Below are 57,671 nucleotides of genomic sequence, written 5' to 3' on the forward strand. Positions count from 1 at the left end.
GAGACTCGATTGCCTGTCTGATGATGTTGATACCTGTGTCTTGGTCTTCGTTTTCGCCTTTTAGGTCGGTAAGGGCTTCGGCTGCTCTCACTAGAGCCACACCACCACCTACGACTACACCTTCCTGCACAGCAGCTCGGGTAGCATGCAATGCATCGTCTACACGATCTTTTTTCTCTTTCATCTCTACTTCTGTAGCCGCTCCGATATATAGGATAGCTACTCCGCCAGATAGTTTCGCAAGTCTTTCTTGCAATTTTTCTCTGTCGTAGTCAGAAGTAGTTTTGTCGATTTGAGCTTTGATTTCAGAAATACGTCCTTTGATCGCATTAGCATCTCCAGAGCCATTGACGATGGTTGTATTGTCCTTGTCAATATTGATTTTCTCTGCTCTACCTAGCATGTCGACAGTAGCATTTTCCAGTTTGAAACCTCGCTCTTCAGAGATGACAGTTCCTCCGGTCAAAATTGCGATGTCTTCCAACATGGCTTTTCTTCTGTCGCCAAAGCCAGGAGCTTTTACCGCTGCCACTTTCAGTGCACCACGGATTTTGTTTACTACCAAGGTAGCCAACGCTTCGCCGTCAACATCCTCGGAAATGATAACCAAAGGTTTGCCGGACTGAGCTACAGGCTCTAGGACAGGAAGCAATTCCTTCATTGACGAAATCTTCTTGTCATAGATCAAAATGTAAGGAGACTCAAGCTCGGCTTCCATTTTTTCGGTGTTGGTCACGAAGTAAGGAGAAAGGTATCCTCTGTCAAACTGCATACCTTCGACAGTTTTCACTTCAGTTTCCGTTCCTTTTGCCTCTTCTACTGTGATGACACCGTCTTTACCTACCTTGTCCATTGCGTCAGAAATCATTTTACCGATTTCTTCGTCATTGTTGGCAGATACAGTGGCCACCTGAGCGATTTCTTTTGAAGTGGAGATAGGCTTGGAGTTGGCTCTCAATTGAGTTACTACAGCGGCAACAGCCTTATCGATACCTCTTTTGAGGTCCATAGGATTTGCACCAGCTGCTACGTTTTTGATCCCTACATTGAAAATAGATTGTGCCAATACTGTAGCGGTAGTAGTACCGTCACCAGCATTGTCGGCAGTTTTGGAAGCCACTTCTTTCACGAGCTGCGCACCCATGTTTTCAATTGGCTCTTCCAATTCGATTTCTTTTGCTACGGACACCCCATCTTTGGTAATCATAGGAGCTCCGAATTTTTTATCGATGATGACATTACGGCCTTTAGGTCCGAGTGTCACTTTTACTGCGTCAGCTAGAGCGTCGACACCTTTTTTCAGTCTGTCTCTAGCGTCTGTGTCGAAAAATAGTTCTTTAGCCATTGTTTTTGAATTTTTGTTTTAAATGTTCTTGGTGATTAATTAAAGGATCGCGAAGATATCAGACTCACGCATGATCAGGTAGTCTGAACCGTCTACGTTTAGCTCTGTACCGGAATATTTTCCGTACAAAACCGTGTCTCCAACTTTCACAGTCAAGGGCTCATCTTTTTTGCCATTACCAATCGCAACTACGGTACCTTTTTGAGGTTTTTCTTTGGCAGTGTCCGGGATGTAAAGTCCGGATGCGGTTTTCTCTTCGGCTGCAGCAGGCTGTACTAGCACTCGGTCTGCAAGAGGCTTGATGTTCACTTTTGACATAATATGAAATCGTTTAAAGGTTAGATTAAAATGCTAAACCTTCTTTTGCGAGATCTGTGCCAAGGTTTTTTTTGACAAAAAGGCTGACAAATAGTCGGATTTCCCCATGCTTTTGGAATAATCTGGAAAGGAATCATTCTCATTCTGTCTGCCAAAATTTCGCTGAGTGCTGGAAATCCTGTCAGATTTTGTTTAAATTTTTACCGATAATTCTATTAAACCCTATGAAAACATTGCCTAAAAATTGGATGACAGAAGGATTGATTGATTTTGAATACAAAAAGTATCAATTACTCGCCTATCTGCAGGAAACTGAGAAACAGTTTCAAGCGGTAAAGCTCTATCCCTCGTTGAGTGATTTGATCGAGCATCACCGACATCTCGATGCTTTTCAATCGGGTAAAAGCAAATTGGCGGATCTCTTTCCCAAGGCCATTTCTCATGTAGATCTCAAAAACAGCAAACTTCATTATCATCCTCAGGAACCTGACCACCAAGTCCTTGAAGAAATCACCCAAATTACAACATTTGCCCTTCCCCGACTCGAAAAGCAAATCCGTGAAGGAAGGGAAATCTACAATTTTGTAGAGAATCAAGTCGAGCTGGAGCCGGTGGGAATCCAGCCGCTATACACCAGAGAAGGCTTCGTCTTTTTGACTCGCGAGCAATCCTCGGAGGTGATGGCATATCGCTATCGGTCGGGGCTCTTGCAGCTAGCCGGTGAGCGGTTTAGAAGCATTTCCATGTGGTTTTTGGGGCTGTTTAAAAAGACACTTTTCAGAACGCTCGAAGCTTTAAAACTCGAATTGATCAAAGAAGTAAAGGAGCTGCCCAATCCTGCAACATGGAGAGTGCACAGTGCCCATGAAATTCCGCTGGATGAGACATTGATTCCCCTCAGCAAGCGGCTGCTGCTTCAACGGGTCCAATAAAAACTGATCTACAAAAAAATGGAGGCTATATGGCCTCCAATATTTTTTCTTTTTTCTCTGAATCTGTTGGTTCAATGGGTTTGACTAGATTTTCTTGTTTGATTCGGTTAGCAATGACCTCTGCTCCGGGTTTGTCAAAAAGAATTCTCCAAGCTTCCTTTAGGCTATTTGCTTTGGTCAGATCCCTGACAATATCTCGCCACTCATGAAATACTAAATAAACGGGATTATAAGAAGTCACCGGCTTGGTAATGCCATAATTTGGCCGCTCTCCCTCCGGCATAAATGTGCCAAACATCCGATCCCAAATAATAAAGGTGGACCCGTAATTTTTGTCCAAATAATGTTCATCACTCGCATGATGAACACGGTGGTGTGATGGTGTGGTAAAGACGTACTCGATCACCGGATGAAGCTTGGTGATGTATTCTGTATGAATCCAAAACTGATACAATACCGCGATCTGATGACAGATGAAAAACACAAAAGGATCAAATCCCATAAACATCACCGGAAAGAAGAAAATGATCTTGATGTGCTGTGTCCATCCCAGACGGAATGAAACCGAGAAATTGTACTTGGAAGAATTGTGATGGGTGATATGAGTAGCCCACCAAAACCGTTGCTCATGAGCGATCCGATGTGCCCAATACCGAGCGAAGTCTATGGCAATAAAACAAAGGATAAAGGACCACCAAGTGGAAGGGATGGTAAACGGTGAAATATTGTAGAAAAACAAGGCCGCTCCAAAAGTGGCTAATTTGATCATGGCACTGATTCCTACATTGACGAAACCGATCGTAGCGGCCGCAAAGAAATCCTTGGTGTCATAGGTGTCTTTTTTTTGGTACCAGCTGATGCCCCATTCGATAAATACCAACAAAAACATAATTGGTGCTGCCCAAAGAATCAGGTTAGGCCAAGATTCTAAATTTAAATCTTCTAGGCTTAAAGGCTTTTTGTCCATAAAATTTCAGTTGACTGTTAGTTTGCTTTGAATATCCGTTACATACAACGCGGATAAGTTCTTTTTTAATTTAACTATCAACTAAAATAAATAAAAAAGTCCGCCTGTCTAGGGCGGACTTCAATATTATTTTTAAATTTTTCCTCAGCAACTAGTTATTGGTTTCCGGTGGTATCTGGGATGATGGATTCTTCTTCTGGATTGGCTGGCAAGATTCCTTCCTCTTCGTTTTCACCAAAAGCTGGAGTGACTACTTGTTGTCTGGCATTCTCAATATTTGGAGAAGAAAACTGGTTTGGTTGACTGCTTGTGTAAAAAGCAGAAGAAACCAGCGAAAGTACCAAAATCGATACTGCTAAAACCCAAGTGGCTTTCTCAAGTACATTTCCGGTACGGGTCACCCCCATAATTTGTGAGGCGCTACCGCCAAATGCAGCACCTACCCCACCTTTGGAGTTTTGTCCCAAAATCACCAGAATAAGCAATACGGCTAGAACTAAAATGATGCTGATTAATAAAGTGAACATACTGTTATTTATTAGAATTTTTCAAGTTTTCGATCAAGTCCGCAAAGTAAGCCCTTTTATCTGGAAACTTCAAACCCAATTTTTTATAAATTTCTATCGCCTTGGAGGTTTTTCCTTGCTTGACCAGTAAGTTGGCAAAAGTTTCTGAAATCAGATTGTCATTGATTTTGGTACTGGATTCAGCCAGATTTTCGTTGTTTTGATTGGCCTCGATTTCTTTGATCGTGGCCAGTTTGATTTCTTTTTTGCTGAATGCCTTGATCAGGTCTATTTGCTCTTTTTTCTTATCATCCAGGATTATTTTCTTTTCTTTTTTCTTGATCGATTCGATCAAGTCTTCTCCCGCACCAGGTCTTCGAGTTCTTTTCTTCGGTTTGTCTTCTGGCTTAGAGTCTGATGATTTCGGTTGATCACCACGAAGGTTTTCACTGAGCTTAAGTAAAGATTGGGTTCGGGAAGCGGGATCAGGTTTTTCTCTACTTTCCTCTGGTAGCAGATCTTCGGTATTCCCTGATTTGGATTTTGTCAGCGGTGCTTCAACTAGGGTTTTTAAGTAAATTCGGTTAGGACTGGTAATGGCTGCCAAACCCAGACTCATCGGGAGTTCGCCGGATTTTTGATATTCGTATCGGGCATTGAGAATATGAGGAATGTTGAAATAGGGGAAATTCTCCTGAATTTTTTTCAACTGGAGGATTTCAGTCTTTCCGATATCTGACTCCCGATTGAGGATTTCTTGAAATTGGCTTGCGTTCACAGTCTTGCTTTTGGGGATTAAGATAGGAAATTACCAGTTGGCAACCGTGGCAGTAAAGATGTCTTGGATGATTTGATCGAAAATTTCGTCAATCAGTCGATTTTCTTCATCCAGCAGGGTGGTAGTTCGAGGGTCATAATCGCTAAAGAAAGAAAAAGTCTGAGTTAGATTTTCTTCTTCATTACTTAAATTTATATACTCTACTTCTACACCTATGGTCAGTCGCATCTGTCCCGCACGATCTGGCTGATTGGGATTTCCACTCGAAACAGCCGCTTGTGGGGTTAAAGCATAACGTTTGATTGCTCCGGAAAATTGCAGGTCACCATTGGTACGAACCAATTCCAATTGTGTATTTCGCTGATAAAATTCTTTCAACTCCTCTGTAAATCGCTGCTCAATATTGGCAGGTCCTGCACCGGAATCATTGAAAAAATTGGCAATCGAAAAAGAACTCACCAATTCATAATTGATATTCGTTCCTGTAAAACTATAGCTAACCGAACAGCCAGAAAATGCCAAAAGGATCAACCAAAGTGGAAAAAACGAAAGTTTATTGATCAATTTCATACTGTTTGATTTTTCGGTAAAGTGTGCGCTCGGAGATTCCCAAGTCGCTCGCAGCATATTTACGTTTATTGTTGTGCTTTCGTAGTGCTTTTAGGATCATTTCTTTCTCTTTTTTTTCTAAAGAAAGCGAATTATCGTCTTCCTCATGAATGATGTCCTCGATAACTTCCTCTTCGTATTCATCGGGATCTTGATTGGAAGATTTTTGAGATTCGAGTACCAAAGGCATGTAACTCGTTCCACCATCATGAGATTCTGAAGGCTTGAGATTGCTGTCCATATCTTCGAAAAGCTCGCTGTGCTTTTGAATAATGCTCTGATTCAGGCCACCGCTTTTGTAGGATTCCAACACCAGTTTTTTAAGCTCATTCATGTCCTTCTTCATGTCAAAAAGGACTTTGTAGAGAATGTCCCGCTCAGAAAAATCCATGGCTTCGGAATCTCGATTTCCTCCTGTCAGGGCAACAGGAAGCCTAGAATTGTCGGCTGGAAGGTATCGGGAAAGCGTAGGACCGTCCACTTCACGTTCCTCTTCCAAAAGTGAAATTTGCTCAGCTAGATTTTTCAGCTGACGAATATTTCCCGGAAAGGGATAACGCATCAGGACGGACTGTGCTTCAGCAGTTAGACTGATCGGCCTCACGTGGTATTTTTCGGAGAAATCAGAGGTGAATTTTCGGAATAGCAACACCATATCTTCTCCTCTTTCTCGAAGCGGAGGGACAAAAATCGGTACGGTATTCAGTCGATAATAGAGGTCTTCTCGGAACTTGCCTTTTTCTACCGCTTTGATCAGGTTGACATTGGTGGCTGTGATGACCCGGACATTGGTTTTTTGAACTTTTGAAGAGCCTACTTTAATGAATTCTCCGTTTTCGAGTACTCGAAGGAGTCGGGCTTGAGTTCCTAAGGGCATTTCTCCGATTTCATCCAAAAAGATCGAACCTCCATCAGTCACTTCAAAATAACCTTTTCGGGCCTCATGTGCTCCGGTAAAAGACCCTTTTTCATGACCAAAAAGCTCGGAATCAATCGTACCTTCAGGGATTGCTCCACAGTTGATCGCAATGAACTTGCCGTGCTTTCGAAGCGAAAGTGAATGAATAATCTTAGAGAAGCTTTCTTTTCCACTTCCGCTTTCTCCAGTAATCAGCACAGTCATATCGGTGGGCGAGGCTTGCATGGCCACCTGAATGGCATGGTTGAGCAAGGGACTATTTCCAATAATCCCAAAGCGCTGCTTGACACTTTGTATTTCCTGTGGGGTAATCATGCTAAAGCAGGATTAATTTCCAAAACCTCCCCGAAAAGTGTAGCTGGTGAGCAATCTGTGATTTTTACTTTGACATAATCACCGAGCTTCAATCCGGCCGCAGGTACGATTACCACCTTATTTGCCGAATTTCTACCCTTAAGCTCAACTTGTGATTTTTTGGAGGTGCCCTCGATCAGAATGATCTGTTCTTGGCCTACATCCAACTTATTTCGTTCGTAAGAAAGTTTATTTTGTTTCTCGATGATTTCGGCCAAACGTCGTTTCTTAACATCCAAAGGAATATCATCCGCATATTTTTTGGCGGCCAAAGTTCCCGGACGCTCCGAATAGAAAAACATGTAGGAAAAGTCATATTGGACAATATCCATGATACTTAGGGTATCCTGATGTTCTTCTTCAGTCTCGGTACAGAATCCCGCAATCATATCTGAAGAAATCCCGCATTCTTCTCCGAGAATCTCACGAATTGCTTTCACCCGATTCAGGTACCATTCCCGATCATAGGTTCGGTTCATCAGTTCGAGGACCCGGCTGTTTCCTGACTGTACCGGAAGGTGAATATATTTACAGATGTTGTCGTACTTTTTCATCGTGTAAAGCACCTCGTCAGTGATGTCTTTGGGATGGGAAGTTGAAAAACGAACCCGGAGCAAGGGGCTGATTTGAGCAACCATTTCCAGCAAATTGGCAAAATTGACTACTTGGCTTACTTCCTCTTCTTTTTTGTTCAACCGGGCTTTGTTGTTTTCTTCCGGGGACCATTTGTAGGAATCAACGTTTTGACCCAAAAGCGTCACCTCCTTAAATCCGCGGCTGAATAGATCTTGAGCCTCAGCTATGATCGAATGTGGATCACGGCTTCGCTCTCTCCCCCGAGTGAAAGGTACTACGCAGAATGAACACATATTGTCACAGCCTCTCATGATGGAAATAAAGGCCGTGACCCCGTTGGAATTTAAGCGTACCGGAGCAATATCCGCATAAGTTTCCTCTCGCGAAAGGAAGGTATTGACGCCTTTTTGCCCATCTTCTGCAGCGTTGACTAGATTGGGTAGATCTCGGTAGGCATCAGGTCCGACGACTACATCTACGATTTTCTCTTCTTCGAGTAATTTGTCCTTCAATCGCTCCGCCATACAACCTAAAATCCCGATGGTCATCTCAGGTTTATGTTTTTTGACGGCATTGAAATGATTGAGTCGGTTTCGCACCGTCTGTTCGGCTTTTTCGCGGATGGAACAGGTATTAAGAAAAACCACATCCGCCTGCTGAAAATCCGAGGTCGTATCGTAGCCGTTTTCTTTCATGATCGAGGCGACTATTTCCGAATCGGAAAAATTCATTTGACAGCCATAACTTTCGATGTATATTTTTTTGGCTTTTCCGGTATTCTCCTCAACGGTGGTTTTGTAGTCCACCGCATGCGCTTCCTCACCGGTAATAATATCTATATCTTTAATTAACTCGTTCATTCAAGCTTGAATTATGAATTTGCAAAATTACTAAAAAACGGACAAAATGGCAGGATTCAAGCTCTTATTTATTGTGAAAAGGAATTTTTAACTGCTCCCCAAAATGAACCTGTTTTTTTCTTAAAATATTCTCCTTGATTGAATAGAGCACATGTCCCAAATTTTTCAGCCCTTCATTTTTTCAGGAGATTGCCTGGTGTCAAAAAAATCCGTGATGTATATATATTATTCTTCTACCCGATAGATTATTTTAAAGTTACCTTCAATCAATTTTCTGTGGCCTTTTTCTAAATGCTTTAGGTATTCTTCAATAGATCCCAAATAGGGGTTTTCAGCAAGGTTTGACGCTTTTTTTATCAATTTCTTACCAATCTTAGTTACCTTTTCTTCAGGAACTTGCTGATCATCCATTAGAAACTGGAGAGATTCTTCAAGGCTTTTAAAAGATTGTTCGGTAAAAATGACTTTCATCCCCCAAATCTGTCATTCAGCTTATCTTTAAATTCATCTATTGAAAAGGTTCTGCCTTCTTTAATGTCAATTTCTGATTTTAAAGCTCTTGCTGTGAGTTTGTTTTTAAGAGCTGGATCAAACCCGGACTTTTCAAGTAAATACTTTATATCTTCAAGTAGTTGAAGATCATTTTCTTTTTCAATCAGGGTTCTTAATTCCTCTTTTATATCTATCGATTTCATAATGATTTAAAGTTACAAATTTAAGAGGTTTTATCTACTTCAATTTATCCATTAAACGTCATTTAGAGGTCTTTGATTTTTTAAGTTAATCTTAATCTAGTTGTTCTTGTCGAAGTTTGTGATTTTTCAACAGGAGAAAAGATCTCGGCCTTTTATTTTAAATATTGAGCGACAAACGGTTTTAATCCCTGTTCTATCAATTAAAGTTTAAAAGGAATTTTTAACTGCTCCCCAAAATGAACCTGTTCTTCGGTGATATTTAGATTGGAAAGTCCCAAGCCCAAAAGGCGGACAGGTTTAGGGATTTCTTCTTGATGCAGCAATTCCACGCTTACCTGCCAAATCTGATCTGTATCGGGATATTGCTCCAAGGTTTTGCTGCGCGTCTGTAGTGTGAAATCAGCGTATTTGAGTTTGAGTGTGACAGTACGGCCTTTAATGCCGCTTTTTTCGATTCTGCGAATGACTTCCTCGAAAATAGGGAAAAGGTTTTCTTCCATTTCCGCCAAGGTGATCAGATCCTTTTCAAAGGTATTTTCTGCGCTGAGACTTTTTCTGACCCGATGAGGCTGCACCTCTGAAAGATGAATTCCCCGAACAATATTAAAATAGTGAAGCCCGGATTTCCCAAATTTTTTGGTCAGAAACTGAAGGGAAAATTCTTTCAAATCCTTACCGGTATGGATGCCGAGATTTTGCATTTTCTCTGCGGTGACTTTTCCGATTCCAAAGAATTTACCGATCGGAAGTTTTTCTAAAAAGGCCTCGGCTTCCTCGGGTAAAATCACTGCCTGCCCATTGGGTTTATTGAGATCTGAGGCAGTTTTAGCGAGAAACTTATTGTAACTAACACCAGCAGAGGCATTCAGACCGGTTTTTTCTTTGATTTTTTCACGGATTTGTCTTGCGATCAAGATGGCTGACTTTAGCCCCAATTTATTTTCCGTCACATCCAGAAAGGCCTCATCCAAGGAAAGCGGCTCGACCAAATCGGTATATTCGTAAAAAATATCCCGGATTTGCGAAGAGATTTCCTTGTATCGGTCAAACCTCGGCCGGGCAAAAATCAATTGCGGGCATTTCCGAGCGGCAAGCACGGAAGACATGGCGGAGTGAATTCCAAATTTACGGGCTTCATAGCTAGCTGCAGCTACCACTCCACGGGCGGCATTTCCACCGACCACGAGCGGTTTTCCTCTCCATTCGGGATGGTCTAGCTGCTCCACCGAAGCGTAAAAGGCATCCATATCCACATGGATGATTTTTCGGATTTCTTCAGTTGGGTGTGTAGTTTTCTCCACGTAAGGTTTTGAAAATAGCTTCGGCTTTGAGCAGGCATTCCTCATATTCAGATTCTGCATCAGCGTCTATTGTGATCGCACTGCCCACTCCAAAATACAGTTTTTTTATGCTTAAATCACAGATAATACTCCGAATGATGACTGAAAAATCAAAATCTCCATTTGGTTCTATGATTCCCAAAGCTCCGGAAAACCATCCTCGGTTAAAGGATTCTTTTTCTTCGATGATCTCCATGGTTTTGATTTTTGGAGCACCGGTCATACTTCCCATGGGAAAGGTCGCTTTGATGATTTCTTCAAATGAAATATCCGGCTTTAATTCCGACGAAACGGTACTGATCATCTGAAAGACCTTTGGGAAAGCGTAAATACCGAAAAGTTCGGGAACCTTAACCGAAGCGGTTTTTGAAACCTTAGAAAGATCATTGCGCATCAAGTCGGTGATCATCAGGTTTTCGGCTTTCTCTTTTTCAGAGTTTTTCAAACGCTCCCGATTGTGTTGATCGATCGTTGGATCAGGATTTCTTTTAGCAGTTCCCTTGATGGGCTGGGCGATTAATTGAGATCCGGTTTTTTTTATAAAGCGTTCAGGAGAGGCTGAAATCAAGTATTTTTTATTAGCCTTAAAAAGTGCAGAAAAAGGCATGGGAGAAATTCGATTTAGCTCTAGGTATGCGTCGATTGGGTTAAATTCTTCAAAAACTCCTTCAAAAGCCTGACAAAAATTTAATTCATAGGTGTTGCCTTCAATGATTTCCTGCTGGATTTCTGCAAACCGGTCGAGATAGGTGGCTTTGTCTATTTGAGGCGAAAAAGAAACAAGATTGTTTGAAATTCTATTGGGATTATTTCCCCAAATCCAATCCGGAATCGGCTGACTGGATCGAAATTGGCCTTCCACAAGGACTAATTCAAATTCCGCTTCAAAAAAACAAAGGTCAGGTAATGAGAAAAACTCCGGATTGGTGGATTTGAGCTTTTCAATTTGATTTTTGAAATCGTAGGAAATAATCCCAGCCCGTTTAGAGTTAGGAGTCTTCCAAATTTCCTCCTCACCCAATTCGCGATTTCCGGCTAATAGCTGGGTTTGAAAACTTCCCTGAGGATATTTATAGTTATTCCCGTCTGTCCAACAAAAATGCGAGTACGATTGATCGATCCATTGGAGTAAGTTAATTTTCCAGTGATCTGTCAAAGGGCGGTAGCTGTACCGGGCTGATTCCATTGGCACAAAAATAAAAAGAGGAATCCGTAAGAATTCCTCTTTCTTAAATAAGTTTGGTAAATCTTAGTTTGCTTTTACGTTTAGTTGTAAAGAAACCGTGTTGTAGATAAACTGATCTTTAGCTTTGTCAACAGCATCAGATTCGTCACCATAAGAAAGACCCCAAGCGGTACGATCGATGTTAAAACCGGCCATAGCAGTTACGGTACCATCGGCGATATTTACCGTAGCGGGGAATTTGATATTTTTGGTAGTACCTCTCATGGTTAAGTTACCACTGATCCAATGCGTAGGTGCCTCAGGAGAAAGCTCACTGTCGGCAGCTGGAGTGTACTCAGTTTCAAATTCTTCTTTGTCGGCGATGACATCATCTGCACCGAAAGGCTCAGCACCTGTGATTTCGAAAGTTGCCGTAGGATGATTTGCGGCATCAAAGAAATCATCTGACTGTAGGTGTCCCCATAGTTTGCCGTAATCCTCACTTCCTTCTTCCAAGTCTTCGATTTTGAGACCAGTGATATCAAAAGTGAATGATCCGCCTGTGATCTTGTCGCCTTCAACAGCCAGAGTTCCAGTAGTTGCTGGGATTTTGCCAAAATGTCTTCCAGCAGGCTTATATCCTGTCCATGCAATGGTAGATGCAGCAGGATCCAAGGTCAACGTAGCGCCAGTGGCTTCTGCTACTTCTTGAGCATCGGAAGTTTCGACGGTTTCATTTGGTGCTCCACATGCTACGATAAGTAGTGCTGAAGCCAAGAAAAGACCAGTTTGAGTGATCAATTTCATAATTTGTTGTGATTTAGTTTCAATAATAGATGTATATACACGCAAACTGCTTTTCCAGAAAAAAGTTCATGGAGCTCAAAAAAAATATCAAATTTGTTTAATCAACATCAAAAATATATGCAAAAGCCATTGATTATGGAAGTAAGGGGGAAATCGCCTGAATTTGGAGAAAATTGCTGGCTAGCTCCAAATGCGACAATCATAGGGGATGTAAAAATGGGGAAAAATTGTACCATTTGGTTCAATGCGGTGGTGCGTGGAGACGTCCATGAAATCTGGATTGGAGATGATACCAACATTCAAGATGGGGTAGTGATTCATGGTACCTTTCAGAAATCCGGAACTTATATTGGTAACCAAGTTTCCATTGCGCACAATGCCGTGGTGCACGGCTGTACGATTCATGATCGGGTATTGATCGGAATGGGAGCAATAGTCATGGATGGGGCAGTGGTAAATTCCGGAGCGGTGATTGCTGCTGGAGCGGTTGTTTTGGCCAATACGATTGTAGAGGCGGACTCCATTTATGCCGGGATGCCCGCGAAGCGGATCAAATCTACCGGACAGGACATGGAAGAGGTCATCACCCGAACTGCCAAAAACTATCCCATGTATGCGGAGTGGTTTAAATAAAATTTATAAATCATTCTGATATTTTTTTCTAAACTCCTCACTTTCATTATTTTCGTGCTTTCACTTTTAACCTGATTTTTATGAGAAGCTTTCTAAATTTTGTTTCTAGGCCAGTGTCGATTTTCGTTTTGGCCATATTATTAATCCTGTTCAATGGATTATTGATGCTGTCGATGCCCAAAGAATTTGCTTTGGACTTGAAGTTTGCCTATTCGGCGTCGGATGTGTTTTTTGCGTTGGACAGTATGGGCACAGATATGAGGGAATTTTACAGGATTGGGATATGGCTATTGGATTTCCCATACATGCTTGTTTACACTTTGTTTTTTACTGGTGTGATCTATAGGCTTTGGGGAGAAAATAAATTGCTTCTGCTACCTGTAGTGATTGGTTTTTTTGATTTATTGGAAAATGTGATGGTGCTGTATCTGCTGGATACTTTTCCTGATATTCCTGGGGTTTTGGCTAATATGGCCTCTTTTTTCACTACCTCTAAATGGATTTTTGTTCTATTCATGATGGCTTCTGTTTTGGGAGGCCTGATCCGAATGATTATCCATAGGAAATGTTCAACGGAGACTGCTTCGAGATACGAGATTTGATTTTTTCTTTAAACAAGTTCTCCTTAGATTCTTTTCTTTTTTGAAGGAATTTGATTAGTATTTCAAGACGATGTGATCAATAGCATCAATCTTTTCAATTTATGAAAGAAGAATATTTTAAATGGTTTTCCAGCCACCTCCAGCGAGAAGTACAGATGCTGGTGTTTGGGCATGCAGGTTATCCAGTGATTTTATTTCCTACTTCCAAAGGTTCTTTCCATGAAAACAGAGACATGGGGTTGATTGGCTCGGCCAATTGGTATCTGGAGCAGGGCCTGATCCAAATCTTCTGTCCAGAAAGCAATGATGCTCAGAGTTTCTATAATAAATCTTTGCATCCCCATCAACGGATTCAAAATCATGTCGCCTATGACAAGATGATTTGTCATGAGCTTGTGGAGCGGGTCAGGTTAAATACCGGTGCGGCCAAAGTCGTGGTGGCAGGCTGTAGTTTTGGAGGATACCATGCCGCCAACTTCGCCTTTCGCCACCCCGGATATGTAAGCCACATGTTTAGTATGTCAGGGGCATTTGATATTAGGACATTTATGGATGGCTATGTTCATGACGATATTTATTACAACAGTCCGCTGGAATATCTGCCTGCGCTCAACGACCAAGAACTCTGGAATATGGATATTGTCCTAGGTACCTCCAATTGGGATATATGCCTCGATTCCAATCTGAAGCTACACGATTGTCTCAACAAGAAAGATCTTCCCCATTGGCTGGATGTCAGGCAGAATCAACAGCATGATTGGCCGATTTGGCGGGAAATGTTCCCCCATTATTTAAGTAGAATCAAATTTAATTAATCACCTTTTTACCCAAACAAGCATGAAAAAAATAGGAATACTTTTCGGAATGGAGGATACCTTTCCTCAGGCGTTTATTGACCGGGTCAATCAGAAGGCCGAAAAGGGAATTATGGCAGAAGCAGTCAAAATCGACAAAGTCATACAGAATGAACTGACCGAATACGCTGTGATCATCGATCGGATTTCTCAGGATGTGCCTTTTTACCGTGCCTATCTCAAAAACGCCGCGCTTACCGGCACCGCAGTCATCAACAATCCATTTTGGTGGAGTGCTGACGATAAGTTTTTCAATAATTGCCTCGCGGATCAATTAGGGGTTCCTTTACCAAAAACGGTGATTCTACCTTCTGCGGAGCATCCTACCGACACGACTTCCAAGTCTTTTCGAAATCTTCAAGCTCCGCTGGATTGGGAGGGCATATTTAATTATGTGGGATTTCCGGCCTATATGAAGCCCTACGCCGGAGGAGGATGGAAGAATGTGTATCGTCTGGAAAATAAAGAGGAGTTTTTTCAAATCCACCCTCAAACTGGCCAGCTCGTCATGCTTTTGCAGGAGGAGATCGTCTTTGATGATTATTTCAGAGTGTATTGTCTAGGTGGAAAAGCCGTACGAATCATGGCCTATGAACCCAGAAATCCCCATCATCTTCGCTATGTGGTCGACAAGGCTCCCGCTTCAAAGAAATTACTTGCCACGGTCAAAGATTACACGCTTCGACTTTGCAAAGGCTTGGGATATGATTTCAATACAGTAGAATTTGCGGTACGAGACGGGATTCCTTACGCCATTGACTTTGGAAATCCAGCCCCCGATGCGGATGTGAACTCAGTAGGACAGGAGAGTTTTGAATGGGTCGTGGAGGAAGCTGCGAATATGGCAATCAGTTATGCCAAAGCTCAAAAGCCCGGAAAGATGAATCTGACTTGGGGGACTTTTATGAAGGATTCGGTGGAAATGGCCAAGCGATTTTGAAATTAGCTAAAAAACTATGTGCGCTTTAATCAAAAAGTTGCCCCAATTTACCTTGGGAGTGGAGGAGGAATATCAGATCATAGATCCGGAAACCCGAGATCTGCGCTCTCATATGTCCAAAATCGTCGAAGGCGGTAAAATCCAGCTGAGGGAACAAGTCAAAGCTGAAATGCATCAATCCGTGGTGGAAGTGGGGACCAATGTTTGCCAAAATGTAGCTGAAGCGAGAAAAGAAGTGGCTTTCCTGCGAAATAAAATTTCTGAATTGGCAGGTAATCAAAATCTCGTGGTGGGAGCTGCGAGTACACATCCTTTTGCCAAGTGGCAAGATCAGGAAATCACCGATGATCCGCGGTACCATAACATCGTCAATGAACTCAAAGACATCGCCCGGTCCAATTTGATTTTTGGGATGCATGTGCATGTAGGAATAGAAAATCGGGAAATCGCCCTTCAGCTGATGAATCAGGCCTGCTATTTTCTTCCGCATATTTACGCATTGACTACCAATTCTCCTTTTTGGGAGGGAAGAAACACGGGTTTCAAAGCTTTTCGGGCCAAAGTTTTTGCAAAATTTCCCCGAACGGGATTGCCTGAATACTTCGATTCGGTACAGTCTTACGATAATTTTTTGGAGATTTTGGTCAAGACCAATTGCATTGACAATCCCAAAAAAATCTGGTGGGATCTTCGAATGCACCCGTTTTTCAGTACGATCGAATTCAGAATCTGTGATATGTGTCTGACTGTCAATGAGACGATTTGTGTGGTGGCCTTGATTCAGGCAGTAGTGGCTAAGCTCTACAAGCTTTTGATGAGCAATACAAGCTTCAATATTTACCGAATTGCCTTAATCCGTGAGAATAAATTTCGTGCTGCCAGAAATGGTCTCGAGGGGATGTTGATAGATTTTGGTAAAAAGACTGAGGTGCCGACGACTGATTTGATTATGGAATTGCTGGATTTCATAGACGATGTGGTGGATGAATTGGGTAGCAGGGAAGAAATCAACTACGTGCATACCATCCTCAAAAATGGTACAGGTGCAGATCAGCAGCTTGCGGTATTTGAAAAGACCAATGATTTGAAGCAAGTGGTGGATTTTATTACGGGCAAGTTTAACGAGGGGATCTAGGCAATTGATTACCTTTGCGGCAGAAAAGTAAATTCAATAGATCGTGGGAAAGAAGAAGTTGCAATTGGCCGTTTTGGACATGTATGACGGAGAACCAAATCAGGGCATGCGCTGTATCAAAGATATCCTTGAGCGCTTTCACCGGGAAATCAGCTACCGGGTGTATGATGTGCGGGGAAAAGCCGAGCTTCCCGAAATTCGGGACTTTGATATTTTTATTTCTACGGGCGGTCCTGGAGATCCATTAGAAGGAGATGGAAACTGGGACCTGAAATATTTTGATTTTTTGGATCAAGTCTGGATCTGGAATCAAAATCATTCCCGCAAAAAGCAATTATTGCTCATCTGTCATTCTTTTCAGATGGCGTGTAAGCACTTTGGACTGGGACAGATTACCAAGCGAGAGTCGACCTCTTTTGGTGTCATGACCGTTCACAAAACACCAGATGGAATGAAGGATCCTCTTTTTATAAATTTGGACAATCCCTTCTGGGCCGTGGATAGCAGAGATTATCAAGTTGTCCAACCGAATAGTAGGAAGTTTAAGCTTCTAGGTTCAAAGATCATTGCTTTAGAAAAAATCAGGTCTCATGTAGAATACGAGCGCGCGATTATGGGTATTCGGTTTTCTGATGAAATCGTGGGGACCCAGTTCCATCCCGAGGCTGATCCGGTTTCTTTTTTGGCACATCTCAAAAAACCAGAAGTGCGTGAGAAAATCATCGCTATGAAAGGAAAGGCAAGGTTCCGGACTATGCTGGAAAATCTGGTGGATGAAAACAAGATTTATAAAACCAATGAGACGCTTATTCCCAATTTTATTGAAAATTCTATCAAAAAATTGAGAGTAGAAACTGTTAAAATCTTGACATAGAAATCATGATTGAAAGCGAACGAGCCAGGTTTAATTCCGAATTTTCGATAGAAAAATACCACCGATTTTTGGAAAGTATAGAAAGGGATTTTGGATATCGACCTACTTTTCGAATCGCTGAGACGCCATTTTTTATCCCCAGAAACCTACAGCACCAGCTAATTGAAGCTTCCGAAGAGGTGGTGGAATTTATTCAAAAACCCGGTTTTAAGAAACTGACTCAAAAGGCCTTGGATTTAAACACCCAAGTTCCTGATGAGGATGATCATACCCAATTCTTGGCGATTGATTTTGGGATATGCGAAGAAAATGGAACCCTAATCCCCAAACTAATAGAGGTTCAGGGCTTCCCGTCGATTTTTAATTTTCAAATGCATCTTTTTCAGAAATTACAGCAAACTTATCCGTTTTTAGCTGAATCAACCCCCTATCTAAGTGGTCTGGATGAATCGGGTTATTTGAGGAAACTGAAAGAAGTAATTCTCAAAGGGTATCTTCCTGAGGAAGTAGTCCTCTTGGAAATCGAACCGGAAAAACAAAATACCAAAATTGACTTTTATTATTGTCAGGAAGATTTGGGTATACCCATTTGCTGTGTCACAGATATCATCAAGAAGGGAAGGCAACTTTTCTATACCAATGAAAAGGGAAAGGAAATCAGGATAAAGCGAATCTACAATCGGGTGATCTTTGATGAGTTGGCATCCCGACAAGATCTGAAATTAGCCTTTAGCTTTACCGAGTCCCTCGATGTAGAGTGGGCAGGACATCCAAATTGGTACACGCGGATTTCTAAATTCATTTTGCCACACCTTCAGGGTCCGTATTTTATCGAGAGTACATTATTGAGTGAATTGGAATCCATTCCGGAGGATTTAGAGAATTACGTATTGAAGCCCTTATTTTCTTTTTCGGGAGCTGGCGTGGTGTTTAATGTGACTCAAAAAGATATCGAATCGGTCCAAGAAAAAGACTTATACATTCTTCAGAAAAAAGTAAACTACTTACCAGTCGTCCAATCTCCCGACGGAAAAGTCAAAGTGGAGGTGAGGTTTTTGGCCTTGTGGCCGGAAAAAGATGAAAAGCCAACCCTGGTTGGGAATTTGGTGAGGCTGAGTCGTGGTGAAATGATAGGCGTCAAGTTTAACAAAGACAAAGACTGGGTAGGAGGTACTATCGGATTATTTCAGAAATCTTAAAAAAATAGCCGGACTTGCCGGCTGATTGATTTGTTCACAGGGGAAAACCCCCAATTATTTTTTCCAGTTTTCGGGGTCATTTCGCCATTCGGATAGGGATTCGAGCATGGTTTGATCAATATAATTTCGCTCCACGGCCTTGGGAAGCATGGCTTCATAATGGGAGAGTACAATTAATTTTACGTTGGCATTTTTAAAGTTTTCATCTGCCAGAGCAAATCCATAGCTGAAAATCGCAACCATCCCCAACACTTCAAATCCAGCTTTCCGAAGGTCTTCGACTGCTTTCAGAGAGCTTCCGCCGGTGGAAACCAAATCCTCCACGACGACTACCTTTTGGCCGGTGACGACTTTACCTTCGATCATATTTTCCATGCCGTGACCTTTTGGTTTGGACCGAACATAGACAAATGGAATGTCTAAATCATTAGCCAAAAGAGCTCCTTGTGGAATCCCTGCTGTGGCTACTCCAGCGATAGCCTCCACTTCTGGAAAATAATGTTGGATACTTTTAGTCAGATTTTCCTTAATCAAAGAGCGGACTTTCGGATAGGAAAGGGAAAGACGATTGTCACAATAAATGGGTGATTTCCATCCTGAAGCCCAGGTGAATGGCTTATCGGGTTGTAAACGAATGGCTTGTATCTCTAGTAATTGATTGGCAACTTCCGCTGCTACACTTTGATCTAAAATTTCCATATTCAAAAATAAGTGATATTGTTTGGAGGAGGTTGGTCTAAGCGGATTTTTTGTGCATTTTTGACCAATACCCAACCTTTACGATTCCTTATGAGAATCTTTGTCAATGATAAACCGCTGGATTTGCTCAGCTATGAGGACTTAAATCCCGAAAAAAAATACGATGCTACCTTTCACGATCCTGATGAATTGCCTGCAATAGGCCACTGGAAAGATGATATTATTTTTCATGAACCATCGCATGATCTGATCATTCGGATTCTTTATCAGCTACGAACCCGAAAGCACAGGGATTTGGATTCGGTTACGCTGATTTCTGCAGACAAACCAGCCTTAAAACAATTTGTGAAAAGCCGATTTTCTATCATTAAAGCTGCCGGAGGAATTGTCACCAAAAAGAAGCAGATTTTGTTGATTTATCGCCTGGGCAAATGGGACTTTCCCAAAGGGAAATTTGACAAAGGAGAGACGCCTGAGCAATGTGCTGTCAGGGAAGTAGAGGAGGAATGTGCGATCAAGGTAAGGCTGGGAGATCATCTGTGTAATACCTGGCACACCTACACCCAAAACCGAAAAAGCATTCTCAAAAAAACGTATTGGTATGCGATGGATTGTGTCTCAGACGAAGGAATGAAACCCCAGCGGGAAGAGGGGATAGATGATATTCGATGGTTTAGGGAAGCAGAAGCAAAAATTTCCCTTATTAATTCCTACCCGTCGATGAGATGGCTGTTCAAGCAGTTTTTAAAGACTTTTTGATCAGATCGTATAGGGCAAAAATTCGCTTACATTTCCTCCATATCGGTGAACTTCACGGATAACCGTAGAGCTAATGGCAGCGTAATGAGGGGAGGTGATGAGAAATACCGTTTCCAGATTTTCATTGAGATATCGGTTCATCTGACTGATCGTATTCTCGTATTCAAAGTCGGTGGTATTTCGTAATCCCCTAATCAAAAAACCCGCATCATGCTTTTTGGCAAGGGTGGAGGTAAGTTCATTGTAGACGATGACTTTTACTCTAGGTTCATCGGTATAAACGGATTCAATTTTCTCCACCATTAAATCAATATCGAAATAGCGGTTCTTTTTGGTGCTATTATAGCCGATTCCGATGATCACTTCATCAAAAATCTCCAAACTTCTCATCACGATATCGTGATGCCCCATCGTATAGGGATCAAAAGAACCTGGGAAAATTGCCGTTTTTTTCATTCTTTAGTCAAATTGCCAATAAACTTCAAAAAAGCCCAAGTCTTTGAGATGCTTAAATCCATGCGAATAGTTTTGATTGGCATGGGGAGTCAGTATGCGGAAATTATGAAAATAGCTTTTTCCCCATTCTTCGGTAATGTCCGATTTTGTAGGAACACCAAAGACGGTGACTCTGACGTGGTTCCGATCAAATTTCAACTGCTTGATCAGAATCATGGCGTATTTTAGGATATCCTCTTTTTTCTCGATTTCGAAGATATTAAAGGCGCTCAACTCTTGATCCGTAAAGGCTGCCACATAACACTGGCTTCCTATTAAATTGATTAATACCTCCTGTCCGATGAGATTAAAGCGCTCTTTGAATAAATAGGACAAGAAAGAACAAGATCCGTGGTGAAAGCTCAGATCCGTAAACCGCGCCTGTAGATGTTTTTTGATTTTTTCCTCGACAAAGGAAACGACTTGCAAGTTGTTGCTGTCAAGCGGAGTATTAAAGTAGTATGGATTTTCGGGTAGTTGGGAGACAAATCGAAGAAAACTCGATTCATTTCCTGAGGAGAAAAGGACTCCCGGTACAAGACTGAATTCCTTTCGGTGAAGATAGATTTTGCAGGGGACATCTACTTTCATCAGCGGATCAGTGAAAATCATTTCATCCACTGCCTGATTTTCGAATTCAGAATAAAAATGAATTCCGATATTCGCCTGATTTTTATCCTTGGCAAAAATGATCAATGAATCGGGATATAAAAAAAGTGATAAGCCCGCTGTATCCTCTACATCAAACTTATCACTTTTGAATACTTTGAGTTGGTTATCCAAAATCGGAAAGGGATTATTTCCAGTTACCTTCGGTGGAAGCGTCGGTTCTTGAACCTACTTTCAAAGCTCTTTCGTTGTTGTTTAGTCTTCTTTCAGGATTGATCGGAGAAGGGTCTCTGATTTCGAAAACATTCACCTCGTAGGAGTTACGCTCAATTCTGTCGGCAAAGAATTCAAACATTTTGCCTCCAGAGCCCGGGACGACTGCCAATCTATCCAAGTCGAAATCGGGATATTTGCGGTCATTGAAAAGAGAGTCAATCACCGAAACGGACCCTAGTGTGTCATAGGTAACAGTGGTTTCCTCTTTTCCATAATCCAACAGCTCAGTTGTTTCAAGACGCTCGACCAACCAGATTTCACCTTCTTGGATAAAATTCTTCAAGGAATCCCAATTGTCAGCATATTTTCCATTAGACGCTTCATAGGCAAGCTGTGCGTCTCTAAGCATTTGAAGCTTTTCGATAATGGCACTTTCGATCAGGGCAATTCTCTCTTCTTTCTCTACTACATCTTCTACGCCTTTCCATAGGAAGTAGCCAAGGCCTATTGCGACCAGAAAGAAAACAATGGATAATACTTTTGATAAATTCATTTTGTTGGATTTTTTAAATCTGGGTAAGGTTGAAGGTTTTTAAAACGTGCTATTTTAGGTATTTATTTTCAAAATTAAAATATCCTTTCCACATTCCTAAGTCTTCAAAGGATTTTATTCCCCAAAAGATTTGATGAACTGACGCATTTGGCAATGAACGGAGCTCCCCGAGTGACATCCATTTCAATTCTCGTAAAATTTGATCACTTTCGGTCAGCTCTGGATCCCATCCTAAATGAGGTTCACCCCCTAAAGGCTCCACCTCAAAAAAGAGCTCAATGGCATGAAGTGGCGGCTCCAAAAATTCATGAACAAAAAGGAATTCGCCAACTTTGATATCAAGTCCGGTTTCTTCCTGAAACTCCCGCATTAGATTTTGATTGGCATTGCTGCCAAATTTCATTCCTCCACCAGGCACCGACCAAAAATCAGTATGATCCCCCATTTGATGATTGATCATAAGAATTTTTTCATTTTGAATTAAAACTCCATTTACACGGGTTCGGAGTCGATTGCCAAATTTTGCTGCGATTTTGTTGCCGATTTTGTCTTGGGACATGTACTTTCGTTGCTATGGGTAAAGATAGGAAGCTAGCCGTGATGCCGTCTGTATTGATGCAGAAATATTTTCCGTTTCAGCCGACTTTAGGCCAATCCTCGTTTTTTGATCAGATGAATGCTTTTTTGGCACTCAATCCTGAAGATAAACCCACTTTTGTATTGCGAGGTTATGCAGGTACCGGAAAAACCTCGGTGATTTCGGCTTTGGTTCAGGCGCTTCCTAAACTCGAAATGCGATCCTTGCTACTTGCACCCACCGGTCGAGCCGCCAAAGTAATGAGCAATTACAGTGGGAGAGGGGCATACACCATTCATAAAATCATCTACAAGCCCAAGGGAGATCCGGGTACTTTGGGTGGTGGATTTATCCTTCAAAAGAATTATTACAAAAACACGGTATTTATCATCGACGAATCCTCCATGCTGGCTGATGATGGGGGGATGTCCGGTAATTTGCTTGGGGATGTGATTCAATTTGTGTTTGGTGGGGAAAACAACCGACTCTTATTTGTAGGCGATACCGCGCAGCTTCCTCCGGTAGGAAGTGAATATAGCCCGGCTTTGGAAGCGGGATATTTGTTGAGGAACTTTAGGATCCAAGCTGAGCAGTTGGAGCTGACCGAGGTGATGCGACAGCGACTAGAGTCCGGTATTCTTTTTAATGCCACCGAACTGAGAGCGCTTCTGCCTCAGGAAAAGCCTGCGATTAAATTTAAAACATCCGGATTCAAAGATGTCTACAAAATGACAGGGGAGCGGCTTGAGGATGGATTACGCTACGCCTATGATAAATTTGGGACAGATAATACTGTAATCATCACCCGGTCCAATAAAGCAGCCGTCCAATACAATCTATATATCCGAAGGGTGATTCATTTTTTTGAAGATGAAATCAGCAGCGGGGATTTACTCATGATTGTGAAAAATAACTATACCTATATGGCGGATTCCGAGAAAGTGAATTTCCTTGCCAATGGGGATATGGTCGAAGTGATGAAAATCCGGAATTTTGAAGAAATGTACGGGTTTCGATTTGCCACGTTAGAGCTGAGACTGCTGGATTACCCGGAGGAGGCGCATTTTGAAGCTAAAGTGATTTTGGATACGCTATATTCATCTAGTCCCTCTTTGAGTCGGGAACAATATCGGAGTCTTTATGAAAAAGTCGCTCTGGATTATGCTGATGTGGAGAAAAAGAGCGAGCGGATGGAGCTCATCCGAAAAGATCCCTATCTGAATGCCCTTCAGGTCAAATTTGCCTATGCGCTCACCTGCCACAAAGCTCAGGGTGGACAATGGCAGGCGGTCTTTGTGGATCAGGGCTATTTGCCGGAAGATCAGGTGGACAAGGATTTTATCCGATGGCTTTATACTGCTATAACACGTTCTTCCGAGGAGCTTTATTTGCTCAATTTCTCTCCTCAGTTTTTTAACTAATTAGGGTAAAGCCGAGCCGAATCTGGATTTGTGAAAATTTAACAAAGACCAAAAAGTAACCTTGGCAAGGTATTTTCAGTATAGCTAATGAATTTGAGTTTTGAACTTGATTGAAAAAATTCAATATTTGAAATCAGTAACCAATAAGACCATGAAAAAATTAGGATTAATCTTCGGTGTATTTATGATGTTGTTCTCTGTTCAGGCTTTTGCCCAGGCAGAAAACAGCGCTGAGATCACATTTAAAGAAAAGTCGATAGACTTTGGTGATATCAAGCAAGGCGACAAAGTGTCTCACACCTTTGAGTTGACCAATACGGGTAAAGTGCCTTTGGTTATTTCAAATGTAGCTGCGACCTGTGGATGTACAGTTCCGAGTTGGCCAAAAGAGCCCGTAGCTCCCGGAGCAAAAGCTGAAATTCAGGTTTCCTTTAATTCTACGGGGAAAATGGGCAAGCAAAATTCGGTAGTGAGAATTTATTCTAATGCCTCCGAGCCGATCGAAAAAGTATCCTTGATCTCCAATGTTTTGCCCAAAACAAAATAATCTGAAATAGAAAAATATGCGAAAAACCTGTCTTAATTTTAACAGGTTTTTTTATGCCCTAAATTTTCAAATCAGATGGAAATATTTCTCCTGTCAGAAACTTGGATTGCCTTATTGACACTCACATTCTTGGAGATCGTTCTTGGGGTGGATAATATCATTTTCATCTCAATTGTCTCTAATAAACTCCCGGAGGCCGAGCAGCCCAAAGCCCGGAATTTAGGATTGGCTTTGGCACTTATATTTAGAATAGGGCTTCTATTGGGCATTTCTTACATCGTTAAGTTTACCAATCCTCTCTTTACCGTTTTTGCTCACGATTTTAGCGGGCGAGATTTGATTCTTCTGGTGGGAGGGGTGTTTTTATTGTTTAAATCCACTCTGGAAATTCATCATAAAATGGAAGGAGATCCGCAGGAAATCAAGGCTAATTCCACCAAGAGTTTTAAATCCGTTATTCTCCAAATTGTCATGCTGGATATCATTTTTTCATTTGACAGTATCTTGACAGCAGTGGGTTTGGTAGATCATGTGCTTATCATGATTATTGCGGTGGTGATTTCGCTGGGTATCATGATGGCCTTTGCCGGGAAAATCAGCCGATTTATCAATCAAAATCCGACTTTGCAGATCTTGGCCCTTTCCTTTTTGATTTTGATTGGGTTTATGCTGATGATCGAAGGCTTCCATTTCGAAGTGCCTAAAGGCTATATTTATTTTGCGGTATTTTTCTCACTTGCTGTCGAACTGGTCAATATGCGCGCCCGAAAGAAAAGCTCCGATCCGGTAGAATTAAAACCAAGGATAAGGGAAGAGGACTAAAAATGAACCCCGGATCACGATTCGGGGTTTTCTCTTTTTACATTTTATGGAAAAAGGAAAAGAAGGAAAAGTAAGTATTGGGCAAGTTTTTCAAACGATTATTTGGCCCCGGCGAAAGCAATTAGTATTGGGTTTGTTTTTAATTATCATCAGTAGGCTATCCGGTTTGATTTTACCGGGGGCGAGCAAATATTTGGTGGATGATGTCATTCCCTCCAACGACTTGGATTTATTAAAGTGGCTCCTTCTCGTGGTGGTTTTGGCTATTGTGATTCAGTCGGTCACTTCGTATTCCTTGACGCAGATTCTGTCAGTGGAGGCACAAAATCTAATTGCGAAACTTCGCTCTCGAGTTCAAAGTCATATCATCAAACTGCCCATTCGCTTTTTTGACAATACCAAGACGGGAGAGCTCGTATCGAGGATCATGACTGATGTAGAAGGAGTCCGAAATTTGGTGGGGACGGGATTTGCACAAATGATCGGAGGAATCATCACCGCGGTAATTTCCTTGTTTTTGCTGATCAGTATCAGTCCGATGATGACTTTGTATGTCTTGGTACCGGTGGCGATTTTTGGATTAGTTTCGTTAAAAGCTTTTGGAAAAATTCGTCCTATTTTCAGAGAGCGAGGCAAAATCAACGCTCAGGTAACCGGGAGATTGACCGAGACTTTAGGAGGAATCCGGGTGATCAAAGGCTTCAATGCCGAAGATCAGGAGATCAAAACGTTTGAGCGTGGCGTCGATCAGCTCTTTCAAAATGTCAAATCCAGTCTCACAGCTACCTCTTTTGTTACTTCAGCGGGAACCCTTCTCTTGGGCTTGGCCTCGGCGGGAATAATGGGGATTGGGGGCTGGATGATTATGGAAGGCGAAATGACTTTTGGGGACTTTTTGGCATTTACGCTTTATTTAGGTTTTATGATTGCCCCGATCGTCCAAATGTCCAATATCGGCTCTCAACTCACGGAGGCTTTTGCCGGACTCGATCGAACCGAAGAAATCATGAATACGCCACTGGAGTCTGATGACCGGGAGCGTACCATTGAGATGCGGGAATTTAAAGGTGAAATCAAATTTGATCAGGTTTCCTTTGCCTATGAATCTGGAAAAGAGGTGATCCGTGAAGTGAGTTTTGAAGCTCCTGCGGGTTCTGTGACCGCCTTGGTCGGTACTTCGGGTTCGGGAAAAACCACGATTGCCGGATTAGCCGCTACTTTTTTAAATCCCGATTCTGGTCGGATTACCCTCGATGGAGTGGACCTTCAAAAAGTCACCTTGGAATCCTTTCGATCTCAACTGGGTGTGGTTTTGCAGGATGACTTTCTTTTTGAAGGGACCATTCGTGAGAATATTTTATTTCCCCGGCCAGACGCTAGCGAAGAACTTTTGCAGCAGGCAGTTCATGCAGCTCACGTGCAGGAGTTTACTGACCGATTTGAGGATGGACTGGATACGCTGATCGGAGAGCGTGGCGTAAAACTGTCGGGTGGACAGCGGCAGCGGATAGCCATAGCACGGGCGATATTGGCAGATCCTAGGATCTTGATTTTGGATGAAGCCACCTCCAATCTTGATACGGAATCGGAGACGCTGATTCAAGCCAGTTTGAAAGAACTCATGAAAGGAAGAACCACCTTCGTCATCGCTCACCGATTGAGTACTATTCGACAGGCAGATCAAATTTTGGTCATAGAGCAGGGAAAGATCGTTGAAAAAGGCAAGCATGAAGAACTCATCTCCAAAGAGGGCCGCTATTATCAATTGTACACGTATCAGGCTAGAATCTAGAAGCTTGCCAAGTTTTGGAAAGCTAATTGGCTTTATCCTCCATTTTTGGTGTAGGATTTGTAATTTTGATGTCCCAAATATAAAAATGGAGTATGAGTGAATTGAAATGGTACGTCATGTACACCACATCTAGATCTGAAAAGAAAGTAGCCAAAAGACTTAAGGAAAAAGGCTGGGAAGTCTATCTTCCTCTTGTCACTGAGCTCAGACAGTGGTCGGACAGGAAGAAGAAAGTGGAGCGACCACTGTTCAATGGGTATGTATTCGTCAAGACTCAACGAAATCAGCTTTGGGAATGCTTACAGGAACCGGGAGCAGTAAAATTTGTCCACTTTTCGGGGCAGCATGCGACCGTTCGTGATGAAGATCTCGATACGATTAAGCGAATCGTGGAGACCGGAGTAGCCGTGGAAACCGACGGAAGTGAAATCGAACCGGGGGAATTTGTAAAAGTAATCGGTGGCCCCTTACAAAATATGCAAGGGGAGGTTATCGAAAAAGGAAACAAGGACTATTTTATGATTCGAATTCCGGGAATTTATCAAAATATGCTTATCAATCTTCCCAGGAAATTTTTGGAAGTCCTTCCTAAAAAGGTGGAATCTTAACTTAGAATTTATAAGGCAAAAAAAATCCCCGATTCGGTTTAGAATCGGGGATTTTTTTATTCCTTCGTTTTGGGAGCGAGAAATTTGCGGATAACGATCTGAGCCTGTGCCATATGATCTCCAAAGCGGTTGAAACCTACATTTCCATCCAAATTATCGCTGAAAGTCAGCAACATAGTTCCTTCGCCTGCGATATCTAAATATGGTCCGATCCGATAGCTCAATCCTGCACGAACGGGCACATAGCCAGTGACTATATTGTTTTTAATAGGTGTTTCTTCCGAGTTGAATGACTTAGTTTGCTTGGTGTTTACTCGCATAACTCCAAGTCCAAAACCTCCATAAATATTGAATCGGGTGCGATGCATATGATTGGAAAAAGGGATCAAGTTGATGCTTGGCATCAAGTCTATAAAAGCCACGTCTCCTCTTGCGGTAAATGAAGCATTTTCTGCAAACCAAGCATCCTGCAAAGCCTGTCCGGGATTTCCACCACTTTGGATCCACTGCACTCCGGTAGTTGCTCTGAGATCAAACATGGGGTTAAGCCGCTTGGTCATCGAAAGAGAAAAGGATGGCTTGATTTCAAAGTTAAGTGAGCGATATTGTCCACCATTGTCCAAATAGGCAAAAGAAGGTCCGATACCTAGAGAAACAATATGGTCTCTTGAAATCCGCTCTTTATAAAAATTCTGAGAAAAAGAAGAAAAGCTAATCAAAAGGAAGCCAAGAATCAGGGAAAATGGAAGGAGATTTTTCATATTATTCAGCTGTAATGCTGTCGATTATCAGAGTCTGAAAATTTGCAACAAGTATGCCAAGGAGCTAACCTGCTAGAATATAAAAACTTCAAAAGTTTGAAAAAGTTGTGATAACTATTTTGTAATCAGGTGTTTTCAAAAGCTTTTTGAATGTCCTCTTCTGTGCTCTTTAATTTTTCACGGCAGAGATTGACCAGTTCTGAAGCTTCTTTGACCAGTTCAGAAAGCTCATCCACACTTTTTTTCCCTTCTTCAAGTTGGGCGACGATCAGTTCCAATCGCTGCATGGCATCGGTATAATTCAATTCCTTCATAATGTGTCGATATCTGTGATTTTACTTTTGATTTTTTGATTCTGACTGTAGGTAATCAGTTCGTCATGTAGTTTGGGATTCGCGAGTTGAACTGGTTTTCCGCCGATTTCACTTCGCGTATAGCCTCGTGACAAAATGGATGATGGATTCAGCTGCTCGAGTTGCTTTTCTATAAAATCAAGCTGGGCATTGGCATTTTTCAAAAACAATAGTGAAGATCGATGAACTTGCTGGTTGACAAGATCCAATTTTACGCCTTGGTTTTGAAGAATATTTTTAGAGCTTAGGATTACGCGATGGTGTTTGGATTTCAGTTTTTCGCTTTCCACATTCAATCGGGATTGAACGGCACTTTTCAGCCGATGATGCGCGTGGGAAAGCTCCTCTGCTGTGGTTTTGAGTTGCTGCCGACTCAATCGGTCAATGCGGTTGATCATTAAATTGACATTTTCTTCAAAAATCCGAAATGCCGAAAGCAGGAATTCTGCTACTGCCGTGGGAGTTTTGAGTCGAGTATGTGCCACAAGATCAGCCACAGTTTCATCTCGTTCATGACCTATCCCAGTCAATACCGGTAGCGAAGTCTGTGCGATTTTTGCCGCTAGGCGATAATCATCAAAACAATCCAAATCCAATTGGGCCCCGCCTCCTCGTATCAAAACGATGGCTTCAAATCTCAATTGATCTTGATCTCTTTCGATTGCGTCCAAAGCGTTGATTAAGCCATTTACTGCCTCATTTCCTTGCATAGGAGCAGGATATAATCGATGATAAATTTTATATCCAGCGGAGTTTTGCTCCAGTTGATTGATGAAATCCCCATAACCCGCAGCAGTGGCACTGGAAATTATGGCGATCTTCTGAATGACCTGAGGAAAAGGTCTGCTGGCATTGATTCTGAGTAATCCCTCACGAGTCAGGCGGTCCAGCGTCTCTTGTCGGATTCGGGCCCTTTCTCCCAAGGAAAAAGAAGCATCAATGTCTTTGATATTTAAGCTGAAGCCGTAAACCGGGTGGAAAGTCGCCTGAACTTGCGCAAGTACTTTCATTCCATTTTTCAAGCCCGAACCTGTAATGCTTTCAAAACGAGAGGCAATTCCCCGAAAAGTAAACTGCCAGCAATTTGATCTCATCTTGGCCAAAACTTGGTTGCCTTGTTTTTCGACCAGTTCAAAGTAGGCATGACCCTGAGGAGCTTGTCTAAAGTCCGCTACTTCTCCGATTACCCAATAGGTTGGTTCGAGTTCATTTTCGAGGGTAAGTTTGATCAGTTCCCCCAATTGGGATATGGAATAGGCGTTTTGCACCAATTAATTCATTTTTTTGTAAACCTCCTGAATTTGCAAATTAAGGTCTATACTTGCTCTCAGCATGGGTAATCGAACTTGGTCCCCACAGATTCCCATGTGGGAAAGTAGATTTTTTATTCCAACCGGATTGCCTTCTGTGTACATCAGATCATTGAAGGGCAAAAGAGAAAATGCAGCCTGTAAGCTAGCATCTTCTGAACCATTACATAAATCCCGGAAAGTCGAGGGAAGGGCATTGGCCAAGACCGAAATCACTCCTTCTCCTCCAATACTGAAAATGGCTTTGCTCAAAATATCATCTCCAGAGATCAACAAAAAATCCTTCGGCTTATTGGCCGCGATCCGCATACATTGTTCCAAATTGCCACTAGCTTCTTTCATTCCGATAATATTGGGGTGTTGGGCTAGATTGAGCGTAGTATCCGCAGTCATATTGGACATGGTGCGACCGGGGACATTATAGAGAATGACAGGGACGGGACAGGCATCTGCGATGGCTGTGTAGTGAGCAATAATCCCCGTTTGGCTGGGCTTGTTGTAATAAGGGCTGACCGATAAAATCGCGTCAATTCCTTTGAAATCAGTTTGGGAGATTTGATCCAATACAGCTTGGGTATTGTTTCCACCAATTCCATAAACGATGGGCACCCTTCCCTTGGTATGTTGAATGCAGGTGCTCAGCACTAGTTTTTTCTCGGCCGGAGAAAGGGTTGCTGACTCTCCGGTAGTCCCCAAGACCACCAAATAATCAACCCCACCAGCCAAGGTGAAATCAATTAGCTTTTTTAAGGATTGAAAATCAATACTGTAATCGTCATGAAATGGAGTGACTAGCGCCACTCCTGTACCCGTAAATGGATTCATTCGTTAAGTTTATTGAGGGATGCAAAGATAAAACCTTCCAATCGGAAAGTCAGGTGATGGCTTATTTTTCGCAGTCAAATTTCGCTTGGAAATAGGACAAAGTAAAGCTAACCGGCTTAAGAGGTAACTTTTCGTTTTAATTGGCTTGAATGAGTCAATCAAACAAAAAAAACCTGAAAACCCAAAAAGCCTCTAAAACAAGCTTGATTTTAATATACCCTTAAATAAAACCAAATCTCTTCGTTTAGTTTCAGAGAAGGCAAAATTCAAATTTGTACAGATTTAGTTTTAGAAATTAGTCATGCACCATTTTAAGGAATTCATCTTCGGAGATCATGGGGACACCCAATTTCTGAGCTTTCTCCTTTTTGCTCGGTCCCATTCCTTCGCCTTCGATAATGAAATCCAGGTTTTTTGAAACGGAGGAAATATATTGTCCGCCGTGTGACTGAACGAAATCCACGATTTCATCCCGTTTGAAATTTTCCAACTTACCCGATGCCAGTATTTTCTTTCCTGCCAAAGCCTGACTTTTGGGTTGATTTGAATCCTGCTCGATTTCAAATTTCAGTCCATGAGATTGAAGCTGTGCAATGATTTTGAGGTTTTCTTCTTTTACAAAAAACTCCTGAATACTCTGAACTAAGGTTTCTCCGATACCATTGATTTCAAGTAATTGCTCTGGACTAGCTTCCATCAATTTTTGGATACTTCCAAAATGTCTGGCCAGCAATTGGGCGGTATTTTCTCCGATATTCCGAATTCCCAAAGCAAAGAGAACCTTCTCGAAGGGTTGGTTTTTGGAAGCTTTGATCCCTTCCAGCATATTGGATATGACGCCTTCCTGAAAAGTGTTTGCCTTGAGTTTTTTGATCCGATCGCGGAGTTCATCCGGCAAATCCAACGCTAACTGCAGCAGGATACCGTGAACAGTTCCTTCTTTTTTGCTGGCTTCCAGCAAAGATTCGAATTCTACTCTTCGTCCTAAAAACAAATCCAGAATCAAGGCTGCAGGGACATAATCCTCCAGCTGTGGTAGATCTTTGTGGTCTTTGAGTGCATAAATCAGCCGCTCGACCATACCCGTGTTGGCGGGGACTTTTTTCTTCCATTTGCGGATTTGATCCTGAAAGCGATGCAATGTTTCCTCCATGGGATATTCGGCTGCATCAATCAAGAACTCTTGAATCTGTTTGAAAGAAATCCCTTCGGTCAAAGCAAAGAGGGCTTTTTCAAGTGAAATATACAAAAGTCCGCTGCCTTCTTTTTCGTATTGATCCTGGCTCATTTCCAAGCCAAGCAATTCCTTTTCTCTTGCTTCCAATTCATAGATATCTGCGTAGGTTTGGATAAATCCCTGATCGATCAAAGCCCGGATTCGTTCGGTTCCCAGCGTATCGATATCCATGGCGCGCTTATGCACAAAGTGCTCAATTCGACCCAAAACCTGTGGGGGGCAGGATTCCGCATTTGGACAGAAATGCTTGGCCTCACTTTCTTTTCGCTCGAGTGCAGTACCACATTCCGGACAGCGGTCTATGTACTGAATGGGTTTAGCGTTGATTTTACGCTTTTCTGGATTGACAGCAGTGATTTTTGGGATGATTTCTCCTCCTTTTTCGACAAAAACAACATCGCCCTCATGCAAATCCAATCGTTCGATCTCATTGGCATTGTGAAGGGATGCGCGCTTGACCGTGGTTCCGGCCAAACTCACCGGAGATAAATTGGCCACAGGAGTAATCGCTCCAGTCCTACCGACTTGGTAAGTGATGGAAAGGAGTTCGGTTTCTGCACTTTCGGCTTTGTATTTATAGGCAATGGCCCAGCGGGGATTTTTGGCGGTAAATCCGAGTTCTTCCCGTTGGTCGTAGTCATTGATTTTGAGGACGACACCATCTGTGTCTAGGGGAAGCTGATGGCGTTTTTCGCGCCATTCCTCGATGTATTGAATCACTTCCTGAATGCTTCCGGCGTTTTTATAGGTTTGGGAGACGTTGAATCCCCATTTTTCGATCAGGTGAATCGCTTCTGAATGGGTGTTGACACTGAGGTTTTCACCCAAAAGCTGATAAAAGTAGCAATTGAGTCTACGATTGGCGACCACTCCGCTATCCTGCATTTTCAGGGTGCCTGATGCGGCATTGCGGGGATTGGCCAGCAATGCTTCACCTCGTTGAGCCCGCTCAGCATTGATTTTTTCAAACTCTTTGAGCGGGAGGAAAATCTCTCCACGAACTTCAAATTTTTCGGGTATCTGTTCACCTACCACGGTCAGTGGAATATTTCGAATGGTTCGGACATTGGCCGTGACATCGTCGCCTTTGGTGCCGTCTCCCCGGGTGACTGCACGGGTCAGTTTTCCGTTTTCATAAACCAGACTGATCGCTACTCCATCAAATTTCATTTCGCAGAAATACTCATAATCTCTACTACCCAATCCTTTGGCTACCCGCTCGTCAAATGCCATCAATTCCTCTAGGGTGTAAGTATTACCCAGTGAAAGCATGCGGTACTCATGGGCGACAGTTTCAAACTCCTTGGTGATGGTCCCACCAACTCGCTGACTGGGACTGTCGGGATCGAGCAGATCGGGAAATTGAGTTTCCAATCGAATCAATTCTTCCAGTAATTTGTCAAATTCAAAATCCGAGATCTCAATTCTGTCCTCTTGGTAATAAAGATGATTGTGATAATTGATTTCACGGGTGAGTTGAGCGATTCGATCGGCAGCTTCCTGATGCGTCATTGTCGGATAATTTCAAAAGATTTGACGGTAAAAATACCCAAGGAATTTGGCTTCACAAGGACAAAAAGGACAAACAAAAATCAGCGGCTGCATGAGATTCCTTGGTTATATTTGTTTAAAAATTAATCCATGGGATCCAAAGCCACCGTAGAGAATAAGATTTTAGATGTTGCGTTTCGGTTTTTTTTGAAAAAAGGCTTCCGAAAAACGACCATGGAAGAAATCGCCCAAGATCTGGGAATGAGCAAAAAGACACTGTATAAATATTATCCGGGGAAATTTGAGCTGCTCTCGGCATCCTTTGAAATGCTGAAAACCAAGCTGACCGCCAAAACTGAAGCAATTCTGGATAATCGATATATCAGTTTTCCGCTCAAATTAAAGTCAACCCTCTCCGTAGTCGCTACTTATTTGGCGCCGATCAGTCCGGAGCTTTTTGAGGATTTGAAAATTTTAGCTCCTGAAGTTTGGGAAGATTTGCGCAGCTATATTAATGAATCTGCGTATCTGCGATTTCAGAAACTGATTGCTGAGGGAGTAGAATTGGGACTGGTTAAGGCCAATCTGAATATTAGCCTCGTGGTGATGTTATATGCGGCGGCTGTTCAATCACTGCTCGACCCAAACTTTCGCTCGCAGTTTCCTCCGGGCCTTCAAAAAGGAATGGACATCCCGGCCTCTGATATTTACGATCAAGCGATTTCGATCCTTTATGAGGGAATTTTGACCGAAGAAGCCCGAAATGAATTTATCAATGCATAAAGCTTGCTTCTCTTGATTTCCCTATCTTTGCCCCTTGTTATTTCCCAGAAAATACGTTCAATCAATGACGAGTAAAAACTTCAAACGATATACAATTACCTCTGCTTTGCCCTACGCCAATGGTCCGCTTCATATTGGTCACCTGGCGGGATGCTATATCCCTTCTGATATTTATGTGCGATTTCTCCGGTTATTGGAGAAAGACGTGCTGTATGTCTGCGGATCTGATGAGCATGGTGTGGCGATTACGATCAAGGCACGAAAGGAAGGCAAAACTCCACAAGAGGTGGTAGATTTTTATCATGGATTGATGAAGGAAAGCTTTGAGAAATTCGGGATTAGTTTTGATCACTATTCTCGTACTTCTGCCAAAATTCATCATGAAACCGCCCAGGGATTCTTTAAGGATTTATATGAGAAAGGGGAATTTCTCGAGCAGCGAAATGACCAATATTTTGATGAAGAGGCTGGCCAGTTTTTGGCTGATCGCTACATAGAGGGAACCTGTCCAAAATGCGGTTTTGAACATGCCTACGGGGATCAGTGTGAAAAATGTGGCTCATCCCTCAGTCCTTCTGATCTCATCAATCCCCGCTCAAAACTGAGTGGTAGAACACCAGTTTTGAGAGAAACCAAGCACTGGTTTTTGGATTTGGCTCGCTATCAGAATTTTCTAAAAAAGTGGATTCTCGAAGATCATGCAGCTGATTGGAAAAACAACGTACTCGGGCAGTGTCGATCTTGGCTAGAGGCTGGAGATGGATTGCAGGCGCGGTCGATGACTAGAGATTTGGATTGGGGCATACAAGTGCCGCTTCAGGATGCCGAGGGGAAAGTCCTCTATGTGTGGTTTGACGCACCGATTGGATATATCTCTTCTACCAAAGAGTGGGCGGCCACCCACGGAAAAGATTGGAGGCCTTATTGGCAAAGTGAGGACTCCAAACTGGTTCACTTCATCGGAAAGGACAATATTGTATTTCACTGCATTATTTTCCCGGCAATTTTGAAAACTCATGGCGGATACGTACTTCCTGACAACGTGCCGGCAAACGAGTTTTTAAATTTGGAAGGGGAAAAAATCTCGACGTCACGAAATTGGGCGGTTTGGCTTCATGAATACTTGGAGGAGTTTCCCGGAAAAGAGGATGTCCTTCGGTACGTATTGACTGCGAACGCTCCAGAAACCAAGGATAATGATTTTAGCTGGAAGGATTTTCAAGCCCGAAATAATTCCGAATTAGTGGCTATCTATGGCAATTTCCTAAACCGGGCTGTGGTCCTGACTCACAAATATTACGAAGGGAAGATTCCGCAAAAAGGTGAACTGACTGGCTACGATCGGGAAGTATTGGAAACCCTTGCGGATTTTCCTGCCAAAATTGCCGCCTCGGTAGAGCGATACCGATTCCGAGAGGCGCTGGGGATTATGATGGATTTGGCTCGATTGGGCAATAAATATCTGGCGGATACCGAACCATGGAAAATGATCAAAACCGATGAGGTTCGCACTGCTACCATTATGAATATTGCCTTGAATATTGCCGCTAATCTGGCGATTGTTTCTGAGCCATTCCTGCCCTTTACAGCACAGAAACTATATGATTTGTTTGGAATGAAAAACAGCAAATGGAATCAGGCCGGACAGGCGGATTTGCTCCATGCTGGAGAGTCCATCGGTCAGTTGGGACTCCTTTTTGAGAAAATCGAAGATGAAGTCGTAGAAAATCAAGTACAAAAACTATTAAAAGCCAAAAAAATGAATGATGCTGCTAATCTTCCTGTCACACCGATGAAAGAGATTATTACATACGATGATTTTGCAAAGCTCGATATGCGAGTAGTGACGATTTTGGCTGCTGAGAAAATGCCAAAATCCAAAAAATTGCTCAAATTGAAAATTGATGCAGGAGTGGGAGAGAGAACCGTACTTAGTGGAGTTTCGGAGCATTTCGAGCCGGAATATTTGGTTGGAAAGCAAGTAGTCATGCTGATCAACTTGGCTCCACGAAAAATGATGGGCATTGATTCGGAAGGAATGATTTTGATGGCCGAGGATAAGGATGGAAAGCTCAAATTGCTTCAGCCGCATGAGGCTACAGCAAGTGGGTCGATCATAAGCTAAAATTCTGGAAGCTGCAATTGGGAAAGGAAAAATTCGTTCTTTCATTTAAGACCTGTCAAAGCTTGATTTGACAGGTTTTTTTATGTCTAATTTTTTAGATTTAGAAATTTAAGGAATTGTTTAATCGTGTCTTTTAGTAATTTTTTTTATAGGAATAATAGATGAATTATTAGTCGCTATTTTAGAATAAAACTTAGTTTTCGAAAATGCTTTTTTGTGACAAAAGTCACATAGGATTAGTGCCCCTTAATTTAGTTTTCTTTTTATATTCAAGCAGGTTAAAATCCGGTTCAATCACCGATCAAAATCTAAATTCCGAATCGGTTTGGTTGGCTCTTTTCATACTAAGAAAGCTTCCATCGTAGTCATAGCTACAGGAAACACCCACACCCAAAATAATTCCTATGTCAAAGAAGCTTTCCACTGAACATAAGCTCAAGCCGGCCATTGAATTAAACTCTGAATTTGGTAATTCTTTTCAGTTTGCGGCTATTGGGATGGCCTTGGTCAATCAAGACGGCCGATGGATAGCGGTAAATACAAGTTTGTGTAAAATCCTTGGGTATTCCGAAGAAGAACTCCAATCCTTGACTTTTCAGGACATCACCCATCCAGATGACTTAGAAAAAGACTTGGAGTTTGCCAAACAGCTTATTAATCGAGAAATCGACTCTTATCAAATCGAGAAACGGTATATCAAAAAGTCAGATCAGCCGATTTGGATTAATTTGACTGGGACGGCTATATGGAATGAAGACGGGAGTTTTCGATATTTTATCGCCCAAATTCAGGATATTTCACTGCGAAAAGAGGCCCTTGAGCGCCTAGCTGATCGGGAAAGGTTATTTCGAAGTATCTTCAATTCTACCTTTCAATTTATAGGATTTTTGGACAAGGATGGGGTTTTACAAGAAGCCAACCAAACAGCACTTGATTTTGCAGGCATCAAGTTGGAGGATGTGGCAGGAAAATATTTTTGGGATTGTTATTGGTGGCAGATTTCCAAGGAGACGCAGGAGAAACTTAAGTACAGCGTAGAAAGAGCCGCCAAGGGTGAATTTGTAGCCTACGAAGTGGAAGTTTGGGGGAGAAATCAGGTTCCTTCGACGATTGTATTCAATCTAAAGCCGGTTTTTAATGCCGAGAATAATGTTTTGGCCTTAATCGCAGAGGGAAGGTTGATTCAGGATATTGTAGAGACGAGGAATGAGCTAATTCAAAAAAATCAAGAATTGGAACAATTTACTTCTATCGCTTCCCATGACTTGCGTGAGCCGCTTCGCATGATGAAAAGTTTTGGGGAATTGCTGCAGCGAAATTATTCCCAAAAGCTAGATGAAAAGGGAATCAAATACATCAATATGATGGTCGGTGCCACGCGGAGAATGGGCAATTTGATTGAGGATTTGCTTCGGTACAGCAGGTTAGGCAATGATCTGACCCCTTTGGAGGAAGTTTCTGTCGCTGATTTGCTTAGCGAAATTAAGGGGCTTTATGGAGAATTGATTGATGAAAAAAATGCCACGCTACGCTACGGAAACTTACCTGTTATCCAGGGGAGAAGATTACCCCTTCAACTGTTGTTTCAGAATCTGATTGGGAATGCCTTGAAATATCAAGCTCCGGGAAACTTGCCTTTGATTTCTATTGAAGTTGAGGATGTGGGGAGTTTTTGGAAATTCAGTATCGCAGATAATGGAATAGGAATAGATAAAAAATACCTGGAGGATGTTTTTAGCCTATTCAAAAGGTTGCACACCAATCAAGAATATCCCGGAACAGGCTTGGGACTTTCATTATGCAAGAAAATTGTATATCAGCACGGTGGAGAAATATGGATAGAATCCGAGTTTGGTAAGGGCAGTACGGTTTATTTTACTATTAAAAAACAATGAATACCTTTAATGAGAATGCACTGTATTGGGTTTTAGTAAAAAAAGATAGGGCTTGAGCAAAATTGATTTGGGAAAATTAAAATCTGAAGAGTAAAAATTCACAATAAGAATCCTGATAAATTACGATGAAAACCTATACTTTCCTTTTGATAGAAGACAATGAAGGGGATGTGCTGTTAATGTCAGAGGCTCTTGAAGAATCCGGTATTCCATTTCGGTTGATTGGATTGCAAACAGGGCAGGAAGCCATCGATAAAATTAACCAATTTGATCAGAGTGAATTGCCAGATTTGGTGATTTTAGACATCAATCTCCCGGTAAAAAACGGATTTGAAGTCATGAGGGAAATCCGAAATAATCCCAAGACGGCTGCCTTGCCTGTGATGATTTTATCTACCTCCTCCAATCAGGAAGACAGGCGAAAAGCCGGTCAATTTCAACCTAAACTTTTTTACACCAAACCATCTGATTTTGGTGAATTCCCTGCTTTAGTCGAGGCTATTGTTTCTATTTTGCCCAAGGAACTCGAGAAATAGATTTTATTGCCTGGTTTGATTAATGCAAAGGCCGCTTTTTAATCATACCGCCTTTGGTGTCTTTGATGGGATATTGGATGACAAAAGCCTTGGGATCGATTTTGTCGATTTCGGTTTGGATTTTGGTGATTTCCAATCGGGTAATGACACAGAAAAGTACATTTCGATCCGGATTTTTAGCTTTCTCACCAAAACCTCCATCGGCTTTAAATGCCGTCACACCCCGTCCTAAGTCGTAGGTGATTTTCGTTTTGATTTCATCTGAATAATTGGAAATAATCATTACCCCGATATATTCTTCCACACCATTGATGAGAAAATCAACCATTTTAGATGCCGAGAAATACGTCAGCATGGAATACATGGCGGTTTCTAAATTGACAAATATGGCCGCTACGATAAAAAGCAACACATTGAAAACGGTGATAAAATCTCCCACTGTAAGACTCGATTTCCGGGAAACCTGAATCGCCAAGACCTCGGTCCCGTCAATCACGGCCCCACCCCGAATTGCAAAGCCGATTCCACTTCCCAAAAAAAATCCGCCAAAGACGGCGATCAATAATTTATCAGCTGTGATCGCGGGGATTTCGATGTAATGGACCAAAAGCGCCAAGGCAAAAATGGCTAGCGTACTTTTAATGGCAAACCAAAGGGAAACCTGACGATATCCTAAATATATAAAAGGTAAATTGACCAAAATGATCAACACGGATAGATTGAGGGGAGTGAGCATTTCCAGCAAAAGTGAAACACCCATCGCCCCACCGTCAAAAAATCCATTGGGTAAAAGAAAGCCTTTCAATCCGATACTTGCCATCACCACACCGATTCCGATAAAAATCACATCTTTGACCTGTCTCCACACCGTGACTCGCTGGGCCCAGGCCGTATCCGGAATAGTTATAATTCGTTTCACCATATTCCAAAAATACGATTTCTTATTTGAGATCAGGGTTCATTTTATTTGATAGTCTTTTGAGTATTAAACTTCGGAAGAATAGATTGCTTCATTCGACCGATTAAATGGATTGAATCGCCTTTTAGGGCAAAAAATGGATAAATGATTTTTTGATTTTAATTTGAACCTAAAGAAACCATTTTCTCAAAATAATTTGAATTCCAAGTTAATTTTTTATCTTAAAGATGATTTTTAAATAAAAAATATGAAGACAGAAGGGTATTCGAGTGAGGGGCACTTTGACGAGATGTTCACCTCAGATGGGGAAATTCGCGGACATTATGAGGAGTATTTCAACTACCTCAGCAAAGCCTCCAATAAAAAAATGAGGCAACTCCAGCATTCTGCAAATAAGGCTCAGAAGGCGATGGGGATGACTTTTAATGTCTACCATGATAATCAGGGATTGGAAAAAATCCTGCATTTGGACATTGTCCCGCGAATCATTTCCAATACAGAATGGAAGAAACTCGAGGCAGGATTGAAGCAGCGAATCCATGCACTCAATCTTTTTCTGCAGGACATTTACAATGAACAAAAAATACTCAAAGACGGAGTCGTGCCCGCTGAACTGATTTTGGGTTCCAAGGATTTTCTCAAACCCTGTATCGGATTGACTCCTCCCAAGGGGATTTGGTGTCATATCACGGGGACAGATTTGATCCGGGACAAAAACGGCGAGTATTATATTTTGGAAGATAATCTTCGCTGTCCGTCGGGAGTTTCCTATATGCTCGAAAGCCGGGAAATTATCAAGCGAGCCTATCCTCAGTTATTTAATGACGAAGGGGTCATGCCCGTGTCTGATTATCCGGCCAAACTCTTGAAGATGCTTCAATATTTGTCCGACAAATCAAAACCAGTCGTGGGGGTGTTGACTCCGGGGATTTATAATTCAGCCTATTTTGAGCATTCCTATTTGGCGCTGCAGATGGGCGTCGAGTTGGTAAACGGAGTCGATCTGATCGTAAAGGATAAAATAGTCTACATGCAGACGACCAAAGGGCTAGAGCAAATCGACGTACTTTATCGAAGAATCGACGATTCGTTTCTTGATCCATTGACTTTCAATCCTGAATCTATGCTGGGAATACCGGGAGTTTTTGAAGCTTACAAGGCTGGAAATATTGCATTTGCCAATGCACCGGGAACAGGGGTTGCGGATGATAAAGCCGTATATGCCTACGTTCCCCGGATTATCAAATACTACCTGGACGAAGAACCGATTTTAAATAATGTGCCGACTTATCTCTGCCGTGAGGAAAAAGACAGAAAGTATGTGTTGGAGCACATTGACCAGTTGGTAGTGAAAGAAACTAATGCGGCAGGTGGGTACGGAATGCTCATCGGTCCAAAATCCGACAAGGAGGAGCACGAAAAATTTCGCCAGCTGATCAAGGACAATCCTAATAATTACATTGCCCAGCCGACTTTGTCGCTTTCGACCGTGCCTTGTCTCACCGAGAATGGAATCGACGGAAGACATGTCGATTTAAGACCCTACATTTTGTACGGGGATGAGATCGAGGTAATCCCGGGTGCCCTGACTCGAGTCGCATTAAAGAAGGGGTCCTTGGTCGTAAATAGCTCCCAGGGTGGGGGAAGTAAGGATACTTGGGTGTTATACAATTAATCAAATCAAAATGCTTAGTAGAGTAGCAAGTCATATCTATTGGCTGGGGAGGTATCTGGAAAGAGCCGAAAACTATGCCCGATTTATCGATGTCAATTTTAACCTGATGCAGGATCTCCCTGCGGATCTCAAAGAACAGTGGGAACCTCTAGTCATGGCCACGGGAGATTTAGAACTGTACCAAAGAAAGTACGATGGATTTGAGCGTCATCAGGTGATGTTTTTTCTGACTTTCGATGCAGATAATCCTAACTCTATGCTTTCAGCAGTCACCAATGCCCGGGAAAATGCCCGGATCATCCGGGAAAACCTGAGCAAAGAAACCTGGGAAAAAGCCAATGAGCTCTATTACATGCTTCAATTGGGTTTGGAAAAAAAAGTGTGGAAGAAAGAAGATCCCAGAGAGTTTTACGAGCAGGTGAAAAATCAAATATTGTTGCTTTATGGTCTCGCCGACGCTACGGTAGCTCGGACAGAGGGATGGTATTTTAGACAGCTAGGTCAGCTGCTCGAGCGGGCAGACAAGACTTCCCGGGTGCTTGATGTCAAGTATCACATTCTTTTACCCTCGGTTTTCGAGGTAGGTACTCCGATGGATTTCTTGCATTGGATGGCTTTACTGAAATCAGTCACTGGATTCAATACGTACCGGAGGCTATATGGGAATATTGATCCCTCCGGAGTCGTGGAGTTTCTTATGCTTAATAAATACTTCCCGAGATCTATATTCTACTGCATTAAAGAAGCTGAGCGCTGCCTGCACTGTATTTCAGGCAGTAATTCGGAAGGCTTTAATAATTCGGCTGAAAAAGCAATGGGAGAATTACGGTCCCGCTTGGAGTATTCGGAGGTCGATGATATAATTTCTGTCGGTCTTCATGAATATTTAGATAAACTTCAGCTAAAAATCAACCATATTTCCGATCTCATTGACATCAATTATTTCCGGATCAAGGATAATTATGTCTCACAATCTCAATCACAAGCATGACATTCTGCCTCGGCATAAAAACCAAACATGGTCTCATAGGCCTATCTGACACTAGAATAACTTCTGGAAGCGAAACCACCACTTCCAAAAAAGTCTATGTGGTCAACAAGCAAAAGCACTCCTTTTTTATTATGACCTCAGGTCTTCGCTCTGTCAGAGACAAGGCAATCACCTATTTCTCCGAAGTGATCGAGCGACAGGATGATTCTTTTTCCAAGCTTTATCAGGCAGTCAATGAATTTGGGAATCAGGTAAAAATAGTCGCCAAAGAAGACAAGGTCCATTTGGAGGAGGCTGGATTAAATTTCAATCTTTTCTCCATCATTGGAGGGCAGTTGAATGAAGACACTGAACCGAAACTCTATTTACTCTATCCTCAGGGCAATTGGATCGAAATCCGTAGAGGAACACCTTTTGTAATTATTGGAAATTCCGGATTTGGAAATCCAGTGTTGAGGCGCTCACTTCATTTTGATGATTCGATGGAATATGCCCTGAAATGTGCTTTTTTAGCCTTCGATGCGACCCGGATCTCTGCCAATGATGTGGATTTCCCCATAGATACGGTGATATTAAGAAACAACGAATACTACATCAAAGAAAAGCGGTTTGAGCAAAAAGAATTGGAGCATGTCTCTGCTTTTTGGAATGAGCGGATAAAAAGCGCCATTGCCGAGCTCCCATCCGATGTTCTGAGAAGCGCTATGGAGGAGGATCTGGACGTTTATTCAGGTGGAAATTAAATCATGCGTGTTCATGTAAATCATCTTTCCCGATATGAGTACAGTGCTGAAGTCCAACTTGGAATCCATCACCTTTTCCTTCTGCCTCAGTATAGACCTTATTTTAGTTTAGAACAGGAAAATATTAGTATTTCTCCAACAGCCGAGGGACAAAATTATAGACAGGACCTTTTTGGAAACTGGTTTAAACAAGCCTGGTTTTCCATTCCCACCCAAAGTCTAACCATCAAAACCGAATGGATTTTTACCCTTCATCAGTTCAATCCATTTGCTTTCATTATCGAACCTAATTTTGAACAAACAGGCTGGAAAAACCCCGATTTTCAGTTTTCGTATCAGGAAAAATCCAGTTTTCTTTCTCCTTATATCACAATGGAGAAAAGAGAGACATTTTCTGATTTTCTGTTGGGAATGAAAGCGAAGTCCTCTGGATTGATTGACTTTTTGGTCAATCTGACTCAGGAGATTTATCAAAACTGGTCCCATGAAATCCGGCATGAGCAAAATGTCTGGGAAGGAGAGTTTACTTTCTCGGGGAGAAGTGGATCTTGCAGAGATCTTGCTCTGATGCAGATGCAGATGTTGAATTCGATAGGATTGGCTACCCGTTTTATCAGTGGATATGCTTTCAATCCCGATTTGGATGAGGGGCATGAATTGCACGCTTGGCTGGAGGTTTTCCTTCCGGGAGCAGGTTGGGTCGGTTTGGATCCCAGCTTGGGCCTACTGACGGATCATCGGTACATACCTTTGGCCTGTCATCCTGATCCAGCTTTGACATTGCCCGTTCAGGGGACTTTTGGAGGAAAAGCGGATTCGATTTTGAAGACCTTTGTGGATTTGAAATTGTTAGGTTAAATTTTTTTCAATTTGCTCTGACGGCGGCTTTTTCTGGCATTTCAAAAATATCTTCATCCAACTCATTCTCCGTCAGCGTGACACCAGCCAGACTAACCTGATTTTGAACTCTGACCGCAGTATCTCCATCTATTAGATATCCGGTGAGTAATCGTGGAAACTTCATTCCATCTGTTTCCCGATAGTCCTCATATTTCATTCCGCTGATGATTTGATTCGAAGGATTGAAAAACGTCACCCGATAGAGCACCCATTCGATCATCTGAGTCTCCGGATCAATCAAGACCTCATAGGAATTAGCGGGAGTTCGGTAGCTTTCCAAATTTGATTTTGCCTCTAATCGCTCGTATTCTTTTCCATTGAATCTTCGGTTTTCCATCTTCGAAACTTGAATGGAAGTGTCCGTCAAAATATAAGGCATACTATAAAAGTAAAAATATAGATTGTGATAATAATCCACCGACTGACCTCCAAATGATTGTCGGTTTGGTGCGACCCAAATACCTTCTCCATCATTTCCCACCTGAAATCCAGCCGCATCAATTCTCGCTTTTCGATCAGTCAAATTGAAAAAGTGATTTTCCTGCTGAAGATTACTTTCGTGAAATAGCGTGTAAGACATGCCTTCAGATTCGATCCATTTTTGCCAGTTTCCGTGGGCCTCCAGTACTTCCAAAAACTCTTCCGGCTGCTCCATTCGAGGATCGGGACCTGTTTTTCCGCAGGAGATCAAAATCAAAAGAAGAAGGGAATAAAAGACACGTTGGGTTTGATGTTTCATGGCTTGGGTGATTAGAGAGTTTGAAGATAGGAATTGGGATGGGTTTTGAGCGCAATCTCTATCAGGTCGGCCTAAAAATTAGCCGTTCTTATATTTTTTTAGAATTGATCTTAATAATAAGAATCTTTTCTGTTAATTTTGACCAAATCTAAATAAGAAGCTTATGGCCGCACGCTCTTCTGCCTGGAAAATCACCCGGAAAGTTTTTGATAAGATTCATTTGTATGCTGGGTTAATCTCAGGATTGATTGTTATCGCTGTTTGCTTGAGCGGTACCATCTATGTTTACAATACCGAAATCAAAGAATGGGCAGATTCTGAGCGGTATTTTGTGGAGGCATCTGGAGAGCGACTTTCTCTTGATGAATTGAAGTCAACCTTAGAAAATGATCTTCAAGGTTCGGTAACTGGAGTTTTTGTTCAAAACGGGCAGGACCGATCTGTTCAAATGACCTTGCTCAAGGATGGCGAAAAGGGCAGAGGAACGACCTATTTTGTGAATCCCTATTCGGGGGAAATTTTGGCTGATAATACTGAGCAAACAGCAACTGAAAAATTTATGCGGACCCAGTTTTCACTTCACCGATGGTTACTTTTGGATCGAATCGAAGAGCCTATTTTTGAAAGTATGAGTAATATGCAACTCGGAAGGCTGATCAATGGCATCGCCACTTCTTTGTTTTTGCTTGGGGTGATTACAGGGATAGTGATTTGGGTGCCACAAAAAGCCAAAACATGGAAACAAGGTCTTCAAGTTAAATGGTCTGGCAACTGGAAACGGGTCAATCATGACCTACACAATACCATGGCATTTTATTCCTTGATCGCACTTTTTATCATGTCCGCGACAGGCTTATTCTGGTCGTTTGAATGGTATCGGGAAGGTTGGCAAAAAACCTGGGATACTTATCAGGCACCAACTTCTAAAAATGAAGTAAAGGAGGAAACTCCAACTGTCGAACCTGGTCCTGTTCAAGAATTTTCGCTGGAGTTGGCGCTTGCCAAAGGAAATGAAACATTGACTTATCCAGGCAATTGGCGTATTTCTCTCCCAAAAGACGGTTTAAGTCCCATCGGATTGACCAAATACCGAACAGGTTTTTTTGCCCGATCAGGTGCTGATCAAATCTCCTTGAATCAAGCCGATCTTTCGGTGTCGGAGACGCGACTTTTTTCGGATTTGTCGGTAAGACAGCAAATCGGTCGCTCAGTCAAAAGTCTCCACATGGGGGATATTTTTGGCCCATTTACTAAATTTCTTTGGTTTTTGGCGTGCTTGATCGCTACCTCGCTTCCGATCACCGGAACTTTGATCTGGTGGAATAAGCGCAAGAAGAAAAAGCGCCCCACTTCATCCAAGGTCAAGAAGCAAGTCGCTGAGATGGCTTGATTTTATAGAAGATGAAGGTTTAAATCATTCAAGGATTCCGAATGCAGGATAAGTATCGGACGGGAGGGAAGCTCATTTTCTGAAAGCACTCGTTCCGTTGTTTTATTTTCTTTGGCACTTTAACACGCTTTTTTAGCACTTAATTTCAAAAAGATCTGAGGGGTGAAATATTGGTTTAGCTTGAATTCAATTTCAAACTAAAACGATTAGCTATGTATTTTAATCTCAGATTATTTTCAATTTTAGCCCTTGGTATTTTGGGCTTTTTTAGTTTCGCATGCCAAAATCAGGAGAAAACCGAAACGATTTCTATGGAAACCGAGGAAGAGCCTACGGGGCAAGAACTCGTAGAAAGAGGGAAGTATTTAGTCGAAATCATGGGCTGCAATGACTGCCATTCTCCGAAAAGAATGGGCGAAAGGGGGCCTGAGATTATTCCCGAACTTGCATTATCGGGTTTTCCGGCAGACGGGCAGATTTTAAAATTTGACGATCCACTGATCAAAGAAGGTTTTGGCATGATGTATCCTGACTTGACCGGAGCTGCCGGTCCTTGGGGCCTTTCCTTTGCCGCCAATCTTACGCCGCATGAAACCGGGCTGGGAAATTGGACTTTGGAGCAGTTTACTATTGCTCTAAAGGAAGGCAAGTCAAAGGGGATTCGCACCAATCGAATGCTTTTGCCTCCGATGCCATGGCAGAATTATGTCGGAATGATGGATGCTGATATCGAGGCTGTTTTTGAATACCTCCAAAGTATTACGCCTGTGGACAATGTGGTGCCCCAACCTATCGGCCCCGGAGATATGTAATTTGCTCAAAAACAGTGGGCTGTTGCGTGCATCTGAGGCTTGTTTTTTATCATACTTTCACTTTCTCCAAATCTTGAAGAAATCAAAGGGTGAGCAGCTTCTTGCTCCAAATTTGATTCATCGAAAAATTGATTTGAATTATCCTATTCAAAATTTAATTGTAGCAAATGAATGATATTTCAATTTTTTTAAACAAGAATTGGTGCAGAAGTGCTATTCTGTGGATCCACTGATCCAAATAAATCAAGATTGGGGCTAGTGTCCTAGGTGTATTGACACTTCGGTAGTGAATGCTTTTTTGCATTTTCAGAATAGAGTAGATCCCATTATTTGGGTTGAATTTCCAGATATTCCGAGTATTTTTCCTATTGAAAAATGGAATGGTGAATGAATAATGATTTGATTTCTATCCGGATGAAATTTTCTTTCTTTCTGGTTTTTATTTCCTTTTGTGCCCAGGCACAGGAAAAAGCTTGGATGCTAGGACCTTTTGTCCGTCCAGAAAATGCACAGCCGATTATTAGCCCACAATCCAACACTACCTTTCAGGATCCGGTTTCTGGAGCAGTGGTGAATTGGGAGTCTATGGCCACTTTCAACCCTGCTGCAATAGTGAAAGATGGAAAAGTTCATGTGCTCTACCGGGCGGAGGAAAAGCTTGGTGAAAAGGAAATAGGAGGGCATACTTCTCGCTTGGGAATGGCGATATCTGAGGATGGCTTTTCTTTTTTCAGGGAAAAGGAGCCAGTATTTTTTCCTCAATCCGATGATCAGAAAAAATACGAATGGCCGGGTGGAACAGAGGATCCAAGAATTGTCCAAACTGCAGATGGACTTTATGTTTTGACTTACACCCAGTGGAATCGGGAGGTACCGAGGTTGGCTTTGGCCACATCGAAAGACTTGAGGACTTGGGAAAAACACGGGCCAATCTTTGAAAACTGGAAAGATGGAAAATACCATCAGGTCGAATCCAAATCCGGTGCGATCGTCACCGAACTGAAAAATGGAAAATTGGTGGCAGCCAAAATTGGCGGGAAATATTGGATGTATTATGGGGTGCCGAATATTTGGTTAGCTCATTCGGAAGATTTGATCAACTGGATCCCGGTCGAAAATCATGAAGGAAACCGAGTGCCAGTTTTGAGTCCACGTCTCGGGTATTTTGATTCTTGGTTGGTAGAGGCTGGTCCGCCGCCCTTGCTTACCGAGGAGGGAATCGTCGTTTTATATAATGCTGGAAATACTGGAGACATCGGTATGGAAGGAATGGGAAATCGAGTCTATTCTGCCGGGCAAGCACTTTTTGATGCGAATAAGCCTTGGAAGCTGTTGGATCGATCTGAGGAGCCTTTTATTAAACCCGAACTTCCTTTTGAAAAATCCGGTCAATATCCCGAAGGCACGACTTTTTTGGAGGGGTTGGTTTATTTGGATGAAAAATGGTTGTTGTATTACGGAACAGCCGACAGTATGGTAGGGGTGGTTTCGGCTCCTGCATCCAAATATTAAGTAAACTTTAAGGCTGGGAAATCAATTTTTTCCACAAAAATTCTGAAACTTGATTATGCGAATTTTGGTGGTCGAAGACGAATCGGGAATTTCCAGTTTTCTCAAGCAGGGATTGGAGGAGGAAAATTATGCAGTGGACGTTACGGATAATGGTAAATCCGGCCTTGAGCTTGCTCTTTCGGGAGAATACGATCTTTTGCTTTTGGATTGGATGCTACCGGGAATAAGCGGAATTGAATTGACGAGACAATTCCGGATGAATTTTCCAGATACGCCGATCATTTTTCTTACTGCCAAAGACACAGTGGATGAGACGGTTTTTGGCTTGCAATCCGGAGCCAACGATTACATCAAAAAGCCCTTTCATTTTGAAGAATTGCTTGAGCGAATACGTGTGCAGCTTCGAAAGCGAGAAAAAGAAAATGAGGTACTGACTTTAGGTTCAATTCGTCTTTTGCCTCAGAGTTTTCAGGTTTTTAAGGGTTCTGAGGAGATTCAGCTGACCCAAAAGGAATTTGCTCTGCTGGAGTTTTTGATCCGAAACAAAAATAAGGTTTGTCGACGGACCCGAATAATCGAATCGGTTTGGGATATCCATTTCGAATACAATACCGGGGTGATTGATGTTTTTATCAATTCGCTGAGAAAAAAACTGAATCTCCACAAGGATGAGGACTATATTCAAACGATCAGAGGAGTGGGTTATATGGCAAAGGAATTATGAATCTTTCCTACAAAGAGCGCATTGCACGCCGATTGACTGCGGTGACTTCCTTGATCATTTTGTTGGTTTTTGGGATTATTTATGCCGTGGTTTATTTGACGGTCATCAATGCGATAGATCGTGATCTCAAATTAGAAACAGATAAGCATAGAAATCAGATTTTTTTGGTGGATGGGGAAATTCGTTTTGCACATAAAGACGAATGGGAAGAGCAAGAACACACCCAGCTTCAAATCAACCCGATATTTATTGAAATTGTGGATTTGGAAGGCAAAAGCATGGATCGCTCGCCAAACTTGCAGAATAATCACCTGAGTTTTTATCCCGATCGAGCGGTAAGCGGAGAAGCCTGGACCTTAAAGACAGGTTCGCGCGAGCTCCGACAAATGCAGATTCCTCTCATCAACCAAGGCACAAAGGAAGGCTATATGCTGGTAGCCAAATCCTTTGAAGACCCGAGAAATACACTCACCAACCTGCGAAACACTCTTTTGGTCCTTTATCCGTTGATTCTGATATCACTTTTTCTGACCATGCGATATCATGCAGATCATAGTATTCAGCCCATCAGGAGAATCATCCAAAAAGCAAATCAAATCACACAATCCAACCTAAATGAACGGATTCCACCGACCGAATTGAATGATGAAATCGGCCAGCTCACGGACTCCATCAATGGACTTTTGAGTCGATTGGAGCAAGCCCTCCTCCGCGAAAAACAATTTACTTCTGATGCTTCTCACGAGTTACGAACGCCCTTGGCGGTTTTGCGGGGGACTTTGGAAGTGCTCATTCGAAAACCGAGGACCGCAGAGGAATACGAAAGTAAAATACAGGAATCACTCAAGTCCATTGATCGAATGTCTGCGATTATTAATCAGCTTTTGGCTTTGGCACGGACAGAAAGCGGAACTAGCCAAGTCAAAGAAGAGGTGGAGTTGATTACACTTTGTGAAGATATCGCAGATGAATTGACCAAGCAGAAGGAACGAAAAGTACGTTTCGAATGTGAGGTCAGTGCGCCGATTTTTGTACAGTGCAATGAAAAATCGCTAAGAATGATAATCCAGAATCTGCTGGAAAATGCCATCAAATATTCTCCCAAAGAAACGGATGTGATTTTGAAAATCGACAAACAGGAGGAGGGAGCGGTAATTCAGGTAATTGACCAGGGTGAGGGCATTTCTGCAGAAAACCTGAGCAAAATATTTGATCCATTTTATCGACAGAAAAGTGCAATCGAGTCCATGATCCCCGGCTCAGGTTTGGGTTTGGCCATCGTCAAAAAACTCGTCGAAGAAGGAGGTCTAAAAATCAATGTCGATAGTGCTTTGGGCAAAGGAAGTATCTTTTCAATAATTTTTCCGCTGAGATCTTAAGGCAATCTTAAGGTAGAACTAAGGTTGGATTAAGACAGGTTTAAGACCTTTGGGCAAAACACCCACACGTTATGCTTGACCGGATTATCCATTGGAGTATTTCCAATAAACTTATCGTAGGAATTTTCACCCTGATTTGGATAGGTTTTGGGATTTATTCCTTGATGAATATACAGATCGGTGCCGTTCCCGATATTACCAACAATCAAGTTCAGGTCATCACCACTTCGCGAAATTTGGCCACTGAGGATGTGGAGAAATATTTGACTTATCCCGTCGAATTGGAAATGGCCAACCTTCCCGGAGTCAAAGAAATCAGATCCATTTCAAAATTTGGGCTCTCGGTCGTTACCATCGTTTTTGAAGATGACATGGGGACTTATCTTCCGAGACAGTTGATCGCCGAGCGAATCAAAATCGCCGAGGAACGGATTCCCGCAGGATTTGGCAAGCCATTTATGGGGCCGATATCCACTGGTCTAGGGGAAATCTACCAATACATCATTGATGTCAAGCCGGGCTATGAGGAGCAGTATTCGATTACTGATTTGCGGACTATTCAGGACTGGTTAGTGCGTCGTCAACTATCGGGGATTCCCGGTGTGGTGGAGGTCAATACCTGGGGGGGATTTCTCAAGCAATATGAAGTGGCGATCAATCCCGAGCGACTTCGCGCCATGGAAATCAGCATCCAAGAAGTTTATGAAGCGCTTCAAAAAAATAATTCTGTCGCGGGTGGTTCCTATATCGAAAAGAGCAATTTAAGCTATTTTATCCGAGGAGAAGGGCTTGCCGAAAACCTTCAGGATATCGAAAATATCGTAGTGACAAACCGCTCCGGATCTCCTGTTTATGTTCGGGATATTGCAAAAGTAGGTTTTGGTGCGGCCAATCGATTTGGTGCCATCACTGCCAATGGGGAAGGTGAAAAAGTACTCGGTCAGATCATGATGCTCAGAGGGGCGGATTCTAAACGGACGATCGATGAGGTCCGGGATCGAATTGCCGAAATCGAAGGCTCGCTCCCCGAAGGAGTTTTTATCAATGGATTTTTGGATCGTTCCGAGTTGATCGGTCGGACCACTTTTACCATTGCCGAAAACTTGATTTTGGGATGCTTGATTGTGGTGTTTGTGGTGGTTTTGCTTTTGGGAAATTTCCGTTCAGGCTTGGTCGTTGCATCGGTGATTCCCTTGAGTTTGCTTTTTGCCTTATCGCTCATGTATATTTTTGGTGTGGATGCTAATCTGATGAGCATGGGAGCCATTGATTTTGGGATTATTATCGATGGAGCGGTGATCATCGTAGAGTTTATCGCCTTTCGATTTACCCAATCTTCCGAAAGGCTCTCCGCGCTTACGCGATCTGAGCGCAAAGAAGAGCGAAATAAAATAGCCTTTGAAGGTGCTTCCAAAATGATGCATTCCGCAGTTTTTGGACAGATTATCATTATCATCGTCTTTATTCCTATTCTGTCGCTTTCGGGAGTGGAAGGGAAAATGTTTCGACCGATGGCGGAGGTATTCAGCTTTGCCCTGATTGGTACGATGATTTTGGGAATAACCTACGTACCGGTAGTTTCTTCCATATTCCTCAAATCCACTGTACCCGGTCCCAAGAATATTTCGGTAAGAATCATCAATACCTTAAACCGTTTTTATGATCCTACGATTCGATGGGCTTTGAATCACAGCAAAGCTGTTTTGGGTTTTGCTGCCGGATCTTTGGTGGCCGCCGCAGTGATTTTTTCTCAGATGGGTTCTGAGTTTGTCCCGACACTGGATGAGGGTGATTTTGTCATTCAGCCTGTCTTAAAAACGGGAACTTCTCTAAGCAGTACGGTAGAGACCATCACCCAAATGGAGCAGATTTTATTGGAGTTTCCCGAGGTAAAACAAGTGGTCACCCGAATCGGTGCTGCTGAAATTCCCACAGACCCGATGTCCATGGAAGAGAGTGATGTGATCGTCACCCTCCATCCGCCTTCCGAATGGACAGTCGCCACCAAAGATGATTTGGCAGAGAAATTTAAGGGAGCTTTAGCCGTTATCCCGGGATTGGATTATGAGTTTACTCAGCCTATCGAGATGAGATTTAATGAATTGATCACGGGGGTAAGGGCTGATTTGGCGATTAAGATTTTTGGAGAGGATCTGGACGAATTGCTCCGATTGGGAGAAGAGATCACTTCTGCTATCCAAGGAGTAGAGGGAGCGGCTGATATTATTTTGGAAAAAGTAGACGGGCTTCCTCAGATGAAAATCGAATACGATCGAGTCAAAATCGCAAAATACGGTCTGAATACGGCCGATCTTAATGCTATTCTTACGATGGGATTTGCCGGGGAAACCGCCGGAAATGTTTTTGAAGGAGAGCGACAGTTTGATTTGGTGGTAAGATTTGACAAACCCTTCCGGGAAGACCTCCAAAGTTTAGAAAATACTTCCGTAAAACTACCCGATGGAGGATCGGTGCCTTTTTCGGAGTTGGCAAAAATCAGCTATACCCAAGGTCCGGCTAAAATTTCCCGTGATGATACCCGGCGGAGAATTGTCGTCAGTGTCAATGTCAGAAATCGCGATCTTCAGTCAGTAGTGGATGACATTCAGGAGATTATTGGTCAGAAAATCAACCTTCCGGAAGGATATCGGGTAGATTATGGCGGTCAGTTTGAAAATCTCCGTCAAGCACGAAACCGGCTTCTTTTGGCTGTACCAGTGGCTTTGATTTTGATTTTTGTTCTCTTATATTTTGCTTTTTCATCTGCTCGGGATGCCTTGATGATTTATTCTGCCATTCCGCTTTCTGCTATTGGTGGGGTCCTTTTGCTTTGGATGAGGGATATGCCTTTTAGCATCTCAGCAGGTGTTGGGTTTATCGCGCTTTTTGGAATCGCCGTACTCAATGGGATCGTACTTATCGAACACTTCAAATCCATGGAAAATAAATTTAATTCGATTCAGGACTTGGTGATTTCCGGTGCCAAAGAACGATTGAGACCCGTACTTTTGACGGCGTCAGCTGCGGCCTTGGGGTTTTTGCCGATGGCAATGTCAGGCTCTGCAGGAGCGGAAGTTCAGCGTCCTTTGGCGACGGTGGTGGTAGGCGGATTGATTTCGGCTACGCTGCTGACTTTGGTGGTTTTGCCGGTTTTGTATGTGATTTTTCACAATAAAAAAAACAGGATCAAAGGCTCGGGAAAAAAGATCGCACTGGGAATGATATTCCTGGTTTTTGCTTTTCCAGGATGGGCACAAAGCTCAGATCCCATTTCACTTTCGGAGGCTCTAGTGATCGCCAAATCAAGAAACTTGCAGATTCAGTCCGTGGAAAAATCGCTCAAAGCGGCCGAGGAGCTCAGAAAATCGGGTTTTGATTTGGAAAAAACTCAGGTGTTTTATGGTTATGACAAAAATGACTTGGCAGAAAATGGTATTTTCAACCGTGTGGCGGGTATTAGGCAGAGTTTTGCATTTCCTTCACTCTATACTGCCAACCGAGGTGTGTTTCAAGCTCAGGCTGAAAAATCTCAAGCTAATTTTCGCCTTGCTGAGCGACAACTGGAAAAGGATGTCAGTCTCGCCTATGTAGAAGCAGCCTTTTGGCGTGAGTCACTTCAGAATTTGGAATTTTTGGACAGTTTGTATGGGGCTTTTGCACAGGCAGCTCATCGGAGATTTGAACTGGGGGAAAGTAATCTTTTGGAAAAATTGACAGCAGAAAGCAAGCAGCGCGAAATCCAACTTCGGAAAAATGAATCCGAACAAGAATACCAAATTGTATTACTTCGATTAAAAGAACTGCTCAACTGGGAAGGAGATTTGATCATTTCGTCTGAACCCATCGATTTGCCCATGCCAGAAGCGGAAGCTTTTCATCCCTTATCTCAGTGGTATCAGGCCGGAAAAGAAGAAGCTCAACTGATGACCAAGCAAGACCGGAGAAAGCTGCTTCCGGATGTTAGTTTGGAGGTTTTCAGGGGAACCAACCCCGGGCCAGATGCTCAAGTTTATCCGGGATTTCAGGCTGGAATAGGAATTCCTTTGTTTTTTGGGGCCCAGAAGGCAAGAATTTCTTCGGGGCAATTTCGTGAAGAACAGGTGGCATTCGAGGCTGATGCTTTTGAGCTGAAACTGGAACGGAAAAAACTGGAGTTAAATAAAAGGCTCGCCCAAAGTCAAAACGTGCTCGACTACTATAGTGAAGAGGGGAGGGATCTCGCAGATCAACTTCAAAATCAGGCTCACCGCTCGTTCAGGGAGGGGGAAATAGATTTTCTCCAATTCGTCCAATTGATCGAAAATGCCCGTAACATCACGCTCCAATATTTGGAGAGTAAGCTGGAAAACCAGCAGAATCTTCTCGAACTCACTTACCTTACCTTCTGATGAATACTTACTTCACTAAATTAATACCTCATCTTTTCATCCTCCTTGGTCTTGTATTCTGGTCTGCTTGTGGCGGAGAAAAGTCTGAATCAGATGCAATTGAGGTTTCGGAATCTACCTCCGGAAATCCCGGTATTTTTGTAACCAAAGATCAATTTGAAACTATGAAAATGGAATGGGGGACATTGGATAGCCGGACCTTTTCTGAGGAGCTTTCGATTCAGGGCTCTATAAAAGTTCCAGTCGAAGGGATGCAGGATATTACGGCGTATTATGGAGGATATGTTTCTGGGTTAAAATTGATCGAGGGAGAGGAAGTCAAGCGAGGACAGGTGCTATTTTATTTGGAGAATCCCGAATTTGTCAGATTGCAGCAAGAATACCTCGAAGTGAAAAGCCAAATTGGATTTTTAAAGGCTGAATTTGAGCGCCAAGAGACTTTATATTCTGAGCAAATCGCCTCCCAAAAGAACTTGCTCAAGACAAAAGCAGATTACCAGTCAGCACTTGCAAAGGAAGCTAGTCTCAAGGAGCAGCTACGAATGATTCATATCGATGCTGATGAATTGAAACCAGAAAATATCCGTTCTCGGGCTCCCATTATCGCGCCAATTTCGGGATTTGTGGAGGAAATTTTTGTCGTGCCCGGCGCTTATCTTCAAGCTTCCGACCGAGCGCTGTCCTTGCTCAACAAAGATCATCTTCATGTAGAATTTAAATTATTTGAAAAGGACGCCTCTAAACTTCAAGTCGGACAGAAGATCAAAGTGAGAATTCCTGAAGAAGTAGAATCTACTTTTGAAGCCGAGGTGTATGTGATTGGTCAAGCGGTTAATCTTGACCGGCAGATTTTGGTTCACGCCCACTTGAATGATGAAGTGGATCAAAAAAAGCTAGTTCCCGGGATGTATGTCGAAGGAAAGCTTCAGCTCGCACCGGAAGAGGGGATGAGTCTGCCTGAAACAGCCGTACTGAGTGAAGATGATAAAAGCTATATTTTGATTTTATCTGAAGAAAATGAAAAAGGATACGAGCTTGAAAAAATCGAAGTGACAATAGGTCCGACCCAAGAGGGCTATACTCAAGTCAATCCGAAAAAAGATATCAATTCTGACCGACAAGTATTGGTAAAAGGTGGTTTTTCATTGATTTGATTCCAAAAAGGTAAACGCTCATCCTTTTGAAAATAAGGGATGAGCGTTTTTTGATTCAGTCTCCTTTTTTGCCTAGCAGCAAAAAATTGGACACCACCACTTCAGAGATGTAGCGCTTGACGCCATCCTTGTCCGTGTAATCCCGATTAGTCAGTTTTCCTTCGATGGCGATTTCAGATCCTTTATCCGTGTACTTTTCCAGGATTTCGGCGTCCTTGTTCCAAAGTACCAGATTGTGCCAAGTGGTCTCTTCGACCTTTTCTCCATTTTTGTTTTTGTAGGCTTCATGGGTTGCCAAACTGACCCGACCGACTTTTTTACCGGAGTCAAAGGTTTTGATTTCGATTTTGTCTCCGAGATTTCCGATGAGTTGAACTCTGTTTCTTAAAGCATTCATAATAGAATTGTTTATGTGAGAAATTGATTGTTGTTTTCTGCTTTCGATAACTTGATGATCCAAAGTTGGGGAAGCGGCTACTTCCAAGTCGGGAGACAGTCGATAGTATCCGATAGTAGTCGTTTGCTGTCGAATAATGGCTGAATGAAGCTATTCTGCACCTTTTTTTCACAATTTATTTTTGAACTTGAAAAGCATTTTTTTCTCCAGCGATGAAATTTGATTAGCGGTTTTATCTTTCGCTTGTATTTCAGGAAATTAGAGATTGAACAATTCACCCACTATGAAAAAGTTAATTCCAAGTTTGATTTTCATCCTACTATCAGTCGCCTGCGCTAGTCCTGATCCTCAAATTGGCCAAACCGAAATCACCAAATGGTTCGACAATAAAACTGGCGCCGTATCCATCACTTTCGATGACGGGATTGTCAATCAGCTGACCATCGCCAAACCGATTCTGGACCGCCTCGATTTGCTGGCTACTTTCTATATCATCACTGGAAAAGTCGAAGGTGCTGGGGAAGGAAAATTTATTGGGAGAGATCCTCAGGAAATCATCGATGAGACAGCCTCTATCCCGACGGATTCCACTAATTTTTTTGAGCGGGCATCTTTGATCGCTTTTACCGGTACTTCCGAAGCTGAAAACTATCATGCCCAAGCGGGGTCGCTTTTTGAGCAGGGGAGAATAGAGGATGCGTACAAACTGATCGATGAAGGATTTGAAAAAATCCGAAACGGCACCATGCAGGATACCGATGAAGTCGTATTTCACAACAATGTGGAAGATACGACTACTTGGGAGCAGTATAAATCTTATTCTGAACAAGGACATGAGATCGCCTCGCATACGGTAACCCATCCAAGGCTAGCCGTGCTAGATGAGGTGAATATGCGGTACGAGCTCGAGCAGAGTAAAGCAGATTTATTAAAGTTTATTGGACCGGAATCAACTTTCACTGCAGAGGGTCCATACGGCACGGAGGATGAGCGGGTCATGGAAATCGCTCATCAAATCTATCCTGCGCTTCGTAACCGAATGCCCGAAGCTTGGCTTGAGGAAATCAACCGAGGAAGCGATATGACTCCGGGAGAAGCTCAAAAAGAATATGTGCAGTGGCAGCGA

Annotated in this window: 56 protein-coding genes (2 of these 56 only partly in view); 30 read left to right on the forward strand and 26 right to left on the reverse strand. The window is 42.5% G+C overall.

Features of this window, described 5'->3' with window-relative positions; genetic code table 11:
• Both groL and BM043_RS08865 read right to left on the reverse strand, forming a co-directional pair.
• Positions 1 to 1,345: the 5' portion of a chaperonin GroEL gene (gene groL, locus BM043_RS08860; RefSeq protein WP_092790828.1), read on the reverse strand. It extends 287 nt beyond the left edge of the window; the window shows 1,345 of its 1,632 coding nt (coding positions 1-1,345); the start codon lies at positions 1,343 to 1,345; its stop codon lies beyond the left edge, outside the window.
• 39 nt (positions 1,346 to 1,384) lie between these two features.
• Complete coding sequence (locus tag BM043_RS08865) at positions 1,385 to 1,663, reverse strand: co-chaperone GroES (RefSeq protein ID WP_092790829.1); 279 nt, start codon at positions 1,661 to 1,663, stop codon at positions 1,385 to 1,387.
• A 224-nt stretch (positions 1,664 to 1,887) separates the two neighbouring features.
• On the opposite strand from BM043_RS08865, the gene BM043_RS08870 reads away from it, so the two are divergent.
• Positions 1,888 to 2,595, forward strand: coding sequence for a hypothetical protein (locus BM043_RS08870; RefSeq protein ID WP_092790830.1), 708 nt, complete (start codon positions 1,888 to 1,890; stop codon positions 2,593 to 2,595).
• Positions 2,596 to 2,620: 25 nt separating this feature from the next.
• Here the strand turns inward: BM043_RS08870 and BM043_RS08875 are convergent, their stop codons facing one another.
• The 11 genes from BM043_RS08875 to BM043_RS08925 all read right to left on the reverse strand — a co-directional run bounded on the left by BM043_RS08875 (position 2,621) and on the right by BM043_RS08925 (position 12,171).
• Positions 2,621 to 3,562 carry a sterol desaturase family protein gene (locus tag BM043_RS08875; RefSeq protein WP_092790831.1) on the reverse strand — a complete coding sequence of 314 codons (942 nt, stop codon included), beginning with the start codon at positions 3,560 to 3,562 and terminating at the stop codon, positions 2,621 to 2,623.
• Between the two features lie 155 nt (positions 3,563 to 3,717).
• Positions 3,718 to 4,089 (reverse strand): preprotein translocase subunit SecG, encoded by a 372-nt coding sequence (gene secG / locus BM043_RS08880; RefSeq protein ID WP_092790832.1) that lies wholly within the window; start codon positions 4,087 to 4,089, stop codon positions 3,718 to 3,720.
• A 4-nt stretch (positions 4,090 to 4,093) separates the two neighbouring features.
• The gene (locus tag BM043_RS08885) at positions 4,094 to 4,846 is read right to left on the reverse strand and encodes a hypothetical protein (protein ID WP_092790833.1); all 753 of its coding nucleotides are present in this window, start codon (positions 4,844 to 4,846) and stop codon (positions 4,094 to 4,096) included.
• Positions 4,847 to 4,876: 30 nt separating this feature from the next.
• Positions 4,877 to 5,416 carry an LPS assembly lipoprotein LptE gene (lptE, locus tag BM043_RS08890; RefSeq protein WP_092790834.1) on the reverse strand — a complete coding sequence of 180 codons (540 nt, stop codon included), beginning with the start codon at positions 5,414 to 5,416 and terminating at the stop codon, positions 4,877 to 4,879.
• Positions 5,400 to 6,689, reverse strand: a complete 1,290-nt coding sequence (locus tag BM043_RS08895; RefSeq protein WP_092790835.1) for a sigma-54 interaction domain-containing protein — start codon at positions 6,687 to 6,689, stop codon at positions 5,400 to 5,402. Before BM043_RS08895 ends, lptE begins: the two co-directional genes overlap by 17 nt.
• Positions 6,686 to 8,164, reverse strand: coding sequence for a tRNA (N6-isopentenyl adenosine(37)-C2)-methylthiotransferase MiaB (gene miaB / locus BM043_RS08900; RefSeq protein ID WP_092790836.1), 1,479 nt, complete (start codon positions 8,162 to 8,164; stop codon positions 6,686 to 6,688). The genes BM043_RS08895 and miaB overlap by 4 nt, the downstream gene beginning before the upstream one ends.
• 225 nt (positions 8,165 to 8,389) lie before the next feature.
• Positions 8,390 to 8,635 (reverse strand): type II toxin-antitoxin system RelE/ParE family toxin, encoded by a 246-nt coding sequence (locus BM043_RS08905; RefSeq protein ID WP_092790837.1) that lies wholly within the window; start codon positions 8,633 to 8,635, stop codon positions 8,390 to 8,392.
• Positions 8,632 to 8,859, reverse strand: coding sequence for a hypothetical protein (locus BM043_RS08910; RefSeq protein WP_092790839.1), 228 nt, complete (start codon positions 8,857 to 8,859; stop codon positions 8,632 to 8,634). The genes BM043_RS08905 and BM043_RS08910 overlap by 4 nt, the downstream gene beginning before the upstream one ends.
• A gap of 200 nt (positions 8,860 to 9,059) precedes the next feature.
• A complete protein-coding gene (dinB, locus tag BM043_RS08915; RefSeq protein WP_262481165.1) occupies positions 9,060 to 10,160 on the reverse strand; it encodes a DNA polymerase IV in 1,101 nt (366 codons plus the stop codon).
• Positions 10,135 to 11,385: an anthranilate synthase component I family protein gene (locus BM043_RS08920; RefSeq protein WP_092790841.1), complete on the reverse strand. Its 1,251-nt coding sequence runs from the start codon at positions 11,383 to 11,385 to the stop codon at positions 10,135 to 10,137. The genes dinB and BM043_RS08920 overlap by 26 nt, the downstream gene beginning before the upstream one ends.
• 63 nt (positions 11,386 to 11,448) lie before the next feature.
• The gene (locus BM043_RS08925) at positions 11,449 to 12,171 is read right to left on the reverse strand and encodes a YceI family protein (protein ID WP_092790843.1); all 723 of its coding nucleotides are present in this window, start codon (positions 12,169 to 12,171) and stop codon (positions 11,449 to 11,451) included.
• Between the two features lie 117 nt (positions 12,172 to 12,288).
• Between BM043_RS08925 and BM043_RS08930 the strand changes: the two genes are divergently transcribed.
• From BM043_RS08930 to BM043_RS08960, 7 genes are all read left to right on the forward strand, one after another.
• Positions 12,289 to 12,804 carry a gamma carbonic anhydrase family protein gene (locus BM043_RS08930; RefSeq protein ID WP_092790845.1) on the forward strand — a complete coding sequence of 172 codons (516 nt, stop codon included), beginning with the start codon at positions 12,289 to 12,291 and terminating at the stop codon, positions 12,802 to 12,804.
• An 80-nt stretch (positions 12,805 to 12,884) separates the two neighbouring features.
• Positions 12,885 to 13,406, forward strand: coding sequence for a hypothetical protein (locus tag BM043_RS08935; protein WP_092790847.1), 522 nt, complete (start codon positions 12,885 to 12,887; stop codon positions 13,404 to 13,406).
• 101 nt (positions 13,407 to 13,507) lie between these two features.
• Positions 13,508 to 14,221: an esterase family protein gene (locus tag BM043_RS08940; RefSeq protein ID WP_092790849.1), complete on the forward strand. Its 714-nt coding sequence runs from the start codon at positions 13,508 to 13,510 to the stop codon at positions 14,219 to 14,221.
• 22 nt (positions 14,222 to 14,243) lie between these two features.
• On the forward strand, positions 14,244 to 15,200 hold the full coding sequence (locus BM043_RS08945; protein ID WP_092790851.1) for an ATP-grasp domain-containing protein: 957 nt from the start codon (positions 14,244 to 14,246) through the stop codon (positions 15,198 to 15,200).
• A gap of 16 nt (positions 15,201 to 15,216) precedes the next feature.
• A complete protein-coding gene (locus tag BM043_RS08950; protein WP_218144138.1) occupies positions 15,217 to 16,335 on the forward strand; it encodes a carboxylate-amine ligase in 1,119 nt (372 codons plus the stop codon).
• Positions 16,336 to 16,378: 43 nt separating this feature from the next.
• Positions 16,379 to 17,209, forward strand: coding sequence for a type 1 glutamine amidotransferase (locus tag BM043_RS08955; protein ID WP_317042374.1), 831 nt, complete (start codon positions 16,379 to 16,381; stop codon positions 17,207 to 17,209).
• A gap of 5 nt (positions 17,210 to 17,214) precedes the next feature.
• A complete protein-coding gene (locus tag BM043_RS08960) occupies positions 17,215 to 18,408 on the forward strand; it encodes a hypothetical protein (RefSeq protein WP_092790853.1) in 1,194 nt (397 codons plus the stop codon).
• 54 nt (positions 18,409 to 18,462) lie between these two features.
• Here BM043_RS08960 and pyrE read toward each other — a convergent pair whose 3' ends face one another.
• Positions 18,463 to 19,107, reverse strand: coding sequence for an orotate phosphoribosyltransferase (gene pyrE / locus BM043_RS08965; protein WP_092790855.1), 645 nt, complete (start codon positions 19,105 to 19,107; stop codon positions 18,463 to 18,465).
• A gap of 90 nt (positions 19,108 to 19,197) precedes the next feature.
• Between pyrE and BM043_RS08970 the strand changes: the two genes are divergently transcribed.
• Positions 19,198 to 19,866: an NUDIX hydrolase gene (locus tag BM043_RS08970; protein WP_092790985.1), complete on the forward strand. Its 669-nt coding sequence runs from the start codon at positions 19,198 to 19,200 to the stop codon at positions 19,864 to 19,866.
• Here the strand turns inward: BM043_RS08970 and coaD are convergent, their stop codons facing one another.
• Genes coaD through BM043_RS08990 form a run of 4 tightly spaced genes read right to left on the reverse strand, consistent with a single transcriptional unit; the run spans position 19,867 to position 22,298 of the window.
• Positions 19,867 to 20,322: a pantetheine-phosphate adenylyltransferase gene (gene coaD, locus BM043_RS08975; protein ID WP_092790857.1), complete on the reverse strand. Its 456-nt coding sequence runs from the start codon at positions 20,320 to 20,322 to the stop codon at positions 19,867 to 19,869.
• A gap of 3 nt (positions 20,323 to 20,325) precedes the next feature.
• The gene (locus BM043_RS08980; RefSeq protein WP_092790859.1) at positions 20,326 to 21,144 is read right to left on the reverse strand and encodes a DUF3822 family protein; all 819 of its coding nucleotides are present in this window, start codon (positions 21,142 to 21,144) and stop codon (positions 20,326 to 20,328) included.
• Positions 21,145 to 21,157: 13 nt separating this feature from the next.
• Positions 21,158 to 21,739, reverse strand: a complete 582-nt coding sequence (locus tag BM043_RS08985) for a hypothetical protein (RefSeq protein WP_092790861.1) — start codon at positions 21,737 to 21,739, stop codon at positions 21,158 to 21,160.
• A 49-nt stretch (positions 21,740 to 21,788) separates the two neighbouring features.
• The gene (locus BM043_RS08990) at positions 21,789 to 22,298 is read right to left on the reverse strand and encodes an NUDIX domain-containing protein (protein WP_092790862.1); all 510 of its coding nucleotides are present in this window, start codon (positions 22,296 to 22,298) and stop codon (positions 21,789 to 21,791) included.
• Between the two features lie 41 nt (positions 22,299 to 22,339).
• On the opposite strand from BM043_RS08990, the gene BM043_RS08995 reads away from it, so the two are divergent.
• The 5 genes from BM043_RS08995 (at position 22,340) to BM043_RS09015 (ending at position 27,506) form a co-directional block, all read left to right on the forward strand.
• Positions 22,340 to 23,737 carry an ATP-dependent DNA helicase gene (locus BM043_RS08995; RefSeq protein ID WP_394332995.1) on the forward strand — a complete coding sequence of 466 codons (1,398 nt, stop codon included), beginning with the start codon at positions 22,340 to 22,342 and terminating at the stop codon, positions 23,735 to 23,737.
• Between the two features lie 151 nt (positions 23,738 to 23,888).
• Positions 23,889 to 24,284: a DUF1573 domain-containing protein gene (locus tag BM043_RS09000; protein ID WP_092790987.1), complete on the forward strand. Its 396-nt coding sequence runs from the start codon at positions 23,889 to 23,891 to the stop codon at positions 24,282 to 24,284.
• A 75-nt stretch (positions 24,285 to 24,359) separates the two neighbouring features.
• The gene (locus tag BM043_RS09005; RefSeq protein WP_092790865.1) at positions 24,360 to 25,106 is read left to right on the forward strand and encodes a TerC family protein; all 747 of its coding nucleotides are present in this window, start codon (positions 24,360 to 24,362) and stop codon (positions 25,104 to 25,106) included.
• Positions 25,107 to 25,152: 46 nt separating this feature from the next.
• Positions 25,153 to 26,898, forward strand: a complete 1,746-nt coding sequence (locus BM043_RS09010) for an ABC transporter ATP-binding protein (protein WP_092790867.1) — start codon at positions 25,153 to 25,155, stop codon at positions 26,896 to 26,898.
• A gap of 92 nt (positions 26,899 to 26,990) precedes the next feature.
• Entirely contained in the window at positions 26,991 to 27,506 is a 516-nt protein-coding gene (locus BM043_RS09015) for a UpxY family transcription antiterminator (protein WP_092790868.1), read from the forward strand.
• A 56-nt stretch (positions 27,507 to 27,562) separates the two neighbouring features.
• On the opposite strand, the gene BM043_RS09020 is transcribed toward BM043_RS09015, so the two are convergent.
• The 5 genes from BM043_RS09020 to ligA form a co-directional block, all read right to left on the reverse strand.
• The gene (locus BM043_RS09020; protein WP_092790870.1) at positions 27,563 to 28,267 is read right to left on the reverse strand and encodes a hypothetical protein; all 705 of its coding nucleotides are present in this window, start codon (positions 28,265 to 28,267) and stop codon (positions 27,563 to 27,565) included.
• 125 nt (positions 28,268 to 28,392) lie between these two features.
• On the reverse strand, positions 28,393 to 28,581 hold the full coding sequence (gene xseB, locus BM043_RS09025) for an exodeoxyribonuclease VII small subunit (RefSeq protein WP_092790871.1): 189 nt from the start codon (positions 28,579 to 28,581) through the stop codon (positions 28,393 to 28,395).
• The gene (xseA, locus tag BM043_RS09030; protein ID WP_092790988.1) at positions 28,578 to 29,888 is read right to left on the reverse strand and encodes an exodeoxyribonuclease VII large subunit; all 1,311 of its coding nucleotides are present in this window, start codon (positions 29,886 to 29,888) and stop codon (positions 28,578 to 28,580) included. Before xseA ends, xseB begins: the two co-directional genes overlap by 4 nt.
• Before the next feature lie 3 nt (positions 29,889 to 29,891).
• On the reverse strand, positions 29,892 to 30,755 hold the full coding sequence (dapA, locus tag BM043_RS09035) for a 4-hydroxy-tetrahydrodipicolinate synthase (RefSeq protein ID WP_092790873.1): 864 nt from the start codon (positions 30,753 to 30,755) through the stop codon (positions 29,892 to 29,894).
• Positions 30,756 to 31,050: 295 nt separating this feature from the next.
• Positions 31,051 to 33,504 (reverse strand): NAD-dependent DNA ligase LigA, encoded by a 2,454-nt coding sequence (ligA, locus tag BM043_RS09040; protein ID WP_092790874.1) that lies wholly within the window; start codon positions 33,502 to 33,504, stop codon positions 31,051 to 31,053.
• A 129-nt stretch (positions 33,505 to 33,633) separates the two neighbouring features.
• Between ligA and BM043_RS09045 the strand changes: the two genes are divergently transcribed.
• The 4 genes from BM043_RS09045 (at position 33,634) to BM043_RS09060 (ending at position 38,822) form a co-directional block, all read left to right on the forward strand.
• Positions 33,634 to 34,266 (forward strand): TetR/AcrR family transcriptional regulator, encoded by a 633-nt coding sequence (locus BM043_RS09045; protein ID WP_092790875.1) that lies wholly within the window; start codon positions 33,634 to 33,636, stop codon positions 34,264 to 34,266.
• A 64-nt stretch (positions 34,267 to 34,330) separates the two neighbouring features.
• Complete coding sequence (metG, locus tag BM043_RS09050) at positions 34,331 to 36,391, forward strand: methionine--tRNA ligase (protein WP_092790877.1); 2,061 nt, start codon at positions 34,331 to 34,333, stop codon at positions 36,389 to 36,391.
• 404 nt (positions 36,392 to 36,795) lie between these two features.
• Positions 36,796 to 38,286 (forward strand): sensor histidine kinase, encoded by a 1,491-nt coding sequence (locus BM043_RS09055; RefSeq protein WP_092790878.1) that lies wholly within the window; start codon positions 36,796 to 36,798, stop codon positions 38,284 to 38,286.
• Between the two features lie 125 nt (positions 38,287 to 38,411).
• Positions 38,412 to 38,822 (forward strand): response regulator, encoded by a 411-nt coding sequence (locus BM043_RS09060; protein ID WP_092790880.1) that lies wholly within the window; start codon positions 38,412 to 38,414, stop codon positions 38,820 to 38,822.
• Between the two features lie 19 nt (positions 38,823 to 38,841).
• Here the strand turns inward: BM043_RS09060 and BM043_RS09065 are convergent, their stop codons facing one another.
• The gene (locus tag BM043_RS09065) at positions 38,842 to 39,744 is read right to left on the reverse strand and encodes a YitT family protein (protein WP_092790881.1); all 903 of its coding nucleotides are present in this window, start codon (positions 39,742 to 39,744) and stop codon (positions 38,842 to 38,844) included.
• A gap of 244 nt (positions 39,745 to 39,988) precedes the next feature.
• On the opposite strand from BM043_RS09065, the gene BM043_RS09070 reads away from it, so the two are divergent.
• Genes BM043_RS09070 through BM043_RS09085 form a run of 4 tightly spaced genes read left to right on the forward strand, consistent with a single transcriptional unit; the run spans position 39,989 to position 44,008 of the window.
• Entirely contained in the window at positions 39,989 to 41,416 is a 1,428-nt protein-coding gene (locus BM043_RS09070; protein WP_092790883.1) for a circularly permuted type 2 ATP-grasp protein, read from the forward strand.
• Between the two features lie 10 nt (positions 41,417 to 41,426).
• Complete coding sequence (locus BM043_RS09075) at positions 41,427 to 42,407, forward strand: alpha-E domain-containing protein (RefSeq protein WP_092790886.1); 981 nt, start codon at positions 41,427 to 41,429, stop codon at positions 42,405 to 42,407.
• Entirely contained in the window at positions 42,404 to 43,150 is a 747-nt protein-coding gene (locus BM043_RS09080; RefSeq protein ID WP_092790888.1) for a proteasome-type protease, read from the forward strand. The genes BM043_RS09075 and BM043_RS09080 overlap by 4 nt, the downstream gene beginning before the upstream one ends.
• 3 nt (positions 43,151 to 43,153) lie before the next feature.
• Complete coding sequence (locus tag BM043_RS09085; protein ID WP_092790890.1) at positions 43,154 to 44,008, forward strand: transglutaminase family protein; 855 nt, start codon at positions 43,154 to 43,156, stop codon at positions 44,006 to 44,008.
• A 7-nt stretch (positions 44,009 to 44,015) separates the two neighbouring features.
• Here BM043_RS09085 and BM043_RS09090 read toward each other — a convergent pair whose 3' ends face one another.
• Positions 44,016 to 44,789 carry a hypothetical protein gene (locus BM043_RS09090; RefSeq protein WP_092790892.1) on the reverse strand — a complete coding sequence of 258 codons (774 nt, stop codon included), beginning with the start codon at positions 44,787 to 44,789 and terminating at the stop codon, positions 44,016 to 44,018.
• A gap of 163 nt (positions 44,790 to 44,952) precedes the next feature.
• Here BM043_RS09090 and BM043_RS09095 point away from each other — a divergent pair, with 163 nt between their 5' ends.
• The 7 genes from BM043_RS09095 to BM043_RS09125 all read left to right on the forward strand — a co-directional run bounded on the left by BM043_RS09095 (position 44,953) and on the right by BM043_RS09125 (position 56,148).
• The gene (locus BM043_RS09095; protein ID WP_092790894.1) at positions 44,953 to 46,179 is read left to right on the forward strand and encodes a PepSY-associated TM helix domain-containing protein; all 1,227 of its coding nucleotides are present in this window, start codon (positions 44,953 to 44,955) and stop codon (positions 46,177 to 46,179) included.
• A gap of 212 nt (positions 46,180 to 46,391) precedes the next feature.
• Entirely contained in the window at positions 46,392 to 46,991 is a 600-nt protein-coding gene (locus tag BM043_RS09100; protein ID WP_092790896.1) for a c-type cytochrome, read from the forward strand.
• A 414-nt stretch (positions 46,992 to 47,405) separates the two neighbouring features.
• Complete coding sequence (locus BM043_RS09105; RefSeq protein WP_092790990.1) at positions 47,406 to 48,503, forward strand: glycoside hydrolase family 130 protein; 1,098 nt, start codon at positions 47,406 to 47,408, stop codon at positions 48,501 to 48,503.
• A gap of 55 nt (positions 48,504 to 48,558) precedes the next feature.
• Entirely contained in the window at positions 48,559 to 49,227 is a 669-nt protein-coding gene (locus BM043_RS09110) for a response regulator transcription factor (RefSeq protein ID WP_092790898.1), read from the forward strand.
• Entirely contained in the window at positions 49,224 to 50,606 is a 1,383-nt protein-coding gene (locus BM043_RS09115) for a sensor histidine kinase (protein ID WP_092790900.1), read from the forward strand. Before BM043_RS09110 ends, BM043_RS09115 begins: the two co-directional genes overlap by 4 nt.
• 71 nt (positions 50,607 to 50,677) lie before the next feature.
• On the forward strand, positions 50,678 to 54,994 hold the full coding sequence (locus BM043_RS09120; protein ID WP_092790902.1) for a CusA/CzcA family heavy metal efflux RND transporter: 4,317 nt from the start codon (positions 50,678 to 50,680) through the stop codon (positions 54,992 to 54,994).
• Entirely contained in the window at positions 54,994 to 56,148 is a 1,155-nt protein-coding gene (locus BM043_RS09125; protein ID WP_092790903.1) for an efflux RND transporter periplasmic adaptor subunit, read from the forward strand. The genes BM043_RS09120 and BM043_RS09125 overlap by 1 nt, the downstream gene beginning before the upstream one ends.
• 55 nt (positions 56,149 to 56,203) lie before the next feature.
• Here BM043_RS09125 and BM043_RS09130 read toward each other — a convergent pair whose 3' ends face one another.
• Positions 56,204 to 56,545, reverse strand: coding sequence for a single-stranded DNA-binding protein (locus tag BM043_RS09130; RefSeq protein ID WP_092790905.1), 342 nt, complete (start codon positions 56,543 to 56,545; stop codon positions 56,204 to 56,206).
• Between the two features lie 283 nt (positions 56,546 to 56,828).
• On the opposite strand from BM043_RS09130, the gene BM043_RS09135 reads away from it, so the two are divergent.
• On the forward strand, positions 56,829 to 57,671 hold the 5' portion of the coding sequence (locus BM043_RS09135; protein WP_092790907.1) for a polysaccharide deacetylase family protein. The gene runs 477 nt beyond the window's last position; 843 of the gene's 1,320 nt are visible here — the first part of the coding sequence; the start codon lies at positions 56,829 to 56,831; the stop codon falls past the right edge of the window.

Source organism: Algoriphagus hitonicola, from assembly GCF_900113375.1.
In the GTDB taxonomy this organism is placed as follows: domain Bacteria; phylum Bacteroidota; class Bacteroidia; order Cytophagales; family Cyclobacteriaceae; genus Algoriphagus; species Algoriphagus hitonicola.

Bases quoted from the DNA above. Each gene is read 5' to 3' on its own strand.
- BM043_RS08865 (WP_092790829.1), bottom strand. From the start codon at position 1,663: ATGTCAAAAGTGAACATCAAGCCTCTTGCAGACCGAGTGCTAGTACAG.
- BM043_RS08870 (WP_092790830.1), top strand. From the start codon at position 1,888: ATGAAAACATTGCCTAAAAATTGGATGACAGAAGGATTGATTGATTTT.
- BM043_RS08875 (WP_092790831.1), bottom strand. From the start codon at position 3,562: ATGGACAAAAAGCCTTTAAGCCTAGAAGATTTAAATTTAGAATCTTGG.
- secG (WP_092790832.1), bottom strand. From the start codon at position 4,089: ATGTTCACTTTATTAATCAGCATCATTTTAGTTCTAGCCGTATTGCTT.
- lptE (WP_092790834.1), bottom strand. From the start codon at position 5,416: ATGAAATTGATCAATAAACTTTCGTTTTTTCCACTTTGGTTGATCCTT.
- BM043_RS08895 (WP_092790835.1), bottom strand. From the start codon at position 6,689: ATGATTACCCCACAGGAAATACAAAGTGTCAAGCAGCGCTTTGGGATT.
- miaB (WP_092790836.1), bottom strand. From the start codon at position 8,164: ATGAACGAGTTAATTAAAGATATAGATATTATTACCGGTGAGGAAGCG.
- BM043_RS08905 (WP_092790837.1), bottom strand. From the start codon at position 8,635: ATGAAAGTCATTTTTACCGAACAATCTTTTAAAAGCCTTGAAGAATCT.
- BM043_RS08910 (WP_092790839.1), bottom strand. From the start codon at position 8,859: ATGAAATCGATAGATATAAAAGAGGAATTAAGAACCCTGATTGAAAAA.
- BM043_RS08920 (WP_092790841.1), bottom strand. From the start codon at position 11,385: ATGGAATCAGCCCGGTACAGCTACCGCCCTTTGACAGATCACTGGAAA.
- BM043_RS08925 (WP_092790843.1), bottom strand. From the start codon at position 12,171: ATGAAATTGATCACTCAAACTGGTCTTTTCTTGGCTTCAGCACTACTT.
- BM043_RS08930 (WP_092790845.1), top strand. From the start codon at position 12,289: ATGCAAAAGCCATTGATTATGGAAGTAAGGGGGAAATCGCCTGAATTT.
- BM043_RS08935 (WP_092790847.1), top strand. From the start codon at position 12,885: ATGAGAAGCTTTCTAAATTTTGTTTCTAGGCCAGTGTCGATTTTCGTT.
- BM043_RS08940 (WP_092790849.1), top strand. From the start codon at position 13,508: ATGAAAGAAGAATATTTTAAATGGTTTTCCAGCCACCTCCAGCGAGAA.
- BM043_RS08945 (WP_092790851.1), top strand. From the start codon at position 14,244: ATGAAAAAAATAGGAATACTTTTCGGAATGGAGGATACCTTTCCTCAG.
- BM043_RS08950 (WP_218144138.1), top strand. From the start codon at position 15,217: ATGTGCGCTTTAATCAAAAAGTTGCCCCAATTTACCTTGGGAGTGGAG.
- BM043_RS08960 (WP_092790853.1), top strand. From the start codon at position 17,215: ATGATTGAAAGCGAACGAGCCAGGTTTAATTCCGAATTTTCGATAGAA.
- pyrE (WP_092790855.1), bottom strand. From the start codon at position 19,107: ATGGAAATTTTAGATCAAAGTGTAGCAGCGGAAGTTGCCAATCAATTA.
- BM043_RS08970 (WP_092790985.1), top strand. From the start codon at position 19,198: ATGAGAATCTTTGTCAATGATAAACCGCTGGATTTGCTCAGCTATGAG.
- coaD (WP_092790857.1), bottom strand. From the start codon at position 20,322: ATGAAAAAAACGGCAATTTTCCCAGGTTCTTTTGATCCCTATACGATG.
- BM043_RS08985 (WP_092790861.1), bottom strand. From the start codon at position 21,739: ATGAATTTATCAAAAGTATTATCCATTGTTTTCTTTCTGGTCGCAATA.
- BM043_RS08990 (WP_092790862.1), bottom strand. From the start codon at position 22,298: ATGTCCCAAGACAAAATCGGCAACAAAATCGCAGCAAAATTTGGCAAT.
- BM043_RS08995 (WP_394332995.1), top strand. From the start codon at position 22,340: ATGCCGTCTGTATTGATGCAGAAATATTTTCCGTTTCAGCCGACTTTA.
- BM043_RS09000 (WP_092790987.1), top strand. From the start codon at position 23,889: ATGAAAAAATTAGGATTAATCTTCGGTGTATTTATGATGTTGTTCTCT.
- BM043_RS09005 (WP_092790865.1), top strand. From the start codon at position 24,360: ATGGAAATATTTCTCCTGTCAGAAACTTGGATTGCCTTATTGACACTC.
- BM043_RS09010 (WP_092790867.1), top strand. From the start codon at position 25,153: ATGGAAAAAGGAAAAGAAGGAAAAGTAAGTATTGGGCAAGTTTTTCAA.
- BM043_RS09015 (WP_092790868.1), top strand. From the start codon at position 26,991: ATGAGTGAATTGAAATGGTACGTCATGTACACCACATCTAGATCTGAA.
- BM043_RS09020 (WP_092790870.1), bottom strand. From the start codon at position 28,267: ATGAAAAATCTCCTTCCATTTTCCCTGATTCTTGGCTTCCTTTTGATT.
- xseB (WP_092790871.1), bottom strand. From the start codon at position 28,581: ATGAAGGAATTGAATTATACCGATGCCATGCAGCGATTGGAACTGATC.
- dapA (WP_092790873.1), bottom strand. From the start codon at position 30,755: ATGAATCCATTTACGGGTACAGGAGTGGCGCTAGTCACTCCATTTCAT.
- ligA (WP_092790874.1), bottom strand. From the start codon at position 33,504: ATGACGCATCAGGAAGCTGCCGATCGAATCGCTCAACTCACCCGTGAA.
- BM043_RS09045 (WP_092790875.1), top strand. From the start codon at position 33,634: ATGGGATCCAAAGCCACCGTAGAGAATAAGATTTTAGATGTTGCGTTT.
- metG (WP_092790877.1), top strand. From the start codon at position 34,331: ATGACGAGTAAAAACTTCAAACGATATACAATTACCTCTGCTTTGCCC.
- BM043_RS09055 (WP_092790878.1), top strand. From the start codon at position 36,796: ATGTCAAAGAAGCTTTCCACTGAACATAAGCTCAAGCCGGCCATTGAA.
- BM043_RS09060 (WP_092790880.1), top strand. From the start codon at position 38,412: ATGAAAACCTATACTTTCCTTTTGATAGAAGACAATGAAGGGGATGTG.
- BM043_RS09065 (WP_092790881.1), bottom strand. From the start codon at position 39,744: ATGGTGAAACGAATTATAACTATTCCGGATACGGCCTGGGCCCAGCGA.
- BM043_RS09070 (WP_092790883.1), top strand. From the start codon at position 39,989: ATGAAGACAGAAGGGTATTCGAGTGAGGGGCACTTTGACGAGATGTTC.
- BM043_RS09075 (WP_092790886.1), top strand. From the start codon at position 41,427: ATGCTTAGTAGAGTAGCAAGTCATATCTATTGGCTGGGGAGGTATCTG.
- BM043_RS09080 (WP_092790888.1), top strand. From the start codon at position 42,404: ATGACATTCTGCCTCGGCATAAAAACCAAACATGGTCTCATAGGCCTA.
- BM043_RS09085 (WP_092790890.1), top strand. From the start codon at position 43,154: ATGCGTGTTCATGTAAATCATCTTTCCCGATATGAGTACAGTGCTGAA.
- BM043_RS09090 (WP_092790892.1), bottom strand. From the start codon at position 44,789: ATGAAACATCAAACCCAACGTGTCTTTTATTCCCTTCTTCTTTTGATT.
- BM043_RS09095 (WP_092790894.1), top strand. From the start codon at position 44,953: ATGGCCGCACGCTCTTCTGCCTGGAAAATCACCCGGAAAGTTTTTGAT.
- BM043_RS09100 (WP_092790896.1), top strand. From the start codon at position 46,392: ATGTATTTTAATCTCAGATTATTTTCAATTTTAGCCCTTGGTATTTTG.
- BM043_RS09105 (WP_092790990.1), top strand. From the start codon at position 47,406: ATGAAATTTTCTTTCTTTCTGGTTTTTATTTCCTTTTGTGCCCAGGCA.
- BM043_RS09110 (WP_092790898.1), top strand. From the start codon at position 48,559: ATGCGAATTTTGGTGGTCGAAGACGAATCGGGAATTTCCAGTTTTCTC.
- BM043_RS09115 (WP_092790900.1), top strand. From the start codon at position 49,224: ATGAATCTTTCCTACAAAGAGCGCATTGCACGCCGATTGACTGCGGTG.
- BM043_RS09120 (WP_092790902.1), top strand. From the start codon at position 50,678: ATGCTTGACCGGATTATCCATTGGAGTATTTCCAATAAACTTATCGTA.
- BM043_RS09125 (WP_092790903.1), top strand. From the start codon at position 54,994: ATGAATACTTACTTCACTAAATTAATACCTCATCTTTTCATCCTCCTT.
- BM043_RS09130 (WP_092790905.1), bottom strand. From the start codon at position 56,545: ATGAATGCTTTAAGAAACAGAGTTCAACTCATCGGAAATCTCGGAGAC.